The organism is Kinneretia sp. DJ1R-11 (assembly GCF_025717595.1).
GTDB lineage: Bacteria > Pseudomonadota > Gammaproteobacteria > Burkholderiales > Burkholderiaceae_C > Paucibacter_A.
Window position 1 is genome coordinate 55747 of record NZ_JAJIRR010000006.1, and the last position, 57149, is coordinate 112895.

The window sequence follows — 57149 nt, forward strand, 5'->3', positions numbered from 1 at the left end:
TCGAGCCATGGGTTTTCGATCATTTGCTGTCTCTCGCCTGCCCGCCGCGCTCAGCGGCTTGTCGGGTCTGCGCCCCGCCCCCGAGCCAACGGCCGCCGAGGCGGCATCGTTTGACGCCCTGGTCCAGCATCTGGGTTATCTGCCGAAAGCGGACATCAAGCGCATCCGCGAAGCCTATAAATTCGCCGATGAAGCCCACCTCGGCCAGTTCCGGGCCAGCGGCGAGCCCTACATCACCCACCCGATTGCCGTGGCTGGCATCTGCGCCGAGTGGCGTCTGGACGCCCAGGCCATCATGGCCGCCCTCATGCACGACGCCATGGAAGACTGTGGCGTCACCAAGACGGAACTGATTGAGCGCTTCGAGGCGCCGACGGCCGAGCTGGTCGATGGCCTGACCAAGCTCGACAAGCTGCAGTTCTCGACCAAGGAAGAGTCCCAGGCCGAATCCTTCCGCAAGATGCTGCTGGCCATGGCGCGCGATGTGCGCGTCATCCTGATCAAGCTGGCCGACCGTTTGCACAATATGCGCACCATGGAGGCCATGGCCGCACCCAAGCGCCGCCGCATCGCTCGGGAAACGCTCGACATCTATGCACCCATCGCGCACCGCCTGGGCCTGAACGAGATCTACCGCGAGCTGCAGGACCTGTCCTTCCAGCACATCCACCCTTGGCGCCACGCGGCTTTGTCCAAGGCGATTGGCAAGGCACGTGGCAACCGCCGCGACTTGGTCTCGCGCATCGAGCGCGATGTCGTCAAAGCCTTTGCCGACGGAGCTCATCCGGTGCAGATCCATGGCCGCGAGAAGGCCATCTACTCGATCTACAAAAAGATGCGCGAGAAGCACCTGAGCTTCGCCCAGGTCAGCGACATCTTCGGCTTCCGCGTCGTGGTCGACGAGCTGCCGCAATGCTATTTGTCCCTGGGCGTGCTGCACCAGCTCTACAAGCCGCAGCCGGGCCGTTTCAAGGACTACATCGCCATCCCCAAGCCCAATGGCTACCAAAGCCTGCACACCACCCTGGTCAGCCCGCTGGGCACGCCGGTGGAGTTTCAGATCCGCACCGAGGCCATGCACATGGTGGCGGAAAAAGGCGTGGCCGCCCATTGGCTGTACAAAAAGGGCGGCAACCCCAGCGGCACCAGCGCCGAGAGCGCCCAGCAGCTGGGCTCGCGTTGGCTGCAGTCCCTGATCGACATCCAGGACGAAACTCGCGACGCCAACGAGTTCCTCGAACACGTCAAGATCGACCTGTTCCCGGATGCTGTCTACGTCTTCACCCCCAAGAGCCGCATCATGGCACTGCCCAAGGGCGCCACGCCGGTGGACTTCGCCTATGCCATCCATTCGGACGTGGGAGACCATTGCGTGGCAGCCAAGATCAACGGCGAGCCGGTCCCGCTGCGTGCCGAGCTGCGCAGCGGCGATGTGATCGAAATCGTCACGGCCGCGGGCGCCCGCCCCAATCCGGCGTGGCTGAGCTTTGTCCGCACAGGCCGGGCCCGCTCCAAGATCCGCCACTTCCTCAAAAACCTGGAGCAGGAAGAAAGCCGGGATCTGGGCGAGAAGATGCTGGCTCAAGCGCTCCGGGCCGAAGGGCTGAGCTTGCCCAGCCTCAGTGACGAAGACGACGACGCAGCCTTGCTCTGGCAACAGCTGGCCCGCTGGGCTGGCAACCGCCATGCTGACGAGCTGCTGGTCGAGATCGGCCTGGGCCGCAAGATCGCCACCATCGTCGCCAAGAAGCTGGCCCGCATGCTGGCCGAGCAAGGCCAGCGGCCAGATGCCGTCATGCTCAGCATCGGCCGCTTCACCGCTGATGACGGGCCCTCACAGGGTCAGGTCACGCTGGACGGCAGCGAAGGCGCCTCGGTGCGTCTGGCCGCCTGTTGCCGCCCCATCCCCGGCGACGAGGTCAAGGGCTATCTGGGTCGCGGCGAAGGACTGTTGGTGCACACAGCCGAATGCCAGGTCGGCCGCAAACTCTTCCAGCGCGACGCCGAACATTGGATCGCGGTGAATTGGGCCGAGGAACTGACCCGGCCCTTCGAGGCTGCCGTGTCCTTGCTGCTGAAGAATGGCAAGGGCGTACTGGCGCAAGTGGCGTCGGCGGTGAGCGCAGCCGAAGCCGACATCACGCACATCATGATGAGCGACGAGATGCAGCAACGCGAGACCGCCGAGATGAACCTCATCCTGTCGGTGCGCGACCGCCTGCACCTGGCCGATGTGCTTCGCACACTCAAGCGCTCACCTGCCGTGCTGCGGGTCTGGCGCGTCAAGCCTTAAGGCTTCGAAGCTTCCGGCTTCGGGTAGCTGACTTCCAGCACCTCGATCTGCTCGACACCGCCGGGCGTCATCAACTGCAGCTCATCGCCCACCCGCGCCTTCAAGAGCACACGGGCGATCGGTGATACCCAAGACACCTCGCCGGCCAGGCTGTCGGACTCATCGATGCCTTTGATGGTGATGGTGCGCTCCTCACCTTTGGCGGTGGCGTAGCTGACGGTGGCGCCGAAGAAGATCTGCTCATTGCCGTAGTGCAGGCTCGGGTCAGCCACCTCAGCCAGGTCCAGACGCTTATTCAGAAAGCGCAGGCGACGATCGATTTCACGCAGACGCTTCTTGCCATAGAGATAGTCGCCGTTCTCGCTGCGGTCGCCATTCTTGGCCGCCCAGGAAACGATCTCGACGATCTTGGGCCGCTCCTCGTCCAACAGCGTCATGAATTCGGCCCGCATGCGGGCATAGCCTTGCGGCGTCATGTAATTGCGCGCACCTTGAGGCAAGGCCGGTAGGGCCAGGTCCTCGTCATCATCGGCGTCGCTTTCCTTGGTGAATGCCTTGCTCATGGGTGTATTGTCCCAGCAAGCACCCCACTACCGACAAGCTCCCCCATGCATGTACCTCTGAACGCCTCCGGCCCACTGCAAGGCCTGCGCGTGATCGAACTGGCGGGCATTGGTCCGGCACCACTGTGCGGGATGCTGCTGGCCGACCTGGGCGCCGATGTAATCGTGATCGAGCGGCCTTCTGCCGCCGCCGAGCCCGAACGCATCGGCACCGGCGCCGCACTGAACCGAGGCAAACGCTCGGTCTGCCTCGACCTCAAGACCACGGCCGGCCGCGAGGCAGCTCGCGCCATGATCCTCAGCGCTGATGCGCTGATCGAAGGTTTCCGGCCGGGCGTGATGGAGCGCTTGGGCCTTGGTCCTTTGAGCTTCACGGAGCCGCACCCGCGCCTGGTCTACGGCCGCATCACGGGCTGGGGCCAGACCGGCCCCTGGGCCCATCGGGCGGGGCACGACATCAACTACCTGGCCTTGAGCGGCGCCCTGTCGATCGCCTCGCGCAGCGGACAGGCGCCCAGTGCGCCGGCCAGCATGCTGGGCGATATGGGCGGCGGGGCCATGTTCTTGGCACTGGGGCTGCTCAGCGCCTTGTTGGAAGCACAGCGCTCGGGTCAGGGTCAGGTCATCGACGCTGCCATCGTGGACGGCTTGGGCACCTTGAGCAGTCTGGTGCTGGCCATGGGCAGCGAGGGCCATTGGCAGGATCGCGCACAAGACAACTTCTTCCTGCACAACTCACCGTTTTACGACTGCTTCGAATGCGCCGACGGTAAGTTCCTCAGCCTCGGCGCCATCGAAGCACCGTTTTATGCGCAGTTGCTGCAAGGTCTGGGCTTTGATGACGTCGACCCTACTTTGCAACTGCAGAGCAGCGAATGGCCGGCACTGCGCGAACGGGTCAGCGAGCGCATCAAGACTCGCAGCCGCGATCAATGGATGAATGATCTGGCGGGCTTGGAATGCTGCGTAGCTCCGGTGCTGAGCATGGACGAAGCGGCCCGACATCCGCAGCAGCAGGCGCGCACCAGTCATGTCATGGTCGAGGGGCACTGGCAAGCGAGCCCGGCACCGCGCTTTTCCCGGAGCACATTGCGAACGCCGCAAGTAGGCCCTAAACCCGGCGAACACACAGAGCAGGTGCTGGCCGAATTGGGCCTTTCCCTGCCGCAGGCCGAAGGTTTGACCTGAGCAAAAACAACAAAGCCCCGATGATTTCTCATCGAGGCTTTGTGCATTTTTTATTGTTTTGGTGCGGCTGGCAGGATTCGAACCCACGACCCCTTGGTTCGTAGCCAAGTACTCTATCCAACTGAGCTACAGCCGCTCCAAGCCCTCTACTATAGCACGGTATTTTTGTACCGCACAAGTCTTTTTAAAAATTCTTGCGAACTCTTCAAAACCCCCATCTGAGCCAATTTGAATCAATATCTCAATTCAAACCCAACCCCTTCGCCAGACTCTGCGTCAAGGAAACTCGAGGCCAAGTTTTCACTCGGCACAACAGGAATTGAAAAAGGTCAGCGATTTCTCACTGACCTTTTCGTTTTCTTCTTTTGGTGCGGCTGGCAGGATTCGAACCCACGACCCCTTGGTTCGTAGCCAAGTACTCTATCCAACTGAGCTACAGCCGCCAAGCCTCAGACTATAGCATGGTTTATACCGCTGAGGCAAAGATTTCAGTTTTTGCATCACTGGACCAGCGCAGCAGACTCATGACACCGGGCACGGCGCTCCAGGTCGCCGTCCTGCTCGGCCAGGCGGGCCAGCATGAGCCAGCTGCGCCGACGCGCCGCCACAGCCAAGCTGGATTCATCAGCGACCTGTTCCAAAATCAATCGGGCCTTGCCCCAGAGCTGGCGCTCGGCCAGGGCGTGACCCAGGGCATAGTTGAAGGCGCGGTCGCGCGGGAAACGCTGCACCGCCGACTCCAGGCGCTGCAGCCACTCGGGGCCCAGGCCCGGCAAGACCAGCACCAAGGCCTCGGCCAGCGTTGCCCGCTCGTCGGCGCCCAGCTCGGCCACATCGTCCCAGAAGGGGCGCAGCCAGCCACGACCGTCATCGGGCACGCCGAGCGCTCCCGCGCGTTGGGCCGCCCTCGCGGCCACGAACACATCGCGGCGGTCGGCGCTGTCCAGTTGCTGCCAGACGGCACGCAGTTGGTCGGCATCGCGCGCAGCGTCGAGCGCCTCAAAGGCCAGAGAGCGCAGCAGGCCTTGCGCCGCGACCTTGGAAAAGCCTTGGTGCTTGGCCAGCAGACGTGCGGTGCGCAGCGCCTCCAGCGGCTGCTTGGCCAGACGGCTGGCCTGCAGCTTCAGGCGCAAGGCCTGGGTCCGGCGCGCCACGCCCGGCGAGAGCTCGGCCAACAGGCTCAGCGCGCGCGGCGCATCGCGGTCGTCCAGGGCCCATTCGGCAGCCAGCAAGCGGGCGCCCTCCTCTTGCGCACGGCCTTGCGGCGAACGCTTGGCAGCGTCCAGGGCCAGCTGCAGCTGCTCATCACGGCGGCGCTTGTCCTGCAGGCGATGGGCGCTGCTGGCCGACAGCAGATGACCCAGGGCCAGAAAGCCCTCGTCCTGCTGCAGCTCGGGCGTTTGCGCATGGATGCTGAGCGCACGCTGGGCAGCCTTCTGGGCACGGCCGTAGCGGGCGCCAAAGAACTCGGCCAGCGCATCGCGCAGAGCCAGCTGGGCGCCGCGCTCGCGCTGCGCCATGCGCCATTCATGCGCGCGACGCGGCAGGCTGGTCAGGGCACCGATGGTCTGGATGGCGGTGACCAAAGCAAAGCAGGTGCCGACCAAGGCCAGCAGGAACAGGTTCAACGACACATCCAGGCGCCAGCCGTTCCAGTAGAAGCTGGCCAGCCCGTCGTTCTGACCCAAAGCCAGCGCAGCCACCACCGCCACGGTGAACAAGAGGACCAACCACACCACCGTACGCATGAACCGAACCTTTGCTTTCGTTCTTATTGACTTGGGGAGCCGCAGCCCTGACCGGCGTGATCAGCGACCGGCCGCAGCTGCCGCCAGCGCGGCCAGGGTGTCATCGGGGCGAGGCACATTGACCTGGCGTGCCTGGCCGGCCACCTGGCGGACCAGCTCGATGGCCGAGCTGACCTTGCGCGAACGGGCATCGAAATAGTGGTTCAGCACGTCCTGGCTGTCGCGTAGATCGGCTTGTGCCGTGTCGAACTGGCGGCTCAGCAAGGCCAGGCGGGCATTGAGCAAGCGCAACTTGAGGTTCTCGCGCAGGAAAAAGGCCTGCTCGGGCGCCAGCAACACCGCCTCGGGGTGATCGATGCGGGTGACACGTACCAGGGTCCGGGTCTCGCCCCAGACCAGGCCGGCCATTTCGGCCAAGCGGGTCTTGGCCCGCCACCACCAGACCGCCAGCTGTCCATCCTCTTCACTCGGCGCAACTTCGGCCTTGCTTCCAGCCGACTTGGCCCCTGCTGTACTCGGCTTGGGCTTGACGCCCGAGGCCGGTGGCTCACCACCGCGCTCGGCCACCGCCAGCAGAGGCAGCTCGTCCAGCAAGCGCACCACTTCGTCGAGCTTGATCGTCAGGGTCGATACGTCGACCACGCTGATGGCCTTGACACGATCCAGATCGCGCGCCACGGCGCGGCGTACACCTTCCATACGCGGTTGTTTGTAGCGCAGCAGGCGCTCGTCGGCCTGCTTGAGCGTGGCCACCAAGGGCTCGACGCTGCCGGTCACGGCAGCCTGCTGCAGGGCGACGCGGATGGAAGCTTCGATGTCGCCGATGACGTTCTCGTCGCGCGAGCGGGACATGGACTGGATCAACTCTTCCAGCTGACCACGCTGCAGGGCGACCTCGGCCAGGCGGGCGTCGAGCAGCGCCACCTTGGCGGCCGTGTCACGGGTCAGGTCTTGCGACTGGCGCGAAGCGGCACGGGCCTCGCTGGCCTCGGCCTGCACCAGTTCCTGGCGGCGCACCAGCTCTTGCTCCAGCGCTTGCTGGCGGCTCAGGCCTTGCCAAGCCAGGCCCACACCGGCCAGCGAGGCGACACCGAGCAGCAGCAGGGTCACCGGCACCCAGCTCGGCAAGGCGGCGGCGGGCAGCGCGGCAGCGGGAACGGAAGTCGCGGAATTCAGGCTCGCGCCGGGCGCATCGCTGGCGGGCGCAGCAGCGCCCGTCGTGGCGTCGAGAGGGGGGGTTTGGGCTTCACTCACAGTGAAAATGATTGTAGGCGTCGGCCTGCACCGCACCGAAGGCTTGGGCCACGGCGGCCGCGTCGGGTCGCGTCAAAACCACATGCCCCCAGCCCTCGGCGCGCGCGCGCTCGGCAATGCGGGCATGGGTGGCCAAGCAGCGCTGGCGTGACCAGTCCACCCCGGCCGGTGCCAAGCTGTGCAGGTGTCCAACCGCCTCGCCGCTGCTGAACAGCCAGAGCATGCGCTGCGGCTGCGCGAGCAGATCAACCAGCTCCTGCTGCTGAGCCGCATCCAGCTGCGGGCAGCCGCGCCGGTAGACGCTGAAGAATTCGACCGGCGCCGCGCCGTGCTCGCGCAAGCGCTCGGCCAGCCAGTCGCGGCCCCCCTCGCCGCGCAGCATCAGCACCGCCTGGCCTTGCCAATCCATGCCGCTGAGCTGAGGCCACAAGTGCTCGGAATCGAGGCTGGGCGCGTCAGCCGGCGGCTGAATGATGTGGGACGGCGGCACGCCGGCCGCCTGCAAGGCGCGCGCGCTGCCGGGCCCGACACAGGCGGCCAGACAGGCCGCAGGCCATTCAAAACCCGCCGGTGCTTGCGCGAAAAAGCCCTCGACCGCGTTGGGGCTGACGAAGAAGGCCAAGCGCGCGCGCGACAAGGCCGCCCAGGCCGCTTGCGCCTGCGCGGGCTCCGCGGGGCTGATGGCCAGCAGTGGAAAGCTGCGCGCCGGCACCCCTTGAGCTTGCAAGCGCTGCAGCCAGTCGCCAGCCTGCTGCTGCGGCCGGGTCAGGATCAATTGCAAAGCGGCCGCTTCGGGCGACGCCATGGCGGCGAGCGAGTCAGGCTGCGGGCAGATAGTCCGCCGCGCCCAGATCACGCAGGGCCTGCGCGGCCTGCTCGCCCAAGGCCACGGCTTCGGCATCGCTGCGCACCGCGGCCTGCAGATGCGCCTTCAGCAAAGGCCGCTCGGGCGACTCGGCATGGCCCAGGGCCACAGCCACCTGCAGTTGCTCGCCCTGCCAGCGCGCATGGGCTGCCAGCGGCATGCTGCAGCTGCCGCCCAGGCTGCGCGAGACGGCGCGTTCGGTCTGCGTGGCCAGCCAGGTCGGGCGGTCGATCAAGGTGGCCAATTGAGCATTGAGTTCTGCCGCATCGGCGCGCAGTTCGATGCCCAGGGCGCCTTGGCCGGCGCAAGGAATCATCTCCTCGACGCTGAAATGGCTGCGGATGCGATCCGCCAGGCCCAGGCGCTTGAGGCCGGCGGCGGCCAGGACGATGGCGTCGTAGCCGCCTTCGTCCAGCTTGCGCAAGCGGGTGTCGAGATTGCCACGCAGTGGCTCGATGCGCAGATCGGGGCGCAAGGCCTTGAGCTGGGCGACGCGGCGCAGGCTGGAGGTGCCAACCAAGGCACCCTGCGGCAACTCAGTCAGAGAGGCATAACGGTTGGACACCAGAGCATCCCGCGGGTCTTCGCGCTCCAGGATGGAAGCCAGGGCGAAGCCCTCTGGCAGCTCCATGGGCACATCCTTGAGCGAATGCACGGCCAAATGGGCGCGGCCTTCTTCCAGCGCGGTTTCAAGCTCTTTCACGAACAAGCCCTTGCCACCGACCTTGGACAGGGTGCGGTCGAGGATCTGGTCGCCGCGGGTGGTCATGCCCAGCAGCTCGACGTTCAGATGCAGGCTGTGCTCCAGCAGCGCCTTGACATGCTCGGCCTGCCAGAGGGCCAGACGGCTTTCGCGCGTGGCGATGACGATGGTTTCTTTCATGGCCGGCATGCTAGCAGGCGGCTGATGTAACTCAACCGAAATTGGCGGCCCGAAGAAACTGCTAGAGTTGGATTGCCGTAACCTTGTTACATCACCCCTGTCCAGCCGAGCCCCGCCATGCCCGCCTCCTCGAAAGCCGCCCCGCGTCGCGCCAAGTCCGCCCCTCCGGCCCCCACCAGCAGCCGCCAGGCCGCCGACAAAAACCAGCCGCTGATGGACGACATCCGCCTGCTGGGCCGGATTCTGGGTGAGGTGATCCGCGAGCAGGAGGGCCGCGAGGCCTACGAGTTGGTCGAGCGCATCCGCCAGCTCTCGGTGGCCTTCCGTCACAAGCACGATGCGGCCGCGGGCAAGAGCTTTGACAAGCTGCTCAAGAGCCTGTCCGGCGAGCAGACGGTCAGCGTGATCCGCGCCTTCAGCTATTTCTCGCACCTGGCTAATATCGCCGAAGACCGCCACCATGTGCGCCGCCGCGAGGTGCACGAGCGCGCCGGCAGCCTGGCCGAAGGCTCGCTGGCCTTTGCCCTGGAACGCCTGCACGAGGCCGGCGTGCGCCCGGCCGAAATCGCCAAGACCCTGCAGCATGGCTTCATCTCGCCGGTGCTGACCGCCCACCCGACCGAGGTGCAGCGCAAGAGCATCCTCGATGCCGAGCGCGCCGTGGCCCAGTTGGTGGAGCAGCGCGACAGCCTGCACAGCGAGCGCGAGCGCCGCGACAACGAGGCCCTGATCCGCGCCCGCGTGACCCAGCTCTGGCAGACCCGCATGCTGCGCTACAGCAAGCTGACCGTGGCCGACGAGATCGAGAACGCCCTGTCCTACTACCAGGCCACTTTCCTGCGCCAGATCCCCAAGCTCTATGCCGAGCTGGAGGAAGCCCTGCCCGGCCATGAGTTCAACAGCTTTCTGCGCATGGGCCACTGGATCGGCGGCGACCGCGATGGCAACCCCAATGTCACCGCCACCACCCTGCGCCATGCGCTCTCGCGTCAGAGCGAAGTGGCGCTGCGCCACTATCTGACCGAGCTGCATGAGCTGGGCGCCGAGTTGTCCATCTCGGCCCGGCTGGCCCAGGTGACGCCCGAAATGCAGGCCCTGGCCGAACGCAGCCCGGACCGCAACGAGCACCGCATGGACGAGCCCTACCGCCGCGCCCTGACAGGCATGTATGCACGCGCCGCCGCCAGCCTGCAGCAGCTGACCGGCACTGAGGCCCTGCGTCATGCCGTGGCCCCGCAAGCGCCCTACGCCAGCCCGGACGAGCTGCTGGCCGATCTGCAGGTGATCGAGCGCTCGCTGCGCAGCCACCATGCCGGCGCCCTGATTGCGCCGCGCCTGAAACCCCTGATGCGCGCCGTGCGCGTGTTCGGCTTCCACCTGGCCACGCTGGACTTGCGCCAGAGCTCGGACCAGCACGAGGCCGTGATCGCCGAGCTGCTGCGCACCGCCCGCGTCGAGGCCGATTACAGCGCCCTGGACGAAGCCGGCCGCCGCGCCCTGCTGCTGCGCCTGCTGCAAGACGCCCGGCCACTGCGCGTGCACGGCGCCCAGTACAGCGAAAAAACCCTGAGCGAGTTGGCCATCTTCGAGGCGGCGCTGGAAAGCCTGCAGCGCTTCGGCCGCGAGGCGCTGCGCCACTACATCATCAGCCACACCGAGTCGGTCAGCGACCTGCTGGAAGCGCTGCTGCTGCTCAAGGAAGTCGGTCTGCTGCGCGGGACTTTAGATGGCGAGGCCGTCAGCGACCTGATCGTCTCGCCGCTGTTCGAGACCATTGGCGACCTGCGCGAGGCGCCAGTCATCATGGCCGAGTTCTACGCCCTGCCCGGCATCTCCGCCCTTCTCAAGCGCAGCGGTGGCGAGCAGGACATCATGCTGGGCTACTCCGACTCCAACAAGGACGGCGGCGTGTTCACCAGCAGTTGGGAGCTCTACCGCGCCGAGATCGCCCTGGTCGAGATGTTCGCCACCCTGCCCGAGGCCCGCGGCATCACCCTGCGCCTGTTCCACGGCCGCGGCGGCACCGTGGGCCGCGGCGGCGGCCCGAGCTACCAGGCCATCCTGGCCCAGCCCCCGGGCACGGTGAACGGCCAGATCCGCCTGACCGAGCAAGGCGAGGTGATCGCCTCCAAATACGCCAACCCCGAGATCGGCCGGCGCAATCTGGAAACCCTGGTGGCCGCCACACTGGAAGCCACCCTGCTGCACCCGACCAAGAGCGCGCCCAAGAGCTTCCTCGAGGCCGCGCAAGCCTTGTCGGACCTGAGCTTCGGCGCCTACCGCGGCCTGGTCTACGACACGCCCGGCTTTGCCGAGTATTTCTTCGCCGCCACGCCCATCCGCGAGATCGCCGAGCTCAACATCGGCTCGCGCCCGGCCTCGCGCAAGCCCACCCGCGCGATCGAAGACCTGCGCGCCATCCCCTGGGGCTTCAGCTGGGGCCAGAGCCGCGTCGCCCTGCCCGGTTGGTGCGGCTTCGGCTCGGCCGTGCTCGAGTTCCTGGGCCCCGAGGGCAGCGAGCAGCATGGCAAGAACCTGGGCTTGCTCAAGCGCATGTTCAAGCAATGGCCTTTCTTCCGCACCCTGCTGTCCAACCTGGACATGGTGCTGGCCAAGACCGATCTGGCGATTGCCGAGCGCTATGTCGACCTGGTCGAGGACAAGCGTCTGGGCAAAAAAATCTGCGCCGCGGTCAAGGCCGAGTTCGAGCGCACCAGCCTGGCGCTGAGCCTGATCACGGGCGAGCGCGAACGTCTGGCCGGCAACCCGGCCCTGGCCCGCTCGATCAGCCACCGCTTCCCCTACATCGACCCGCTCAACCACCTGCAGGTCGAGCTGCTGCGCCGCTACCGCGCGGTGCCGCTGGAGAGCCGCGCCAGCGACCCCAGCATGGAGCGGGTGCAGCGCGGCATCCACCTGTCGATCAACGGCATCGCCGCCGGCCTGCGCAACACCGGCTGAGCGCGCGGCCCCGCTCGGGGCCGCTCAAGTTCCCGGCCGGGGCGGCCGAAAACCTAGAAGCCTAGCCGCCCAAGGAGCCCCGAATGGAACTCGCCAACACCACCCTGGTCCACAACGCCGGCTCCGCCGCGCCCGGCAGCGTGCAGTCGAGTGCGCAGATGCTGGTGCTCAAGAAGGCGATCGACCTGCAAGGCCAAGGTGCCTTGGAATTGCTGGCCTCCGTGCCAGCCCAACCGGCGCTCGCAAGCAGCGGACATCTGGGCACGCGGCTCAATGCCTACGCCTGAACTCCATCGCTGCCCGGGCGCCGGACACTTCGACGCGCGGCCTGAGCTCCTGTAAGCTAGGGTCGTCAAGCTGATCGCTACGCCGGCCCGTCGGGCCGCAGCCAGGCGACAAACTGTGCCGCACAAGGGAGCTTATGCGCGTCGACACCCCGTATTCCAAAATCGAAGCCCTGGTCGTGGACGATATGGCCACGCAGCAGACCACCTTGCGCGGCCAGCTGGGCATGCTGGGAATCGGCAAGATCGACGCCGCTGGGTCCGCCGAAGATGCCCTGCGCATGGTGCGCAGCAAGCACTACGGGCTGATCCTGTGCGACTACAACCTCAACCACAAGACCGACGGCCAACAACTCTTCGAGTTTCTGCGTGAAGCCCAGCTGCTGCCACCCGACACGCTGTTTTTCATGATCACGGCGGAGAGCAATTACAACTCGGTCGCCGCGGCCAGCGAGCACATGCCCGATGCCTATCTGCTCAAGCCCATCACCGCCGGGGACATCGAAGACCGCTTGAAGAGCCAGTTGGACAAGCGCCACGCCCTGCTCGACATCAGCAAGGCCTTGAGCAAGGGCGACCTCGCTGGCGCGCTGATCGCCTGCGACGCTGTGCTGGCCAAGAAGGACCGCTGGTTCATGTACGCCTTGCAACTCAAGGCGCAGACCCTGTTGGATCTGGGCAATGCCGAGGAAGCCCGCCAAATGTTCCAGAGCGCACTCGACCTGCGCGCCGGACTGATGTGGGCACAGATCGGCCTGGCCCGTGCGCAGAAGGCTGCCGGCAAGTTTGAGGAGGCCAAGCGTCTGGCCATGGCCATCATCGCGAGTCCCGAAGGCGAAAAAAACTTAGCCGCCTTTGATGTAGCCGGCCAGGCCATGGAGGCTCTCGGTGACCCGGCGAGCGCCATGCAGATGATGAAGAAAAGCGCCCAGGTGGTGCCATCGGCACGGCGCCTACGACAGCTGGCCGAAAGCGCCTACCGCAACGGCGACCTGGCCACGGCCAAGGCCAGCTTGCTCAAGGCGATCAAGTCCAGCCAGGGCTCCATCACAGCCCAAGCTCAAGACTTGCACGCTCTTGCCCAGACCCACATCGACCTCGGTGAAGCCAAGGAAGCGCTCGAACTGATCAGCGATTCGGCCACTCGTGCCACCCGAGGCGCTCACGAGCCCGATTTCGAGTGCGTCACCATGGCCATACGCGCGCAGGCCCATGCCTTGCTGGGCGAGGACGAGAAAGCCTTGCGAGAGGCCACCCAAGCCTTGGCGCACCACAGCACGGGAAAGGCTGATTTTGCCTCCGTGGCTCTGGCCAGGGCAGCCTTGGTGACGGGCCAAATCGAGACCGGCCTGAAATTGATCGCACAAGCCATCAGCGCCGATCACGAGAACAGCCGCATTCAACAACTGGTCTGCAAAGCCTTGACGGACACGGGACACAGCGAACAGATCGAACTGGTGGTCCACGCCGCATCCAAGGGCTTGAAAACGCGCCTGCATGAGGCCAAGTTGTTGCTGCGCAGTGGCAAGCTCGACGAAGCCTTGCAGGCGATCGAAGCCGAGCTGGTGGAGTACCCGGAGAACACCACCGTTCTGCTCGAATGTGCGCAGATGAACTGCATGGCTTTGCGCTTGAAGAAGCGGATGGACGATGGGCGTTTGAATCAGGTGCGTGACTATCTGGTCCGCCTGGAGAAACTGCTGCCGGCCAACGACCGCGTCGCTCAGATGCGTCGCTACCTGCGTGAAACCCTGGCGGCCCTGCACGGCAATGCGTCCTTCAGCATCACTGCACCGGCACCCTTGGCTGGCGCTCGCTCAGCCCCATGAACCGTGAACTGCTGGCCATGCTGGTGCATGACCTGAAGAATCAGTTGGGCGTCCTAGAAGCCGAGTTGAGCCTGTTGGCCCTTGATCCTGCACCCGAACCCGCGCACCGCGCCCATCAACGTTGCGCGCAGCTGCGGCAGCGCCTGGTCGCCTACCTGACCCTTTACGCAGCGCCCGAGCGGCATATGAATGCCCATGTCTCGGACGAATCGCCGCGAGATTTCTTGCAGCAGTTGCTGCACATGGACTCACGCCCCGATGGAGCGCCACTGCGCTTGAGCGGCGAGGCATCGGCGCCGGCATTCTGGTACTTCGATCCGCGCCTGGTGCTTCTGGCTCTGGAGGCGGCCCTGCACAACGCCTGGCGCTTTGCCCGCAGCGACGTGCTGCTGGACGTCAAAGTACGCAACGGCTTCCTGGTGTTTGCCGTCGAAGATGACGGTTTGGGCCTCGATGCCAAGGACCCTTCGGCACGCTCCTCGACCGGCCTGGGCATGGAGCTGTGCGCCGCCGTGGCGCGCGCCCACAACCTGGGCGAACGTCACGGTCGCGTGCTGCTCCAGCCGCGCGACCCGTTGCAGCGCCAGAGCGGGACACGCTTCGAGATCTGGCTCCCCTAAGGGCGCACAGTCAACGCATGGCCAGCGCAACGCGCTCCTGGCGGGCCATGCCAGAGGCTGCTGTGATTTCAGGGCTGGCAGCATTGAAGCTCAGCACCAACTTGTATTCGCCGCCCTGTGCAACGCCAGTTTGACAGCTGATTTGGTGCATGGCGCGGCGGACTGCCTTCCGGTACTCGAGCGGTCCGTCCTGAATGCGCAGATCACTGGGCTGATCGCCGCCGAGCTTGAAGCTCACCCGCACGGTAGCCGCGCTGCCTTCACGCGTCGCCACCGCACTGAGCTGATCTTGCAAGGTCTGGGCATAGGCGGGACAGACCATGCTCAAGGGCGGCAGCTGCAGGTCGTTGACGCCTTGCCCGCTCACATCGACACGCTGCAAATGGGTCTGCGCCTGGACCGAGGCTGTGGCCAAAGTCATGGCGATGGCAAACATGGGGGTGAGAAAAGAAATGGACTTCATGGTGACTCCGTTCGGTGGGCCTGATTTGCCACAAAACTTCCGACTCGTAACGTCGAAAACATGTGGTCTGGGAGTCAGCTTAGAAGTCGCGTCAGCTCACACCAAGTCTCTTGTGACGAGCGCCAAGATTCTGGCCACCAAATGGCAGAAATCGGGCTTGGAATGCATGCGCGGCGGCGGCCCGGAGTCAACCGCATGCCAGGCGCCTCGCATCAGAAGGGGTTGTATGACTTCTTGCTGCGGTAATGCACATAACCCACACTGGCTCCGGCCCGCAAACCCACGCCAAGGCGAATGGGCGCCAAGGTGATGCCCTTCAGGCGCTGGTAGTTGATGCCGGCGCCGCCGACGTAGTAGAGGCTGCCATCCACGCCCGGGAAACGCTGGTAGATGGCGGCAGGCTTGGGCAAGTGGTAAACCAAGGTGAAGACCTTGGATGCGTTGACGCCGGCGTCGAAGCCGATCGATGGCCCGGCCCAGAACACCGGCGCATTAGCGCCCGATTTCATCTGCAGGCGACCCTCGCCGTAGCGCAGACCGACGCTCAGTGCCGCCCCGACCTCTTCGCCCTTGATGAAGGCATTGGGCCTGCCCTGCTCCTTGAAGGCTTTTTCGATCACCCGCGCCAAACCTTCGGTGCTGTCGCCGAAGAAGTCGGTCGCGGCCTTGAGGATGGAGTCTTCGTCATAGCCACCATCCTCGCCTTCAGACGGAGCCGCCTGAACATGGCCGGTGCCCGCCAGCGCAACGAACAGGCCTCCGAGCTGAAGCAGGCTGCCGCGTCGGTCCATGGTTTCCTTGAAATCTTGCATGTCTGTCTCCAGTGGCGCTGAACTGAGTGTGGGCCAGCGCAGAGGCGCGCAGCTTCCGTGACGGTATGCGCGCTTCAACCCTGCGTCGGTAGCCGGCCATCAGCCTACACTGTCGCACGCTGAAAACGACCTCTCGCCTCCCACCTACGTCCATGAGTTCGCACACTGATCTGCCCAAGCTGGCTCTGGCGCTGGAGTACGTCGACCTGGCGGCGGCCCTCTATCTGGCCGGCGGCAGCGACCATGCCGCTCGCCTGCTGGCCGCCGCAGCCGAACAGGTGCTCGGCGATTTGGCCAAGCTGCTGGGGCCCCATGCGCACACGGACGAGGTGCAAGGCTTGCTCGCACGCATTGCACTGCGCTACCGCGCGCCGCTGATCGAGCCGCGCAGTCACCAGCAAAGCCGCATGTCTGAGAGCCTCGCCCTCGACAGCGCCGAGTTGCGCGGCGTCCCCCTGGGCGAAGCCCGACACGCCACCGCGGCCTATCTGCGCGCCTCCTGGTACACCTTGGAGGCCATGGGCCTGGACGCCGTGGTGCCGGCGCGCCTTCGCAAGGCTGTGGAGCAAAGCACCATCTGCGAGCCCTGGACCGGCTGAGCCTGGCACACCCAACTGAGCCACAAAGCCAGACTGATTCGCCTCGCCGTTTTCCCAACCCCTCTGCTAGCATGGCCCGGGACATTCCTCGCCATTGGGAGACTGCCATCAATACCGAACGCCGCCAGTTCGCCCGCGTCGCCTTCGACGTGCATGCCGAACTCATCACCACGCAAGCCCATTTGCAAGCCCAGGTGCTCGATCTCTCGCTCAAGGGTGCCTTGCTGCGACTGCCGGCCGGCGCAGGCGCCAGTCTTGGCGCGCCCTGTCTGCTCAAAATCTTGCTGGCCGATGGCGAAACCTACATCGCCATGGCCGGCGAGTTGACGCATGTGGAAGGAGAGCGCGCCGGCGTCCTGTGCCGCAGCATCGATATTGAAAGCATCACCCATCTGCGCCGCCTGATCGAAATGAATCTCGGCGACGCCTCACTGGTCGAACGCGAACTGGCCGCACTGATCAGCGCTTGAGACGCTCGATGGAGGGGCTTGGCATCAAGCCTGAATGAAGCGGCGCAGGACGGCGAATGCCGCCTCCGGGTCGTCTCGCCAAGCGCCATGCCCGACACCGGGAAAACGCACCAGCTGCGACCATTGGCTGGGCAGAGCCGCGGCAATCTCCTCGGCATCCTCGGGCGGGCAGACCGGATCCTCCTCGCCACACATCACCAGCACCGGGCACTGCGCCAGCGCCAAGCCTGGCAGCAACTGCATGCCCTGCTTCTCACCGGCGACAAAGTGCAACAGGATTTCGGGCTTGATCAAGGTTCGCGCACCGGCCTCGGGATCCAGTGGCGGGCGGGTGTTGTACAGCCCGCGCACCCCGTGCCAATAGGCCTGCCAGCTGCTGTCGCTGGGCGCAGTCCAGAAAGCCTCGGCCAAGGCCCGTGCCGCGTCCCCGCCAAGACGCTGAAACGCGGCCAGCTTGCGCGACAAGCCCATATGGTGCGAGGTGCTGGACAGAATCACCTTGCTGGCATGAGCAGGGTGGCGGGCGATGTAGCGCTGCGCCACAAAGCCACCGAAGCTCTGGCCCAGCACCATGGGCTTGACCAGACCCAGGGCATCGCTGAGGCGCACGACGTCGTCGGCCCAGGTGTCCAGATTCCACTCGCTGGATGGTCGCGGGTCGCTGCGCCCATGGCCTCGATGGTCGTAGTAGATAACCTGGGCGATATCGGCCAAGGCGCCGAAACCCGGCTTGAACGCTGCGTGGTCAAAACCCGGTCCGCCGTGCATGCAGATCAGAGTCGGGAGCTCACGCATGAGGGGCCCGTCAGGCAACAAGCCAGGCCCTTGAACATCCACAAACAAGCGCACGCCGGCTTCAATTTCAATTCGCATCGCAGTGACTCCTCTTCTTTCGCGCCCTCATCCTAGCCGGCACTCACCAGCTGCCGCCATAGTAGGCGACCAGTCCGCGCCAGAAAGCATCGGCTTCGCGAGCCAAGCTGGTGTCGCGCGCATGAGGCTTGGCATTGGCACTGGTCTGCACCATCACCAACTTGAGCGCCGGGTCGACAAAAATCATCTGCCCATAGACACCCAGCAAGGCGAAACGCCGCGCACGACCTGGAAAGGTCCAGAAATGGTAGCCGTAACCAAAGTACGGCGTGGCCTGGCCGGGCGAAAACAAAGCCGGGTGCCGTCCGGCATCGGTCGCTTCGAGCAGGTAGTCGCGCGGCAAGATCTGCCGGCCGCTGTCCGGTCGCTGGCCGTCGTGAGCCAAGAGCACGCCCAAGCGGCCATAGTCACGCAAGCCAGCATTGAAATTGCCGCTGGCAATCTCCACGCCCAGCCGGTCGGTTCGCCACAAGGCCGACATCTCCGCCCCCATAGGCCCCCAGAGCCGGCTCTGCAAATACTCGCTCAGGCCCATGCCCGTCGCACCACGCAGCACCAAGGTCAGTGCAATGGTGTCGGCACTGGCGTAATTGAATCGTTCGCCCGGCGGCGCTGCGCGTGTACCGAGCTGCACAGCGGCGGCCTCCAGTCCCTCGCGAGCAGCAGCGCGCCCGAAGCGCTCCAGATCGTCGACGCCGTCGTAGCGCTCGGTGAAGCGCAGGCCGGAAGCCATGCGCAAGAGATCTCGCAATCGCACAGTGCCGTAAAGAGAGCCCATCAGGCCGGGTGCATAGCGCTGAGCCGCGTCGTCCAGCGAATGCAAGAAACCCTCCTGCAAAGCCAGTCCGACGGCCAGGGAGACCAAGGACTTGGACATGGAGTTCGAAACAAAGCGGTGTTGTGGGCCACGCCGATACTGGTAGCGCTCCACCTGAATGACCCCGTCTTTGATCACCAGCAGACCCATGACTCTTTGGCGCGCAAGAAAGTCATCCACCCCCAGATTGCGCAAGGCGTCGATATGCCAGCGGTAGGTCGGCTCGGTCGCGCTGCGCGGCATCATCAGGGGCTGAGCACTGGGCGTCAGTTCCTGCACGCCGCCATTCATCAAGCCCGGGATCTCGCCTTGATGGCTGAAAGAACCCACACGCACCGATTCCTGACTGAACCAGTTGCTGGCTTGCCCGACTGGATAGCCCTGGGAACGACCCAGCAGTTCTTCATCAGGCGCCGCCAAAACGCTGGCTGGCCACAAACTCAGCAGCGCACTGAGCAGCAATGCGGCGTGCATGGGCTGGCGGGACGAAGCAGGTCTGGTGGCTGTTTTCATGGAGCCGCGCAGCTTGCCAGTTACTGGGGCGCAGAACAAGTCCCATCGCCAGGCACCAGGATCTGTGCTACATTAGCGGCATAGATACGCACAAGACCGTTTCTTCAAGGTCTTCAATCTGCAGCCCCGCCGTACGTTCGCTTCATTCGTCGCGCCAGGCTCGCTTCAGTTTCAACTCCCCGTTTGACTGTTCTTGAGTGTTTCTGTCTCCGCAGGCTTTGCGTTGTCGCGAGCCGCGGAGTATTTTTAATTTGTTCAAAAGGAACACATCATGACAACAATGCAAACTGGCACCGTGAAATGGTTCGACGACGGCAAGGGCTTCGGCTTCATCACGCCTGAAGACGGCTCCAAGGACCTGTTCGCCCACCACAGCGAAATCCGCAACAACGGCGGCTTCCGCACTTTGGCCGAAAACCAAAAGGTTGAATTCGAAGTCAAGCAAGGCCCCAAGGGTCTGCAAGCTTCGAACATCCGCGCTCTGTAATTGAGCCCGGCGAGTGGCGCTCTTGAGCGTCGCTCACCTGATGGGTTGGCGTGCAAGCGTCAACCCATTGTTTTTTGTTTGCATCGGGCAACTTGAGCTGAGCAGCAGAAAACGAAGTACCAAGAAGTAGAAAAACAAACGAAGAAGACAAGTCTGGCCAGCATGGCGCTCCGTCAAAGCGCACACACTGGACCTGACAAGCCCTGCCGATGATGGCAGGCTGAGGCGGCCCCGCCATGGCCGAGCACCTCAAGCCAAGCCGAGCACCCCAAGCCCGGCCCTGAGATCGATGGAGACCTTGAGGACTCTCGATCCACTGCATGCCCCAACATGCCGTAGCAAGCTACCCTCCCCCTGTTTCGAACGCTTTTCCGAACTCCTTGGACTGAATCTTTTCATTCCAATCCCTGAGGCACGGGCAGCCAGCCCAGCCGCACTGCAAGAAAACAAGAATATGCAAAACAAGCACAGCATCGAAGTCGGCAAGTACCTGGTCTCGCCGATGATCAAGCCGCAATCCGATGGCAGCTTCGCCGCCTCGGTCTCCATCCGCTCTGGCCAGGGCATGGCCAGCCACGACCGCGTCATGCGCTTCACGCCGAGCTTCCACAGCCAGCGTGCCGCCATCCGCTACGCTCGGGCAGAAGGCCTGGCCTGGATCCAAGCTCACTGAGAGCTGCCAGAAGCACGGATGGACACAAGTCCATCCTCATGAATGAGCGAAAAAAGGCGCCCGGTCACATCGACCGAGCGCCTTTTGCTTGGGCAGAACGAATCAGCGCGTCAACCCGCTTTCAAGCCACCACCCAGCGCTTTGTAGAGCTGCACGCCGTTGAGCAAGGAGCCCAGGCGCACTTGCAGCATGGCTTGTTCAGCGGCGAACGCAGCGCGCTGAGCATCAAGCAACTCCAGGCTGTTGGAGGCACCATTGGCATGGCGCAGCTCCACCAGCTTCAGGCGCTGCGATTCTGCGGCGGTCTGCGCAGCCTGGGCCTGCAACTGCTCGCCGAAGGTGGCGCGGCCCGCGAGTGCATCGGCCACTTCACGGAAGGCGGTTTGCACCGCCTTTTCGTACTGCGCCACGGCCACACCCTGGGCCGCCTTGACGGCTTGCAGATTGGCCTCGTTGCGACCCGAATCAAAGATGGGCATCAAGGCCTGACCCACCAGGCTGAAGGCGGTGTTCTTGAACAACTCAGACAGCTGCGAGCTGGTCGTGCCCAGATTGCTGGTCAGCGTGATGCTGGGGAAGAAAGCCGCGCGGGCCGCGCCGATATTGGCATTGGCCGCACGCAGCTGCTGCTCGGCCTGCAGCACATCGGGGCGTTGCACCAGGACTTCCGAGGGCAGGCCGGCCGGCACATCGGCCAGGCTTTGCGCTTGCAGGCGCTGGCCCGCCGGCAGATCGGCCGGCAGAGGCTGACCGACCAACAGCACCAGGGCGTTCTCGTCCTGAGCACGCTGGCGCTGCTGCTGGGCCACGGCCGCGCGGGTGGCGGCTGCGGCCGACTCGGCGGCGCTCAGGTCCAGCGAGGACGCCGCGCCCGCCTCGAACTTCAGGCGAGTCAAGCGCAGCGTGTCCTCGCGCGAGGCCAGGGTGCGCTGAGCCAGTTGCAGCAACTCCTCATCGGCCTGCAGCACCAGATAGGCCGAGGCCACGCCGGCCACCAGGCTGATCTGGGCGGCACGGCTGCCTTCGGCCGTGGACAGGTAGCGGGCCGTGGCGGCATCGACCTGGTTCTTCACCCGGCCCAGCAGATCGACCTCATAGGCCGTGACCTGCAGGCCTGCCTGGAAGTTGTTGCTGCTGCCCGCACCATTGCTATTGGGCTGGCGGCTGGCGCTGAAACCGGCATTGACCGTGGGCAGGCGGCTGGCTTCGCTGACGCGGGCCAGGGCCCGGGCCTGCTCTACATTGAGCAGGGCCACGCGCAGATCGCGGTTGTTCTTGAGTGACAGGTCGATCAGGGCGCGCAGGCGCTCGTCCTGGCCGTAAAAGCTCTGCCAGCTCAGCTCGGCCGCGGCCGTGCCGCTGGTGGCGGACGGGGCCGACCACTGTGCGGCCACCGGGGCGGCCGGGCGCGCATGCTCAGGGGCCAGGCTGCCGCAAGCCGTCAGGCTCAGGGCTGCGAAGGCCAGCGCGCTCAGACGCAGCAACGGGGTCTCGCTAAAGATCTTGTTGTTTTCCATTCAAACCTCCTCGGCGGGCAAAGCACCGCTCGGCTGGGCACCCCCAGCCTCATGGGCATAGATGCGGCGTTGGCGTTCGCTGCCCTTGAACAGGCGGCGCACCACCAGGAAGAACACCGGCACAAAAATCACCGCCAGAACCGTGGCCGACACCATGCCCGAGAGCACGCCGGTGCCGATGGCACGTTGGCTGGCCGAACCGGCGCCGGTGGCAAAGAACAGCGGCGTCACGCCCAAGATGAAGGCCAGCGAGGTCATGATGATGGGACGGAAGCGCAGGTGGCAGGCTTCGAGGATGGACTCGATCAGCCCCTTGCCTTCGGCCTGCAAGTCCTTGGCGAACTCGATGATCAGGATGGCGTTCTTGGCGGACAAGCCGATGATGGTGATCAGGCCAACCTTGAAGTACACGTCATTGGGCATGCCGCGGAAGCTGGCACCCATCAGCGCACCCAGCAGGCCCAGCGGCACGACCAGCAGCACCGACAGCGGGATGGACCAACTCTCGTACAGCGCAGCCAGGCACAGGAACACGGCCAGCAGCGAGAAGGCAAGCAGGATGGTGGCCTGCGAACCCGAGAGCTTTTCTTCACGCGACAGACCGGTCCACTCGTAGCCGATGCCGGGGGGCAGCTGCTTGACCATCTGCTCCAGCTCGGTCATGGCCGCGCCGGTGGAAGCACCAGGTGCCGCATCGCCGGCCAGACGCATGGCCGGATAGCCGTTGTAGCGCGTGGCTTGCATCTGGCCGGTGATCCAGTGGGTCGAAGCAAAGGCCGACAGCGGCACGCTCTGACCCTTGGCGTTGCTCACGTTCAAGCGCAGCAGGTCTTCCGCTTGCATGCGAGCCTGGGCTTCCGCTTGCACGACCACGCGTTGCAGGCGGCCGCTACTCGGGAAGTCATTGACATAGGCCGAACCCAGCTGGGTGCCGATGACGGCAGCCACCGCGTCGTAGCTCACGCCGAGCGCGGCCGCCTTGTCGCGGTCGATATCCAGCTGCAGTTGCGGCGCGTCTTCCAGGCCGTCCGGGCGCATGCCGGTGATCAGCTTGCTCTTGCTGGCCATGCCCATCAGCTGGTTGCGGGCGTTCAGCAGGGCCTCGTGGCCGAGGCCGCCGCGGTCCTGCAAGCGCAGGGCGAAGCCGGTGGCCGTGCCCAGTTCGGGAATCGGCGGAGGCGAGAGCGGGAAGATGAAGGCATCACGCACCGCCATCATCGCGCCGAAGGCACGACCGGCCAGGGCCGAAGCGCTGTGCTGCGGGCCGATGCGCTCTTCCCAGGGCTTGAGCGGCACGAACACCAGGGCGGCATTCTGGCCTTGGCCCGAGAACGAGAAACCGATCACGCCCACGGTGTTCTGCACCTCGGGCTGGGCCAGCATGAAGTCTTCGACTTGCTTGACCGCCGCCTCGGTGCGGTTGGCCGTGGCGCCCGGAGGCAGCTGCACATTGACGATCAGATAACCCTGATCTTCGTTGGGCAGGAAGGAGGTGGGCATGCGGGTGTACATCAGGCCGACGGCGGCGACGATGACGCCGTAGACCAGCAGCATGCGGCCGCTGCGCTTGAGCAGCTTGGCCACCCAGCCTTCATAGCCCTTGGCCGTGCGCGAGAAACCACGGTTGAACCAGCCGAAGAAACCGGTCTTGGCGTGGCCGTGGCCGGCTTCCACCGGCTTGAGCAAAGTGGCGCACAGGGCCGGGGTCAGGGTCAGCGCCATCAGGGCCGACAGCAGCATGGAGGCCACCATAGCCAGCGAGAACTGGCGGTAGATATTGCCCACCGATCCGGCGAAGAAGGCCATGGGCACGAAGACCGAGACCAGGACCACGGTGATGCCGATGATGGCGCCCGAGATCTGGCCCATGGCCTTGCGGGTGGCCTGCAGGGGCGGCAGCCCCTCCTCGTTCATGATGCGCTCGACGTTCTCCACCACCACGATGGCGTCGTCCACCAGAATACCGATGGCCAGCACCATGCCGAACAGGGTCAGCACATTGATGGAGAAACCCATCCACAACATGATGGCAAAGGTACCCAGCAAGGCGATCGGCACCACGATGGTGGGGATCAGGGTGTAGCGCCAGTTCTGCAGGAACAGGAACATCACCAGGAACACCAGGACCACGGCCTCGATCAGGGTCTCGACCACCTGGGTGATGGAGATCTTGACGAACTTGGACGAGTCGTAAGGCACCTCGTAGGCCACGCCTTCGGGGAAGTAGGTCTGCAGCTCGGCCATGCGTTCCTTGACTGCGGTGGCCGCGGCCAAGGCGTTGCCGCCCGGGGCCAGCTGGATGCCGATGCCGGTGGCCGGCTTGCCATTCAGGCGCGAGTAGGAGCCGTAGTTCTGGCCGCCCAGCTCAACGCGAGCCACATCCTTCAGGCGCACGCTGGAACCATCGGTGTTGGCGCGCAAGACGATGTTCTTGAACTGGTCCACGCTCTCCAGCTGACCCTTGACCACCACGGTGGCGGACATGGTCTGCTCGGACAGATTGGGCAACTCACCGATGGAGCCGGCCGGCACCAGCGCGTTTTGCGCGCGGATGGCGGCGTTGACCTCGGCCGGGCTCATGCTGAAGGACAGCAGCTTGGCCGGGTCCAGCCAGATGCGCATGGCGCGTTCGGTGCCGAAGAGTTGGGCCTGACCGATGCCGGGCAGACGCTGCAGCTCGGGGATGATGTTGCGCGCGGCATAGTCACCCAGGGCCTTGGTGTCCAGCGTGCCCGTCTTGCTGGACAGCATGACGAAGAGCAGGAAGTTGTTGCCGGCCTTGTCGATGCGCACGCCCTGCTGCGTCACCGCAGCGGGCAGGCGCGGCGAGGCGCGGCTCAAACGGTTCTGCACCTCCACCTGAGCCAGCTCCAGATTGGTGCCGGGCTCGAAGGTGACGGTGATGGCGCCCGTGCCATTGGCCTGGCTGACCGATTCCAGATAGGCCAGTTTGGGCGCGCCATTGAGCTCTTGCTCAATGACGGAGATGACGCTCTCGTCCAGGGTCTTGGCCGAGGCGCCGGGATAAGCCACATTGATGGACAGGGCGGGTGGCGCGACCGTGGGGTACTGCGACACCGGCAGCTTGGTGATGGAGACCGCGCCGAAGACCAGGATGAACAGTGCGATCACCCAGGCAAAGACCGGCCGGTCAATGAAGAAACGTGCCATGTTGTGAACCTCTGATTAGCGGCTGGCGGCTGAGGCCGGAGCGGCGGGGGCGGCCGGCGCCGAAGCAGAAGCGGCCGACCAAGGCACCGGCGTGACCGGCGCACCGGGCACAAACATCTTCTGGAAGCCGTCAACGATGACCTGCTCGCCCGGCTTCAGACCGTCCAGCACCACCCATTGGTTGCCCTGGGCGCTGCCGACCTTGACGATGCGCGGCTCAGGCTTGTTGCCGGCACCGACCACCAGGACCGAGTCGCCCTGATTGCTGCGCTTGACAGCTTGTTGCGGCAGCAGGATGCCGGCCGGCAGCTCGCCTTGCGAGAGGCGCACGCGCACATACTGACCGGGCAAGAGCTGACCCTCGGCATTCGGCACCTCGGCGCGCAGGCTGACCTGGCCCGATGCGGCATCGACGCTCAGGTCGGTGAACAGCAGGCGGCCGGGCTTGGCCAGCTCGCTGCCGTCGTCCAGCACGATGCGCACCTGGGCGGCCTGGGCACCGGCAGCGCGCAGCTTGCCGCCGGCCAAGGCACGACGCAGCTGCTGCACTTCATTGGCGCTCTGCGTGAAGTTGACGTAGACGCTGCTGGTCTGCTGCACCAGGGCCAGCTGCGTGGCTTCTGCCGCGCTGACCAGGGCGCCTTCGGTCACCAGAGCACGGCCGATACGACCCGAGATCGGCGCCGTGACGGCGGCATAACCCAGGTTGAGCTTGGCGCTCTGCACCGCGGCCTTGCCAGCGGCCACATCGGCCTCGGCGGCCTTGGCGGCGGCCACGCTGCTCAGGTATTCCTGCTGGCTGATGGCGCGGGCCTCGACCAGGGGCTTGTTGCGCTCAGCCTGGGCGGCGGCCTGGGCCAGATTGGCTTGCGCCTTGGCCAGGCTGGCTTGGACGCTGTCAAGGGCCGCCTGGTACGGCGCCGGATCGATCTGGAACAAGACCTGGCCGGCCTTGACCTCGGAGCCTTCGGTGAACAAGCGCTTGAGCACCACGCCGTTGACGCGGGCGCGCACCTGGGCCGTGCGCTGGGCTTCCACCCGGCCCGGCAGCTCGGTCTGCAGGCCCACGGCCTGCAACTCGGTCTTGACCACACCGACCGGAGCCGGCGGCGGCATACCGCCACCGCCCGGGCCGGCGGCGGCCTTGTCACCGCCGCCGCAGCCTGTCAACACAGCGGCCACGGCAATGGCCAATGGCAGCACATACAGCGCACGGGCACGCAGGGCCTCGCGGGCGGAATTTGGGGCTTCAGGAGATTGAAGTTGGGAGGGCAGCATCGGGCTTGTCCTTTGATGTGGCAGAGCGTGCGTCGCAGCGGGGGCGATCGAGGAAGGGTGATGTGGCGTGTCGGGCATCTTGCTTCAGATCAAGCGCCGGCGACACATGTCAGGCACGCTCGAGTCGTGGGGCTGTTGCAGAACGGTCGCCAGTATATACATACATTCGCGCATGTATGTTTTGTGACTTAAAATCTGTGCACCATGGCCCGGAAAACCAAACAAGAAGCACAAGAAACACGCATGAGCTTGCTCGATGCGGCGGAACAGCTGTTCCAGCAGCGCGGCGTCTCGCGCTGTTCCTTGCAGGACATTGCCCTCAGCGCCGGAGTCACACGCGGCGCCATCTACTGGCATTTCAAGGACAAGGCCGAGCTCTTCGACGCCATGATGGAGCGCGCCACCATGCCCCTCGAAGAAGGCATGGACATGAATGTGGACGCCAGCGGCGTGCTCAGCTTGACCGATCTGCGCTGGGGCCTGATCAACGTTTTCTACTCGGCCATGCACAACGAGCGCACCCGGCGCGTGTTCGAAATTGCCATGCAAAAGGTCGAGTACACCGGCGAGATGCAGGCCCTGCAGGAGCGCAAGCTGCAGTCGCACCGCAACTGGCGCGAACAGAACCGCCTGGCCTTTGAACATGCCATCAGCCTGGGGCAACTACCACCAAGCCTGAACACGGGCCGCGCCGCCGTGGCCCTGGTGGCCCTGGTGGACGGCTTGCTGCACCAATGGATCATGGACCCGGAGTCCTTTGACCTGATGGAAGTCGGCCAGACCGCCATCGAAGGCTTTCTGACCAGCCTGGCGCAGAGCCGCGAACCCTTGCTGCCCCCGATGAGCGCAGAGGAGATCGCCCGCCTCGGCCAGCAAGGCATTTGTCAGGGCCTGAAGCGGGAAAACTGACGCGCCCGTGCAGGCAGCACGGCCGGCGCTCCCCTGCATTTCCACACAGAAAGCCCCGCAAATTTCACGGCTGCTCTCGGGTTTGCCCGCAGTCCTGGGACAATCGCCGGTTGCTCTTTTGGAAACCGCCGCCGTGTCCGCACACCCCACCCTCACCGTTCCGAAACCGAACAAAGCCCTGACGGCCTACCGCCCGTTCTGGGCCAAGCGCTTCGGTCCTGCGCCTTTCCTGCCCATGAGCCGGGCCGAGATGGAGCAGCTGGGTTGGGATTCCTGCGACATCATCATCGTCACCGGTGACGCCTATGTGGACCACCCCAGCTTCGGCATGGCGGTGATCGGGCGCACGCTGGAGGCGCAAGGCTTCCGCGTCGGCATCATCGCCCAGCCCGATTGGCAAAGTGCCGATCCCTTCAAGGTGCTGGGCAAGCCGAATCTGTTCTTCGGCATTGCCGCCGGCAATATGGATTCGATGATCAACCGCTACACGGCCGATCGAAAAATCCGCAGCGACGACGCCTACACGCCCGGCGGCCTGGGCGGTTCGCGGCCGGACCGTGCCACCCTGGTCTACACCCAGCGCTGCAAGGAAGCCTGGAACGAGGTGCCCATCGTCATCGGTGGCATCGAGGCCTCGCTGCGCCGCATCGCCCACTACGACTACTGGCAAGACAAAGTACGCCGCTCGGTGCTGGTCGATTCGAAGGCTGACCTGCTGGTCTACGGCAATGCGGAGCGCGCCATCGTCGAGATCGCCCACCGACTGGCTGCGCGTCAACCGGTCGAGAGCATCACCGATGTACGCGGCACTGCCTTCATGCGCCGCACCGACGACCCGACTTCGTCGGAATGGTTCGAACTGGACTCGTCCAACGTCGACCAACCCGGCCGCATCGACACCCTGATCAGCCCTTACCAGACCATCGAAGAAACGGCCGAGAGCAAGGCCGCCTCCTGCGTCACCGGCCAGGTGAAAGCGCCCGGCCTGGAGGATGGCGCCAAGCCCATCACCATCGTCCGCAAGCCGCAGGCCCAGCCGCCCAGCGGCAAGATCCAGATGCCGCCGCGCGAGCGCACCGTGATCCGCCTGCCGGCCTACGAGCAGGTCAAGAGCGACCCGGTGCTCTATGCTCACGCCAACCGCGTGCTCCATTTGGAGACCAACCCCGGCAATGCCCGCGCCCTGGTGCAGCGCCACGGTGAGCGCGACGTCTGGATCAACCCTCCACCGATCCCGCTGACCACGCCGGAGATGGACCATGTCTTCGACCTGAACTACGCGCGCTCGCCCCACCCCCGCTATGCCGACGAACACGGCAGCCATGAGGGCGCGACCAAGATCCCGGCCTGGGAGATGATCCGCTTCAGCGTCAACATCATGCGCGGCTGCTTCGGCGGCTGCACCTTCTGCTCGATCACCGAGCATGAGGGCCGCATCATCCAGAGCCGCAGTGAAGACTCGGTGATCCGCGAGATCGAAGAGATGCGCGACAAGGTCAAGGGCTTCACCGGCATCGTTTCCGACCTCGGCGGTCCGACCGCGAATATGTACCGCATCGGCTGCAAGAGCCCCGAGATCGAGGCCGCCTGCCGCAAGCCCTCCTGCGTCTACCCGGGCATCTGCTCCAACTTGAACACCAGCCACGACCCGCTGATCAAGATGTACCGGCGCGCGCGCGCCTTGAAGGGCGTGAAGAAGATCCTGATCGGCTCTGGCCTGCGCTACGACCTGGCCATCAAGTCACCGGAGTATGTGAAGGAACTGGTCACCCACCATGTCGGCGGCTACCTGAAGATCGCGCCCGAACACACCGAGGGCGGCCCGCTGTCCAAGATGATGAAGCCCGGCATCGGCACCTACGACAAGTTCAAGCAGATGTTCGAGCAGGCCAGTGAAGAGGCCGGCAAGAAGCAATACCTGATCCCCTATTTCATCGCCGCCCACCCGGGCACCTCGGACGAGGACATGATGAATCTGGCGGTCTGGCTGAAGAAGAACGGCTTCCGCGCCGACCAGGTGCAGACCTTCTACCCCAGCCCCATGGCCACGGCCACGGCCATGTACCACTCCGGCAAGAACCCGCTGAAGAAGATCACCCGCAGCGCCGAGACCAGCGAGACTGTGGATATCGTCCGCGGTGACCGCCGCCGCCGCCTGCACAAGGCCTTCCTGCGCTACCACGATGCCAACAACTGGCCGATGTTGCGAGAGGCCTTGAAGACCATGGGCCGCGAGGACCTGATCGGCAATGGCAAGTACCACCTGATCCCGAGCTACCAGCCGGTCACCGACGGCAGCTATGAAAGTGCGCGGCGCAAGAACTCAACGCCGACCGGCGTCAAGACCTCGGTGGCCAAGCCCCTGGCCAAGCAAGGTCTGGGCAATGGCCGTCCGGCGGCTCCGCGCCAGGGTCAGATCTTGTCCCAGCACACCGGCTTGCCGCCGCGCGACAACGGCAGCCGACCGGCCAAGCCCGGGACACGCCCGGCTCGCCCTGCCGGATCCGCCAGCCCAAGCAGCCCGACTGCGCGAGCACCCGGCAAGCGGTCACGCTGAAGCGCTGGCGGTCAGAGCTCGGCTTCGCTGGCGGCAGGGCGCGCGCCCTGCCCCTGCGCTCGCCCATCTGCCGCCGCCTCAGGCCTGAAATCGGCCCAGAATTCAGCTTTGACCGCGGTCCAGAGGCGCGCGACCCGTAAGCTGAGGCGCAGCCAGTTCAAGGCCGAACCCAGATTGCCCGAACCCGACTTGGCCCCTTTGAAGTGCCAAACCAAAGCCGCGGCCGCCAGGCCCAGGCCACCCCACAGGCCCGCCCGGGATCGTGGCCCTGAGCCCATCAGGCCCTGGACCAGTTGCAAAGGCTGAAACAGATCACGCTGGGCCGTAGCCAGCTCAGCTCGCAGCTCGATGTGTCGCAGCCGCAGGGCCAGTTGGCGCTGCCGCTGCTCATTCAGTTCACGCTGGAACAACATGGCAACTCACCTTTCCAGACCGGCGCGGTCACGCGCCAATTCGGCTGCGGAGGCCGAAAAAACACCCGAAGGCTGGCTCAGCTGCGCGCGTGCACCCGACCAAGCCCAGGCCGCCAGGCCTGCGTAGATCACCGACAAGACCAGGCCGCTGAGCCAGCGCCAGCCCTCCGGGCTCAGCAACAGTAGGGCCAGGCTGAACATGAACAGAGCGCCACCAGCCATCAAGAGGGCGAGCAGCATCTGAACCAGAGCGCCGAACAGGCGCAGTTTCTCGGCTTCGAGCTCGCTGGACAGCAGTTCGACGCGCGTTTGCAGAAGCTCCAAAAGCAGACGCAGCAAACGCCCAAGAGGCCCGGCGCCAAGGCCTGTGGCCGTGGAAGCGCCTCCAGGCTCTCGCCTTGTTTCAGACCTGGGCCCGGTTTCATTCATGCTTGCCTCCCATATGTGATCATCTTGCATTGCATTTGCAGCGATCACACAGCGGGCAAATGATCTATAAACCCAAACTGCATGTATCGTGAGTGTCACCACATAGGCACTTGCGCTCATGGCGACCGGGTACAGAATGAAATACCCTCACGCTATTGTCAATCCATCGGCTGGAGCACAGGCCCTCATGCGCGAGACAAACAGTCCGGCCAAGCCCGATCACGAAGAAGACGACGATCTGCTGGAGTTTCTGGACAGCCCCGAGCACGCGGACCCGACCGATGCTCACCTGATCCATCCCTGGCGGGTTCTGATCGTCGATGACGACGGCGATGTTCATAAGGCCACCGAGCTGGCCATGCAAGGCCTTTTGGTGGAAGGCCTGCCCCTGAGTTTTCTGCATGCCACTTCGGCCGCCGAGGCGCGCCAGGTGCTGGCCAATGAGGCCGATCTGGCGGTCGTGCTGCTCGATGTGGTGATGGAGTCTGAAGACGCCGGCCTGCAGCTGGTGCGCTACATCCGCGACGAGCTCAAGCTCGGCGCCGCCCGCATCGTGCTGCGCACTGGCCAGCCAGGCTATGCGCCCGAGATCGAGACGGTGCAAGCCTATGACATCAACGACTACAAGACCAAGTCCGAACTGACCCGCACCCGTCTCTACACGGTGCTCACGGCGGCGATCCGCTCCTACCGACAAATCTGCGCCCTGGAGGCCAACCGGCGCGGGCTGGAGATGATTGTCGACGCCAGCACCGAGCTGAGCCGCTTGCGCGGCCTGCACCGATTTGCTGAGGGGGTGGTGACCCAGCTCTGTGCCATGCTGGGCATCCTGCCGGAAGGCTTGGTTTGTGCCCAGGTCGGCATGGAGGCCGACGCCGAGGTGCGGGTGGTCGCCGCTGCCGGCCAGTACAGCGGCATGATCAATGCGCCGCTCTCGGCCGTGCAGATCAAGCCGGTGCGCGAACGCCTGCAGCAATGCCTGGACCAGCGCCAGAACATCTACGACGAGGGCACCTGCCTGTATTTCGGCATGAGCAATGGCAGGCCGATGGCCGCCCTGGTCGACGTCGGGCGTGAGCTCAGCGAAACCGACCAGCAACTGCTGCGCGCCTTCTGCTCCAACATCTCTGTCGGCTTCGAGAACGTGGTGCTCTATGGCCAGCTGCTGGATCAGGCCTACAACGACCAGTTACTGCACCTGCCCAACCGCAACCGCTTTGTCGAGCTGCTGGACAAGAACCTCAAGAACCCGGCCGATGTCACCCTGGCCCTGATCGACATCGACGACTTCTCGGACATCAATGACGCCTTTGGCCACCACTTTGGTGACCAGGTGTTGCGCGCTGTGGTCCTTCGCCTCGGTGAGGCCCTGGGTCTGAACACCGCCATGGCACGGGTCGGCGCCGACACCTTCGGCCTGCTGGGCCCCAGCGACCATGTCAGCGCCGACAACATCCAGCAGGTCTTTCTCGAGCCCTTCTCGGTCGCCGGCGAACGCCTGCAGCTGTCCGCCACCACCGGCCTGGTGCGCCTGGCCGAGTCCGCGGCCGTGGGCTCGGAGCTGCTGCTCGACGCCCAGATCGCGCTCAAGCAGGCGAAATCCCAGCATCGCGGCTCCTCGCAGTACTTCTCCTCGGCCATGGGCACCGATGCACGCGAGCGCTTCAAGCTGCTTAAGGGCTTGCGTGCCGGCTTCGAAGAGAACCGCCTGTTCGTGGTCTACCAGCCCCAGGTCCTGCTCAGCGATGGCCAGCCCCTGGGCGCCGAAGCGCTGCTGCGCTGGCGCACCGAGGAAGGCCAGTTCGTACCGCCCGACCAGTTCATTCCGCTGGCGGAGAAGTCCGGGCTGATCATCAGCATCGGCGAGTTTGTGCTGCGCACCGCCTGCCACCAGCTCAAACGCATGCTTGAGTTAGGCTACCAGGACTTCCGCATGTGTGTGAACGTCTCGCTGGCGCAATTCCGTCACCCCGGCTTCATGGCCGTGCTGAGCAGCGCCTTGCGCGACACCGGTGTGGACGGGCGCAATCTCGAACTCGAGATCACCGAGTCCATGGCCATGGAGGACACGGAATTGGTCATGCACATCCTGGCCGATATCAAGCGCTGTGGCGTCAGCGTGGCCATCGACGACTTCGGCACCGGCTTCTCCTCGCTCAGCCATCTGCGCCAGCTCGATGTCGACCGACTCAAGATCGACCGCGCCTTTGTGCGCGAAGCGCAAACCTCGAGCGCCGGCTCGACGATTGCACAGATGGTGATCAACCTCGGCCGCGGACTCAATCTGACCGTGATCGCTGAGGGCATCGAAACCGAAGAGCAGCGCCAGCAACTGATGGAGCTGGGCTGCCATGAGGGTCAGGGCTATCTGTTCGCCCGCCCCATGCAAGCCGACCAGCTCGAGCGCTGGATGGAACAGGCGCCAGGCAAGACCTGACACCCAGCGAATTGCTCGCCTCGTCAACGGTTCAGAAAAATGAAAAGCCCCTCAGGCCGCGGGGCTTTTTTGCTCATGAGGCCGAGCGCGCTGCTCGGCCCCAGGCCTTTAACGCCGGGCGATCAGCATGCCCAGCAAAAGACCGACGCCGGCCGCCACGCCGATTGACTGCCAAGGGTTCTCATGGACATAGTGATCGGTCGCCCGGCCGGCGGCCTTGGCCTTGTCCACGGCAGCATCCTGCAGATCATGAAGATTGCGCTTGGCACGGTCCAGGCTGGCCTGCACCTTGGCGCGCAGTTCGCTGGCGCCCTCACTCGCCGAACCGGCGGTCGCCCGCAGCAGGCTTTCGGCCTCGGCGACGACCGCATGCAGATCGTCCATCAAACGGTCTTTCTGGGATTGGTTGATGCTGGACATGAGAAACCTCCTGGGTTGAACGGAATCAGAACTTGCCGGCCTCGCCGCGAGCGCTCGCGTTTCGCTTGATCGATGGATCGATCAGTCGAACAGGGCCTCGGCCGGCACATACTCGTAGCCGAGGTCACGGGCCACCGCTTCATAGGTGACATGACCACGGGCGACATTGAGGCCGGCGCAGAGATGCGGGTTGTCGATCAAGGCCTGCTTCCAGCCCTTGTCGGCCAGCGCCACGGCGTGCCCTATGGTGGCATTGTTCAGGGCCAAGGTCGAGGTGCGAGCGACCGCACCGGGCATATTGGCGACGCAGTAATGGACCACGCCGTCGACCAGAAAGGTCGGCTCAGCATGGGTGGTGGCATGTGAAGTCTCGAAGCAGCCGCCCTGGTCGATGGCCACATCGACCACCACGGCACCCGGTTTCATGCGCGCGACCATGGCGCGCGTCACCAGTTTGGGGGCCGCCGCGCCGGGAATCAGCACACCGCCGATGACCAGGTCGGCGCTCAGCACGGCTTCCTCGACACTGGCGACGTTCGAGTACTGGGTGCAGATGCGGTTGCCGAAAACCAGGTCCAGCTGACGCAGGCGGTCGACGTTCTTGTCCAGCACGGTCACGCGTGCGCCCAGGCCCACGGCCATCTGCAGCGCATGGGTGCCCACCACGCCGGCGCCCAAGATCACCACATGGCCCGGGGCCACGCCGGGCACGCCGCCCAGCAAGATGCCCATGCCGCCCTTGCTCTTCTCCAGATGGGCGGCGCCGGCCTGAATGGACATGCGGCCGGCCACTTCGCTCATGGGTGCAAGCAAGGGCAGACCGCCGCCGACCCCGGTGACGGTTTCATAGGCAATGCAGATGGCACCGCTCTTGACCAGGGCCGCCGTCTGCTCGGGGTCCGGTGCCAAGTGCAGGTAGGTGTAGAGAATCTGGCCTTCACGCAGCATGGCGCATTCCTGCGGCTGCGGCTCCTTGACCTTCACGATCATGTCCGCTTTGGCGAAGATGCGGGCCGCGTCGGCCTCGATCACGGCGCCGGCAGCCACGTACTGCTCGTCAGTGAGGCCAATGGCGGCACCGGCTCCTGCCTGCACCAGCACCTGGTGGCCGCGGCTGCTCAGCTCGCGCACACTGGCCGGCGTCAGGCCGACACGGTACTCATGGTTCTTGATTTCCTTGGGACAGCCGATCAGCATGTTTGTCTCCGTGGCTCTGTGGCCGAGTTGAGGTGCCTCTTTGTACGAGCTATGTAGGCCAATGGGAAGCGGCATTCCCGCCGCTTCAGTCCGATTAGAACCGCTAATGCAAGAAGCCGACGGCACACGCGGCTTTGTCTGACATGTGCGCGGCGCCCCGGTGAGAGCCCGGCCTCACTTGCAGCGGACCTTCAGCCGCGTTGCAGCTCGGCCGCCACCGGCCGCCCGAACAGCCAGCCCTGCCCGAGCGCACAACCGAGCTCGCGCAGCACGGCCAGCTGGCCTTCGGTTTCGATGCCCTCGGCCAGGACCTCGACACCCAGATCACGGCCCAGCTCGACGATCAGGCGAGCAACCCGGCGGGCACGCGGGTCGTGCTCGATGCCGCGCACCAGGGAGCGGTCCAGTTTGAGCTCATGGACCTGGACTTCGGCCAGGCGCCCCAGCGAGGACTGGCCGGTGCCGAAGTCATCGATGGACAGCTCGAAGCCGGCGGCGGTCAGCTGTGCCAAGGCGTCACCGACCTGCTGGGCATCCTGGGCGAAAGCGCTTTCGGTGATTTCCAGACGCAGGCGATGCTGCGCCACACCCTGGCCTTGGCAGTACTCAATGATCCAGGCGGGAAAATCTGGTTCCTCCAGCTGCCGCACGCTCAGATTGACCGAGATGCGCAGCTCGGACTGCGGCGCGGCACGCAAGTGCTGCACGGCTTTCTCGATCATGCGCTGGCCCAAGGACACCACCGCGCCGGTGTGTTCCAGCACCGAGATGAAGCTGCCCGGCAGGCTCAGCCGGCCGTCACTGCGGCGCCAGCGCACCAGCGCCTCATGGCCGACCACGCGCGCGTCACTGAGCCGAACCTGGGCTTGTAGATGCATCTCGATGCGATCCTCCAGCAAGGCCTGCGGCAGGTCGCTGAGCAGGGCGATGCGAGCACGCACCTGTTCGCGCACCGCGACCGCAAAGCTGGCTGTGCGCACCTGCCGCCCAACGGCCAGCTGGGTGGCCATCAAGCCCGCCTCGTCGATGCCCAGGTCCACCGTGGCCGCACTCTCGGACCAACCCAGGGCCATGGGCAGCTGCAAGGCCATCTGGCCGACGCGCAAAGGCTGGGCCAGGGCCTCGAGCAGGCCGGCCATCAAGCCAGGCGCCACTGGGCTGGCCAGGGCCAAAGCAAAGCGGTCGCCCTGCAGGCGTGCCACCACCCCGTCGTCGCCAACCAGGCTGACCAGGCGCTGGCCGAGGTCGAACAAAGCCTGGCGCGCCACGGTTTCACCCAGCACCCCGCGCAGCTCATGGAGCTCGCCGATCGCCACCTGGGCAAAGCTACGGCCGTTCGCGGCGCCGATATGGCGGTTCAGGCCGGCGCGGTTGAGCAAGCCGGTCTCGCGGTCATGATGGGCGAAATGCTCCAGTTCCCGGAAGGACTGAATCCCGTCCATGGCCAGGGACAGATTGATGGCGAACAAGGCCAGCAGCCGGCGTGTTTCCGGCTCCAGCGCTTGCTGGGTGGACAGCACCAGCAACAACTCGTCCCCGTCATGGCCATGAACCAGCACGGCGCCGTTGGTGCCCAGATCCAGCACCGCACCGGCCGATAGATCGCAGCCGCGCAGGGCGCGCAGCAGCGCCTCGGGCAGGCTGCTCACCGGCGCGCCGACCAGGCCGCTGAAGCAACCGGCGGCGGCCACCACCTCGGCACGGCCTTGCGTCAGACTGGCCTGCACCGACGCGGGCTTGCGCAGCAGTCCAGCCTCGGCCGGGCCGGGCGCGGGGCTGTCCATCTCGCCACGGATCAGCACCACCCCTTCGGCCAGGCCGGTGGTGATGGAGAGGATCTGGGTCAACACGCCGTCGGCGAAGGACTGCAAGGAGCCGCGCTCGGTCAGCAGGGAGCCCGAGGCCGCCACCACTTTTTCCAGACCGCGCTGATGAGCGTCAATGCGGCAGAGCTGGTGGTAGCCACGGATGGCCACCGTCAGGCTGGTGATCAAGCGGGTCTGGGTCAGCTCGGACTTGGTCTTGTAGTCGTTGATGTCGTAGCGGCGGATCACCTCCAGCTCGGGCGCATAGCCCGGCTGACCGGTGCGCAGAATGATGCGCAGCCATTGGCGCTCGGGCAAGTCACGCACCTGCTCGACCAGGCGCAGGCCGGCATCCGGCGTCTCCATCACCACGTCCAGCAACAGCACGGCGATATCAGGGTCCTGGCGCAGCTGCTGCAGCGCTTCGGCTGCCGATGTGGCCTGCAGCAGCAGCAGGCCGCGGCCGTCGATCTGGACATCGCGCAGGCTGAACTGGGTCGAACGGATGATGTCCGCCTCATCATCGACCACCAGCACCCGCCAGGGTTCGGCCGAATTCAGAGCCGGCCTTGAACGCGCGGCAGAAGCGCCCGCACTGGCAGGCGCACGGCCGGTGTCCTCCAGCACCTCGACCACCTCGTCGTCAACGCCAGAATCAGAGAAGCGATGGGTCGGCGACATGGAGGCTCCCGGGCAGGCTATGGGCAAGAGGGGTGGGCAGGAGGGCGGAAACAGCGGGCCGAGAGTCGGGCTGCTGAGGCGCGTTGCGCGGCAAACTCAGCAGCACCCGCGTGCCGGCCCCGGGGCTGCTGGTCAGGCGGATACGTCCGCCCAGCACACCCATGACCAGGTTACGCACAATGGGCAGCCCCAGCCCGCTGCCGCCCTGACCCATGCGGGTGGTGAAAAAGGGGTCGAAGGCGCGCGCCTGGACCTCCGGGTTCATGCCAACCCCGTCGTCGCTGATGCATAGCTCCACGGCTGATTCGCCGCTGCTCAGCAGATACAGGCTGACCCGTCCGGGGCCCTCCTGCAAACCATGCAGCACCGCATTGGCGATCAGATTGCTGAGCACCTGCCCGAGCGCGCCGGGATAGCTGTCCAGCACCAGGCCGGCCGGCAAGGCATTGAGCAGCTCCCGCCCCTGACGCCCATAGACCGGGCGAAGCGAGGCCAAGAGCTCGTCCACCATGCCGGCCAGGTCGAAGCAACGCCGCTGCATGCCGCTGCGGTCCACCGCCACCTGCTTGAAGCTGCGCACCATCTCGGCGGCACGGGCCAGATTGCGCTCCATCAATGGCGTCGCTTCATGCAGATCGGCCAGCAGCCCGTCCAGCATGGAACGCCGCAAGGGTCCGGCCGCCAGTTCCGCCTCGAAGCGGCGCAGCTTGTCGCCCAGGCCACTGGACACCGCCACCGCGACACCCAGCGGCGTATTGAGCTCATGCGCCACACCGGCCACCAGCGCGCCCAAGGAGGCCAGCTTCTCCGATTCCACCAACTCGTCCTGGGCCTCCTGGAGACGGCGCCGGCCTTGCTGCTCCTGGGCCAAGAGCTGCTGGCGCTCCGCCATGAAGACGCGCAGATGGCGCAGCTGCTCACCCACCTCGGCAAAGTCGCCTGACATGTGCTGCAACTCGGGTCGCGAGCCTTCGCTGTCCCCGCGCGCCAGGCCGGCGACTGCGGTGGCGATCAGACCCAGGGGCCGCACGATGTTGTCGGCCATGATGCGCATCGCCAGCAGCACCAGAGCCACGCCCAGGCCGGCCAGAGCCAGGCCGCCCACGGTGGCCAGCCAGGCCGCACGGCGGGCGCGGTCCAGCTCCTCTTTGGCGACATCAAGCTGCAGCTCGGTCAAGGCATGCAACTGGGCCAGCACGGGCGCCAGCAAGCTGCGATAGTCGGCCGCCAAAGGCAAACGCGGCACCTCCAGGACCTGGCGGTACAGACGCGGCAAGGCGGCCTCAAAATTTCGGGCCAGCTCGCCTTCCTTCTCCGTCAGATAGGTGATGCGGTACTTGGCCCAGAGCAGTTGCACCGCCTCCCACTGCGCCGAAAGTGCCGCTCTTTGCTGTTCAGGCACCCGGTCCTGGAGCAGCACCGGCACCTCGACACTGAGGATGCGGGCCATGGTCTGCAGATCATCGAGCGGCACCAGGCGGTCGTCATAGACCGTACTCAAGCGCCCGCTCAGGTACTGGGTGGCCAGCACCGTAGAGCCGACGGCCAGAACGATCAGGGATGCCAGCATCAGCAACAGCAGACGCAAGGTGTGCTGAACCGACTTATCCAGGCTGCGCTGCAGAACCACCATGCGGGCTCGTCCCTTTCGATCAGGTGCTGCGGCAGGTTAGCACGTTAGTGGCGGGCCACAAGGCCGCGAAAACCTGGCCCCGACTGCCGCACAATCGGGCCCCATGGCCGGGCTGCGGTCGCCGCCCGCCACCGTCACTGGAGCACCACATGAGCCCCTGCAAGATCCTCGTCACCCAGGGCGGCGGCCCGACTGCCGTCATCAATCAGTCCATGGTCGGCGTGGTGCTGGAAGCCCGCCGCCAGGCCGGCGTGAGCGCCATCTACGGCGCCCGCCACGGCGTGCGCGGCATCCTCACCGAAGACTTTGTCGACCTGGCCCAGGAAACCAGCCACAACCTGGAGCTGGTGGCACAGACGCCCTCCTCGGCCCTGGGCTCTACCCGCGACAAACCCGATGCCGCCTACTGCCACAAGATCTTCCAGGTGCTGCAGGCCCATGGCATCACGCACTTCTTCAACATCGGCGGCAACGACTCCTCGGACAGCACCCGCATCATCAGCGAGGAAGCGGCCGCCGCGAACTACCCGCTGCGCTGCATCCACATCCCCAAGACGATTGACAACGACCTGGTGCTGAACGACCACACGCCCGGCTTTCCTTCCGCCGCGCGCTTCGTGGCTCAGGCATTTGCCGGCGCCAACCTTGACAACGCCGCCCTGCCCGGCGTCTACGTCGGCGTGGTCATGGGCCGCCATGCCGGATTCCTGACCGCCGCCGCGGCCTTGGGCAAGAAATTCCCCGACGACGGCCCGCACCTGATCTACCTGCCCGAACGGGTGTTCGAGCTGGAGCGATTCCTGGCCGATGTGAAGGCTGTGTTTGATCGCTACGGTCGCTGCGTGATCGCCGTGTCGGAGGGCATTCACGATGCCAGCGGCCAGCCCATCGCCGCGCAGCTGGCCAAGGACTTGGAGCGCGATGCCCACGGCAATGTGCAGCTCTCGGGCAATGGCGCCCTGGCCGATCTGCTGTGCGAGGAAATCAAGAGCCGCTTGGGCATCAAGCGCGTGCGCGGCGATACCTTTGGCTACCTGCAGCGCAGCTTCATCGGCTGCGTCTCGGACGTGGACCAGCGCGAGGCGCGCGAGGTCGGCGAGAAGGCCGTGCAGTTCGCCTTCCACGGCGCCGGCGGCCGCACATCGGGCTCGGTGGCCATCAAACGCACGGGCACTTACTCGGTGGACTACGAGCTGCTGCCCCTGGCCGATGTGGCAGGCAAGACCCGGGTGATGGAAGACGAGTTCATCAGCGCCTGCGGCACCAACATCACCGACGCCTTCCGGCTCTACCTGCGCCCTTTGCTGGGCTCGGGCATGCCGGACGCCTTCCGTCTGCGGCCCAATGCCGTGCCCAAGATCTTGAATCGCAACTGAGTTTGACCCGAACGTCTCCTGCGCGCCCGGCTTCCGTACAGTCAGTGGCCCATTCCACCTCGCATCTATTCGCATCGCTGAACCATGAAGCCCACGCCTCTCCCGCTGAACCATTTTCTGCCCGGCAGCAGCCGCCTGGTCCTGGGCTGTATGAGCCTGGGCGGCCCCTGGGACGCCCAGGACATCGGCGAGGCCGACATCGCCCAAGCCCATGCGGCGCTAGAAGCGGCACAGTCCATCGGCATCACGGTCTTCGACCATGCCGACATCTACAAACGCGGCCGTGCCGAACGCTGCTTCGGCGCCCTGCTGCGCCGCCAGCCTTCGATGCGCGACGGCATCATCTTGCAAAGCAAGTGCGGCATCCGCTTTTCCGATGACGCGGGCCCGGGGCGTTATGACCTCTCGGCCGCTCACATCATTGCCTCGGTGCAGGGCAGCCTGGAACGCCTGGGCACCGAGTACCTCGACTTGCTGCTCTTGCACCGGCCGGACCCGCTGATGGAGCCCGAGGAAATTGCCGAGGCCTTCCGCCTGCTGCAGAGCCGCGGCCAGGTGCGCCATTTCGGTGTGTCGAATATGCAGGCCAACCAGATGCGTTGGCTGCAACAAGCGCTGGACCAGCCTCTGGTCGCCAACCAGCTGGAAATGAGCCTGGGCAAGCTGGACTGGCTGGCCCAGGATGCCAGCTTCAATGATGGCCAAAGTGGCGCCGCCCTGCCCTGGGCCGGCACCTTGCAGCATTGCCAGGCCGAGGGCGTGCAGCTGCAAGCCTGGAGCCCACTGGCCCAGGGTCGCTTCAGTGGCGCGGCAGCGGCCGACGATCGCATCGCTCAGGCCGGCACCGCCCTGGTGCGCGAACTGGCCGACCAGCACCAGGTGGCACCCGAAAGCATCGTCCTGGCATGGCTGCTGAGGCACCCGGCCGGCATACAGCCCGTGATCGGCAGCAGCCAGCCCGAGCGCATCCGGGCCTGCGGTGCCGCGACTCAGGTGCAACTCAGCCGCGAGGATTGGTACCGGCTGTTTGTCTGTGCGCGGGGTCAGGCCTTGCCCTGAGCACCGGGCTCAGAAAGCGCGGCTGAAGCTCATCGCCAGCGTTGGCTGGCGGCGCTTCTGGACCAAGGGGCTGTTGCCGGCATCGCCGCGCAAGCTATTCAAGCCCATGCGGGCACTGAAAGTCCAGTCGCTGTCCAGCGGCACCTGAGCCTGGGCAAATACACCGGCGCTGGCCACACCCGCACGGACACTGTGTACGCGCAGCTTGCTGCTGGCGGCCTGGCTCGCATCGACGCCGAACAAGGCCTGGCCCAGGCGGGCATCCATGGCCTCGACGCTGACGCCGGCGGCCAAGGCCAAGCCAGGCGTGGCCAACAAGCCATAGCTGGCATCGAGCTGCACACTGTGCCCACCCTTCTTGTTCTTGCTGCCAGCCGCGCCGCGGCTCAGCGTCCCCAGGCGAGAGCTGCTGCTGAGCTCCACGCTGAACCGCCCGACCTGCCACTGCGCTGCCAAACGCAGGGCCGGCGCGAACTTGACTTCATCCAGGCTGGCCCAGGCGGCGGGCAGGTCCTTGCGGCGCCGCCAATGGCTGTCCAGCACCAAGGCGGCACTCAGGCTCAGGCCATCGGCCGGCCGCCAGTCAGCGCCCAATCCTTGCAGAGTGCTGGCAAAGAAATGCTCGCCGAAGCGCGCCTCAATCAAGGGCGCGGCGAACAGCTGCTGGCGATCAGCACCGGGGTACTTGGGCAGGCTGATGAGGACTGCGCCCCAACGCATGGTCTGACCGTCCGGTGCGGGGGCCGGAGGCTGGGCTTGTGCGTAGCCTGCGCTGCACAGGATCAAGGCCATCAGCCCGTTGAAGTGGTGTGTGAGTTTCATGGTGTTCAGCTTCGCAGTCATGGATTCATTCAAGGAGACGCTCATCTCGGGAACGCAAAATCAGTGTCGGCCGAGGTGCATGAAGCGGCCATGAAGGCCGCGAGAGCACGGGCGCGCAGCGCACGCTGGGGGCCTGCAGGGCCGTCGCGGCGCACCTCACTCAGGGTCGCGCCAGCAGCGTCTGGCCCTGCTTGGCTTCGCCCCGGGCCCGCACCGAGCCCGAGCCAGACATCCAGAGCTGCAAGGCCGGTTGTCCGGCATAGCTGACGTCGCCCGAGCCGTAAATGCTGAGTTGCAATTGCTCCATGGCGCCGAGATCAGCATCGCCACTGCCAAAACCACGCAGCTTGACCCGTTCGCCTTGCAGGCCAGCAGCCCGCACATCGCCACTGCCGGAAAGCAGCCATTCCTGCTCGCGCGACCGGCCCGCCTCGATGCTGACCCCGCCGGAGGCACGCAGCCTGGCTTCCAGCTGCTCGCTCTGCAAAGCACCGACTTGCACGCTGCCTGAACCCGTGAGGTTGATGGCCAGGCGCCGCGCCTGCACCTGGCCCAGCTGCAGCGAACCCGATCCGTGCACCAGCAGGTCAAGATGGCCTACCTCGACCCGCTCCACCCGCAAGCCACCGGAGCCACTCAGCAACAGCTTCAAGCGGCCTGCCTGCAGGGTACCGATCTGCACCTGGCTGGAGCCACGCAGCTCGATCGATTGCAACTGCTCGGCAGGCTGCTGCAGGCGCACGCGCGGCCGCGCGCTCAAGCCCAGCTCGCTCGCGACGGTGCCGCTGACCGGCGACATCAGGTGCAGGGTTTCACAGTCCACCCAGGCACGCACGCCGCCGCTTGGCAGCTCCAGCACGGCCTCACCATGGGCCATGAGCTGCAGGTCCATCGCGCCGTCCAGCTGCAACTTGCTGAAGGCCGGCAAGCGCTGGCTCTGTACCGCGGGCACGGCGAAGGTCGTGGCGGGCGCTTGGGGTGCCTGCGCCCCGCATGGCAACGCCGCCCACAGGCAGGCTGCGACGGCACAGAGGCGCCGCGCGAATAGGGCTGTACTCATGGAGTGATCTCGATGTTGTGAATCAAGCGGCCAGTTTGAAACCGGGCGCATGAAGGCCCTGTGAACGGTGCGGCCCGCCAGCAGCGGCAGGCGAATGCACCGCAGCCGGGCGCGAGTAAACCCGGATGAAACTCAGATGAAGCCTGGATGAAGACCCGCTCCAGGCAGGCCACAGCCCTGCCAGAGACCCGCCCTAGAATCCGCCGCCAACGCCTAACTCCGGACTCACGCGCCAGCCCTCCCGCACATGGCCAACATCCTGCTTGTCGAAGACGATCTGCCCCTGGGCAACTCCTTGCAACGCGTGCTGAGCATGGCCGGCCACCAGGTCGTCTGGCTGCGCAACGGCGGCGATGCTCGCCGCTTTCTCGGCGAGATGGATTTCGCGCTGCTGCTGCTGGACATCGGCCTGCCCGACGAGCTGGGCCTGGACCTGCTGGCCTGGTTCCGCCAGCTTGGCCGGCAAACGCCAGTGATGCTGCTGACCGCACGCGACAGCGTCGGCGAGCGCGTACTGGGCCTGGACGCTGGCGCCGATGACTACTTGGGCAAACCCTTCGCCATGGAAGAGCTGCTCTCGCGCGTGCGCGCACTGCTGCGCCGCCACAGCGGCCAGGCCAGCAATCAATGGCAGCTCGGCCCCCTGTCCATCGACACCGCGCGCCGCCGCGTGCTGCTGAACGACCAGGAAGTGATGCTGTCGGCGCGCGAGTACGACATCCTCCTGTCCCTGGCGGCCGAGCCGGGACGGGTGCTGACCCGGGCCCAGATCGATGCCCGCCACCAGCTCGCCGACACCCTGGACAGCAATGCCACCGATGTCCATGTCTACAAGCTGCGCAAGAAGCTGGGCAACGAGCTGATCGGCACCGTGCGCGGTGTCGGTTATGTGCTCGATGTGCCGAGTGCATGAAGGTGGCCATGGCGAGCAAGAACACACATGTACAGGCCGCGGTGAAACGCTACCCCTCACTGATCCAGCGCCTGATCGCCTGGCAGGCCCTGGCTCTGGTGCTGGCCTGGCTGGCCCTGGCCGCGCTGCTGACCTGGCGCGGCGTGGCCTGGGGCGAGGCCGAGGTGAACGCCCGGCTGCAGCGCATGGCGACGGTGCTGGCCGGCGCCGCGCTCAGCCCGGAGGCCGAACTGCAAGCCCGCATGGACAGCACCGAGGATGCCGTGATGGCCTTGCTGGGTCTGGAGGGAGACGTCGCCAAGGGCTTGCGCTCCGTCTACCAGCTCTGGGACCAGCAAGGCCGGCTGCTGTATCGCAGCGCCAATGCGCCGACCACGCGCCTGGACGCAGCACCGGGCCCGGGCGAGGCGCCGCGCTGGATGGTGCAGCGCTCGGATCCGGGCCAGGGCATGGGCCGTGTGCTCTTGATCGCCGAACCCCTAGAAACCCCGCTGAGCGCGGTGCTGCCCCTGCTCTGGCTGGTTCTGAAGTCGCAGCTGGGCGTTTTTCTCTGGCACGGCCTGGTCATCTGGCTGAGTGTGCGCTTCGGCCTGAGGCCGCTGGCGCAGCTCGCCCAGCGCATCGCCAAACGTCGGGCTGGCGACACGGCGCCGGTGCAGGTGGATCGCCTGTACGCCGAGACCGCGCCGGTGCTGCGCGAACTCAATGATCTGCTGGCGCACGAGGCCCAGCGCCTAGAGCTGGAGCGCCGATTCTTGGCCGACGCCGCCCATGAGCTGCGCACGCCCCTGGCCGCCGTCAATGCCCAGGCTCATCTCTTGCTCAGCGAAGCCGAAGGACCCGCTCGCCACGAGGCCGCCGGCGCCCTCCAGCAAGGTATCGCCCGCGTGTCCCATCTGCTGGCCCAGCTCCTGACCCTGGCCCGCGCCGAGGCCGGGCCGAGCGAACCCGAGGCCAGCCCGGTCGATGCCGCCGATCTGCTGCGCGGACGAGTCGCCCTGCTGGCCGGCCTGGCTCGGCCACGTGCCATCGAGATCTCGCTGCAGGCCCCCGACAGCCTGCCCTTCCGCCTGGAGCACGAAGGCTTTTGCTCCATCGTCGACAACCTGATCGACAACGCCATCCGCTATACCGCCCCAGGGGGTCAGGTCGAGGTCAGCCTGAGTCGGCTCGGGCCGGCATTGGAGGTCCGCGTGCGCGACAACGGCCGAGGCATTGCGCCCGAGCAGCGCGAACGCGTGTTCGAACGTTTCTACCGCGTGCCCGGCAGCAGCGAGCAAGGCACCGGCCTGGGCCTGGCCATCGTCAAGCGCATGGCCGACCGCATGCACGCCGAGCTCAGCTTCTGCGATGGCTTGGATGGGCGCGGCATCGGCCTGCAATTGCTGCTGCCCGAGGCTTGAGTCGCGGTCTGTGGCAGCATGGCGGGCCGCGACACCGAAGGAGCGACCTGCCATGGGTCAGATGATCGAATTCCAGCGCCCCGACGGCGCCCACAGCCCCGCCTACCTGGCCACCGCCTCACGGCCTGACGCACCGGGCTTGATCCTTTTGCAGGAATGGTGGGGCCTGAACGAGAACATCCGCGCCACCGCCGACCGCTATGCGGCGGCCGGCTTTCACACCTTGGCGCCCGACCTCTACCGCGGCCGCCAGGCTAGCGATGCCGACGAGGCCAGCCACCTGATGAGCGGCCTGAGCTTTGCCGACGCCACCCACCAGGACTTGACCGGCGCCTTGCGACATCTGCGTGAGGCCTGCGGGAGCCCCCAGGTCGGGGTCAGCGGCTTTTGCATGGGCGGCGCACTGACAGTGGCTGCCGCCGTGCATGTGAAGGGCTTGTCAGCCGCCAGCTGCTTCTACGGCATCCCGCCGGCTGACTTTGCGGCACCGCAAGATGTGAAGATCCCATTCCAGGGTCACTACGCCGACATCGACGACTGGTGCACGCCCACGGCCGTGCGGGCTTTCGTGGCCCAGCTGCCGCCAGGCGCCGAAATCCACCACTACCCGGCCGCCCACGGCTTCTTCAACAGCAGCCGCGCCCATGTCTTTGATGCGGCCTGCGCAGAGTTGGCTTGGCAACGTACCTTGGCCTTTCTGCGCGCGCAGTTGTGCTGAGTCGTCGACTCCGCCTGCTGGATTGGGCTCAGCCCTGCCGCTTGGCGAGCAAGGCGCGGGCCACCCGCGACACCGGCGGTCGGCCCAGCACGCCCGAGATGAAGGCGCCGGCGTCAACGAGAAGATCGAGGTCGATGCCGGTGTCGATCCCCAAGCCATTCAGCATGAAGACCACGTCCTCGCTGGCCACATTGCCGGTGGCACCCTTGGCATAGGGGCAGCCGCCGAGGCCGGCGACGCTGGTGTCGAAATGGTGAACGCCCAGCTCCAGGCAGGCGTAGATATTGGCCAGGGCCTGGCCGTAGGTGTCGTGGAAATGTCCACTGACCTCGACCAGAGGGTAGTGCTTGAGCGCCCGCTCCATGGCTGCCTGGACCTTCCTCGGCGTGCCCACACCGATGGTGTCGGCCACGCCCAGGTGATCGACGCCAATGCCCTTCATCAGCTGCACCACGCGCTCGACCTGGTCGGCGCTGATATCGCCCTCGTAAGGGCAGCCCACTGCGCAGGACAAGGCGCCTCGTACCTTGATGCCGGCCGCATGCGCGGCTTCGACCACCGGCGCGAAACGCTCGATGCTCTCGGCGATGCTGCAATTGATGTTCTTTTGGCTGAAAGCCTCGGACGCCGCCGCAAAGACCACGATCTCATCCGGTCGGGTGGGCAGGGCCGACTCAAAGCCCTTGAGATTGGGTGTCAGCACCGAATAGCGCACACCGGGCTGGCGGGCGATGGCGGCCATCACCGCCGTGTTGTCCGCCATCTGCGGCACCCACTTGGGCGACACAAAGCTGGTGACCTCGATTTCCTTCAGGCCCGCTGCCTGCAGCATGGCCACCAGCTGCGCCTTGTCCTCGGTGGAAACCGCCTGTTTCTCGTTCTGCAGGCCGTCACGCGGGCCGACATCGACGAGGGTGACATGATTGGGTAGCTTCATTGATAACTCCTCATTGCTGGGCAAGACTGCTGTCGGAACAGAGCCGTCGTTCGCTGAGATTTGAATACGAACGCAGAGTGCGCGGAGGACCGCAGAGGTCGCGGAGAAGAGAGCTGGATTTCTAGTCTCAGCGTCCTCTGCGGTCCTCTGCGAGCTCTGCGTGCTGAAATTTCTTCGCGAACAACGGTTCAGTGCCCATTGCCGCAGCTGGCGCTCCGAACATCGCCGCGCCCCTTATCGCATCAAGCCTCGAGCCGCAAAAGCTCGGCACCGTCGCCGATCTGGTCGCCTACAGCGAACAGCAACTCGGCCACCACGCCGTCCTTGGGCGCATTGATGGTGTGCTCCATCTTCATGGCTTCCATCACCGCCAGCGGCTGGCCCTTGCTGACCGTGTCGCCCACCGCCGCCAGGAAGCTGACCAGTTTACCGGGCATGGGCGCGGTCAGGCGTCCCGCTTCGGCGGCGCCGTCGCCGGCATGGGCCAGGGCATCAATCTCGGTGATGTAGGCACTGCCTTGCGGCGCGAACACGGCCACGGTTTCGCCGTCGGCATAGCTGTTCACCAGCACACGCTGCTGCGCCAGGCCCGAGCCCAAGAGCAGCTCATGGCGTTCCAGGCTGCTGGAGTTGACAGCAAAGGCCAGGGCCTCGCCGCCGTCGATGCTCAGCTGCATGCCGCCCTGGTGGTGGCGCGACAGCAGCACCGCGTGGCGCTGTGCGGCGATCTCCAGATCGAAGCGGCGCGCCGAGGCGCCGAACAAGCGCCAGCCGTCGCGACGGCTCCAAGGGTCGGCATCCTGTTGCTGCGCCTCGGCGGCCAGGGTGTGGGCGACCACAGCGGCCGCGCTGATCTGCAGCGGCAGGCCCGGCTGCTCGAACAGAGCCGCGCGCTCGCGCTCGATCAGGGCTGTGTCCAGATCGGCGCTGGCAAACGAGGCCGTGGCGGCGCAGCGGCGCAGAAAGGCCACATTGGTCTGCAGGCCGACGATATGGGTGTCGCGCAAGGCGGCGTCCAAGCGGGCCAGGGCCTGGGCTCGGTCCTCGCCCCAGACGATCAGCTTGGCGACCATGGAATCGTAGAAGGGGCTGATGGCATCGCCCTCGCCCACCCCGGCGTCGATCCGCACCGGGCCGCGCTCAAAAGCCACATGCTCGGGCCAGCGTGCCACGTTCAGAGCGCCGGTGGCGGGCAGGAAACCGGCCTCGGGGTTCTCAGCGCAAATGCGCGCTTCGATGGCATGGCCATGCATGGTCAGCTGCTCCTGCTTCAGCGGCAAGGGCTCGCCCGAGGCCACGCGCAGCTGCCATTCGACCAAATCCTGGCCGGTGATCGCTTCCGTCACCGGATGCTCGACCTGCAGGCGCGTGTTCATTTCCATGAAGTAGAAGCGCCCGTCTTGCTCGCAGATAAACTCCACCGTGCCGGCACCGCTATAGCCCACGGCCTTGGCCGCCGCGACGGCCGCGCCACCCATCTGGGCGCGGCGCTCGGCCGTCATGCCAGGGGCCGGGGCTTCTTCCAACACCTTCTGGTGACGGCGCTGGACCGAGCAATCGCGCTCGAAGAGGTAGACACAGTCGCCGAAGTTGTCGCCGAAGACCTGGATCTCGATATGGCGCGGGCGTTGCACATAACGCTCGATCAGCACCGCATCGTCGCCAAAGCTGTTGATGGCCTCGCGCTTGCACGAAGCCAGCGCGGCATCGAACTCATCGGCGCTGTGCACGGCCCGCATGCCCTTGCCGCCACCGCCGGCGCTGGCCTTGATCAATACGGGAAAACCGATGCGCACAGCCTCGGCCTTGAGCAGGGCCGAGTCTTGATCGGCGCCGTGGTAGCCAGGCACCAGGGGCACGCCGGCGGCTTCCATCAAGCGCTTGGACTCAGCCTTCAAGCCCATGGCCTGTATGGCGCTGGCCGGCGGGCCGATGAAGACCAGGCCATGCGCGGCGCAGGCCTGCGCGAACTCCTCGTTCTCGCTCAAAAAGCCATAGCCTGGATGGACGGCTTCGGCGCCGGTGGCCTTGGCGGCGTCGATGATGCGCTGCCACTGCAGGTAGGAATCACGCGGCGCTGGGCCACCGATAAGCACCGCCTCGTCGCAAGCCTGCACATGGCGGGCCTGGGCATCGGCCTCGGAATACACGGCCACGGTTTTCACGCCGATGCGGCGCGCAGTGGCCGCCACACGGCAAGCGATTTCGCCGCGGTTGGCGATCAGGATCTTCTTAAACATGGCTTGGTCTCCTCTTGGCCCGGACATGCGTCCGGCTTGTATTGCATGGGGCTCACAGCCCCAGTCGACGCAAAGCGTCTACCCGCAGGCGAATCATTTGATTCATAGGCGGCGTCGGCAAGCTCGATGGGCAAGCAAGCTCGGTATCCGGGCCCGCTGCATAGCGAACTGCGATCGGTTGCCCGCCCTGACATGCCTTTGCCACAGCCGCATACGCCGCCACAGGGTCGGCCAGCACCGGCTGCCCTGCCAAGGACTCAACCTCGCCAGTCACACGAAGGCTGCGGCACTGCACAGCTGGGTCAAGCCTGAAAGCATGGGGCAAAGTCCAGAAGCCGACGGAGCCGCCGCAATCGCTGCGCATCAAGGCGGACATCAGCGCGGCGGCCGACTGCCTGCGCATGCCCAAGGGCAGCTGCTCGCTGCGCTGCACCGGTTCGGGATCAGCAAGGCCCAGCGCCTGAAGGCGCGTCAAGAGTCCGCTGGCAAAAGGCTGCTGCGGGTCCTGCAAGAGCTGCGCCATCGAAGCCGCGGCGGAACCGGCATCGGCCCAGGCCACAAAGCCGCCCACGTCCAGCGGACGATCCTTGCTGTGCAGCGGCGCCATCTGCGCCAAGGCCGACGGTTTGTCGTCGCGGGCCGTGCGCTGGGCTTGGCCGAGCAACATCAGACTCATGCCGCAGGCATAGGCGTCGTCACCTTGGCGCCCCGGCTTCATGGCGGCAGCCACTTGTGCACCGCGGGCGGCCACGCAGTTGTTCAGGTTCGACTCGATATCGGCACGCAGCTCCGCGACATCCAGAAGCGACTGCTCGCGCAAGAGCAAGCGAGCCATCCATTCGGCATGGCCCTCATGCAGCCAAGGGCGCTGCTGATCGGTGCCGAACAGCCCGCTGTTCCACCAATGCACCACCTCATGCGTGACGAAACCTTCCAAGGCGGTGCCGGGCATGGTCTCCAGCGTCCGTGGCAGGCGCAGGCGCATAATGCGCCCGGCTGTGGTGTCGCCGTGAAAACCAGGCAGGTCCGATACCGCAGTGACCACCGCGCCCGGCCCGGGCAAGGCCGCACCATAGAGTTGGGTCAGACGGGCCAAGGTGTAGTCGAGCACTTTGCGGATGCGTGCAACTCGTGCGTTATCCAGGCCCGGGTCGACCAGGACATTGACACCGGGCAAAGCGATCAGCCCGGTGGAACTTCCCATGTACACATACTGGGCCACACCAGCAGCGCGGACTTCATCGCGAGAGGCGCCGGCCAGGACGCGATCCACCTGCTCCGCACTCGCACTCTGCTCGACCGGCGCGCGCTCCACACGGCCCTGATGGATGACGATGCCGCCTTGCGGCGGCAGCCAGCGCCAACGCAAGCCATGGCCCTTGAGCAGGACTGCTGCATGGCCGCTGTAAGCGAGCACGCCGCTGGAGTCGCTGAGCGGCTGAGCCGCTTCGTAGGTTGCGTCCAGCGCCAAAACGCGCGCCTTCAGGCGCAGCACGGCGCTGCGGCAGTCAGGCTCTTGGCGCAGCCGGATGCCGGTCGCCGTCAGCTCTGTGCATGAGCCTTGCGGCTTCATCATCTCGCCGCGCCAGCGCTTGTGAGCGTCCCGGGCGGCATCGAAAAAACTCAGCTCATGCACGCCCTCGGGAGGCGTGTAACGGATCTCCAACTCACCGCCCGGAAGCAGCTGCTGACTGATCAAGAGCTCTCCGGCCTTCGCCTGGGCGCCCAAGGCCAAGGCTCCGACTGCGGCGCACAGCATGCGCCGCCAGGTCGATGCGCACAGACTCATGGCCATGCTCCGCGCCATCAGTGGCCGTGCGAACAGCCAGCCGGCGCCTCTTGCGGCGCAAGATTGGCCTCGCTGGCGCAGCGCATGCCCAGGCGGTTCAGCAGGGCCCGGTCTTTCTCGGCCTGCGGGTTGCTGGTGGTCAGCAGCTTGTCGCCGTAGAACATGCTGTTGGCGCCGGCCAGGAAGCACAGGGCTTGCATGCTCTCGGGCATTTCTTCGCGGCCGGCCGAGAGGCGGACCATGGCGCGCGGCATGGTGATGCGGGCCACGGCGATGCTGCGGATGAACTCAAACGGGTCGAGCGCCTCCGTGCCCTTGTCGGCCAGCGGCGTGCCTTCGACCTTCACCAGGTTGTTGATGGGCACCGATTCCGGATAGGGGTTCAGATTGGCCAGCTGCACGATCAGGCCGGCGCGCTGGCGCCGGGTTTCACCCATGCCGACGATGCCGCCGGAGCAGACCTTGAGGCCGACATTGCGCACACGGTCCAGCGTGTCCAGGCGGTCCTGATAGGTGCGGGTGGTGATGATCTGGCCGTAGAACTCGGGCGAGGTGTCGAGGTTGTGGTTGTAGTAGTCCAGGCCGGCTTCGGCCAGCTGTTCGGCCTGGCCGTCACCGAGCATGCCGGCGGTCAGGCAGGTCTCCAGACCCATGGCCTTGACCTCCTTGACCATCTCGCCGATGGCTTCCAGATGGCGCTCCTTGGGCGAGCGCCAGGCGGCGCCCATGCAAAAACGCGTGGCGCCGTTGGCCTTGGCGGCGCGAGCCGCTTCCAGCACTTCTTGCAGCGGGATCAGCTTTTCGGCCTTGAGGCCGGTGTCGAAGTGGGCCGACTGCGGGCAGTAGGCGCAATCCTCTTCGCAACCGCCGGTCTTGATGGACAGCAGCGTGGACAGCTGCACCGCATTGGCATCGAAGTTCTCGCGGTGCACCTGCTGAGCTTTGAACAGCAGGTCGTTGAAAGGCAGATCGAACAGGGCCACCACCTCGTTGACGGTCCAGGGCTTGGCGTTCTGGCGCTCGGCGTCCGTGGTCGGCGTCAGCGATTGGATCTGGTTGGTGGTTTGGGTGTGGGAGTGAGAGTGGCTCATGGCGATTCCGAAAAACAGCAGATGTCAGGTGGCAGAGGCGGCCAGCGAGGCTTGCACGCGCTCAAGATTCAGATGGGCGGCCACGGCCGCGGCGGAAGGGTCAGACAAGCGGGGTACATGGCCCCAGCAGGGCGCGGCCAGGGCCGCGTCCAGCGCGGCCAGATTGTCCGCCACATAAGGCATGGCGGTGTCCACGGTGTTGGCCACCCAGCCGACCAAGCTCAGGCCGCGCGCGCGCACGGCCTCCGCCGTCAGCAAGGCATGGTTGATGCAGCCCAGGCGCAGGCCCACGACCAGGACCACGGGCAGGCCCAGATCCTGCGCCAGATCGGCGGTGTCGAAGCCCTCGCCCAGGGGCACACGGAAGCCGCCCACCCCTTCCACCAAGGCCAGATCGCCCAGGGCGGCACTGGCACGGACGGCGGCCAGCAGCGGTGCGCGCTCGATACGCTGCCCTTCCAGGGCGGCGGCGATGTGCGGCGCACAAGCAGCGCGGAACTGCAAAGGCCCGACCTGATCGGGGCGCATGCCCAGACGCTGGGCCGCCAGCAGGCGGAGCACATCGTCATTGACCCACTGGCCGTCGACCAGCTCCTGCCCCGCCGCCAGCGGCTTGATGGGCGCCACCCGCAAGCCGACCTCGGCCAGCAGATGGGTGAGGCCGGCGGTGATGCTGGTCTTGCCGATTTCGGTGTCGGTGCCGGTGATGAATAGACCTCTCATGCGGCGGCCCTGTCCATGTCGGCGGCAGCCTCAGCCAGCGCGGCAAGCAGCTGATCCACATCCGCCTCTCTGTGCGTCGCGCACAAAGTGATGCGCAGCCGCGCCTCGCCCTTAGGCACGGTGGGCGGACGGATGCCCGGCACGCGGATGCCCTCGCGCTCCAAGCGCGCGGCCAGGGCCATGACCTCGGCATTGCCACCGACGATCAAGGGCTGAACCGGGGTGTCCGAAGGCGCCAGGCGCCAGCCCAGGGCCGGGTGGCATGCCAACAAGGCTTCGACACCGGCGCGCAGCCGCGCCTGCAAATGGCGCAGGTTGGCACGCCGGGCCCGGCCCAGCTCGCCTTCGATCAAGGCAAAGCTGGTCAACAAAGCATGCTCGACCGCCGGCGGCGAGGCGGTGGAAAAAATGTAGTTGCGGGCCGCCTGCAGCAGGTACTGGGTCACCGTGGCATGGGCCACGACAAAAGCGCCGGCCAGGCCAGCCGCCTTGCCCAGGGTGCCGACCAGGATCAGGCGCTCGCTGCGCAAGCCAAAGTGCTCCAGCGAACCGCGACCGTTCTCGCCCAGCACACCAAACCCATGGGCATCGTCGACGATCAGCCAGGCATCGAACTCTTCAGCCAGGGCCAGCAAGGCCGGCAGCGGCGCCAGATCGCCGTCCATGCTGAAGACCGCATCGGTGACGATGAGCTTGACCTTGGCCGTGCTGGCGGCCAGCAGCTCGCGCAGCGCCGCCACATCGCCATGGGCATAACGTTTCACTTGCGCGCGCGCCAGGCGGGTGCCGTCAATCAGCGAGGCATGGTTCCAGGCCTCGGAGAAGATCTCGGCCTCTTCATCGCCGAGCGCAGTCACCACGGCCAGATTGGCCATATAGCCGGTGCAAAAACCCAGGGCGCGGGCCTCGGGGATGTGGGGTGTGAGCCAGCGGCTCAAGGTTTCAGCCACCTGCTCATGTGCGCGGCTGTGGCCGCTGATCAGGGGCGAGGCACCGGAGCCGCCGCCGTAGATCTGGGCGCCTTCGATCAAGGCTTCACGCAGCGCGGGCTCGGCGGCCAGGCCCAGGTAATCGTTGGAGCAGAACATCAGCAGCTCGCGCGTGCGGCCGTCGGCGCCGCGCACCTGCTGGCGCGGCGCGGTGCCGCTCTCGGCCTGGCGCAGAAAACGCGTCAGGCTCTGGGCTTCGATGGTGCGCAGCTTGGCGCTCAGGTGATCAAGCAACATGGACTTCTTTGCTCAGGGGCTGGGCGCTGCCCTCAGAAGATTGGGACAGCACCTCATCCAAGGTCAGGCGCACGGCGCGGGCCAGGAAGGCGGCCGCTTCGGCATCGATCAGATAGGGCGGCATCAGGTACACCGTGCCGCCAATCGGGCGGATCAGCAACTCATGGGCGCGCGCGGCCAGATGAAAACGCTCGGCAAAGCCGAGCGTTTCGCCAAAACGTTCGGCGAAACCTGAGGTTTCGCCAAGACCGGAGGTCTTGGCAAAGCGCAGGCCCGGCTCGATCACATCGAAGGCCAGCACCATGCCTAGCTGGCGCAGATCGGCCACACGGGGGTGCGAGGCCAGCGGTGCGAAGGCGTCCTTCAAGAGCTGGGCCTGCTCGGCATTAGCCTGCAGCTGGCCGGCATCGAAGCGGTCCAACACCGCATTGGCCGCGGCGCAAGCCAGGGCATTGCCCGTGTAGGAATGCGAATGCAAGAAGCCGCGGCTGACGTCCTCACTCCAGAAGGCCTGGTACACCGCCTCGGTTGTGAGCACCAAGGACAGGGGCATGGTGCCGCCGGTGATGCCTTTGGACAGGGTGATGAAGTCGGGCCACACCGCCTCATCGTGCAAGCCGCCCGCCGGGCCGCTCCCAAGGGCGGCTTGGCCCCCTCGGGGGGCGGGCGGCGTACCCGCCGACCGGGGGTTCACATGTTCCCAGGCGAAAAAAGTGCCCGTGCGGCCGCAGCCCATGGCGATCTCATCGACGATCAGGTGCACCTCGAACTCGGTGCATAAGGCTCGCAGGCCGCGCAGATAGGCAGCGTCGTACATCACCATGCCGGCGGCACCTTGCACCAGAGGCTCGATGATGACGGCGGCGATGTGCGGACCACGCTCGCTCAGCAGCTCGCGCATGGCAGCCAGGGCGGCCGCTTCGTTGCCCAGGCGGGCATCGGGCGACTCCACGATGTGCGCCCGCATCAAGAGCGGGTCATAGGCGTCGCGGAACACCTTCACATCGGTCACGGCCAGGGCGCCGATGGTTTCACCGTGGTAGCCGTTCTTCAGGCAGACAAACTCGCGCTTCTCGGCCCGGCCACGGTTGCGCCAGCTGTGGAAACTTTGCTTGAGCGCGATCTCCACTGCACTGGCGCCATCGCTGCCGAAAAAGACATGGCCCAGGGCGCCACCGGTGCGCGAGCTCAGGCGCTCGGCCAGGCGCACGGCCGGCGCATGAGTGCAGCCGGCCAGCATCACATGGGGCAAGGTGTCGAGCTGCGCCTTGATGGCGGCGTTCAGGCCGGCATCGGCATGGCCAAAAAGATTGACCCACCAGGAGCTGTTGGCATCGAAGTAGCGCCGGCCCTCGTAGTCGTAAAGCCAGGGGCCGGCACCACGGGCAATCGGCAGCGGCGGCACGACTTCGGCGCGCGCCATCTGCGTGCAGGGGTGCCAGACGGCGGCCACGCTGCGGCGCTGCCAATCCTGCTGGGGTGTCAAAGGTGTACTGCTGGAAGTCATCAAACGGGATCGAAAAGAACTCAGGCCAACCAGCTCGGCCGGCTCTTGTTCAAAAAGCTCTGCACACCTTCGCGGCCTTCATCGCTGGCACGGATGTCAGCGATGCGGCGCGCGGTGTCATCACGCAGCGAAGCCGTGATTGTCGCGTGTGCGACATCCTGCACCAGGCGCTTGCAGGCGCGGACCGCCGCCGGGCCGTTGGCACAGAGGGCGGACAGCAGGGCTTCGACCTTTTCGTCCAGGGTCTCGGCCGTGGCCAGCTCATGGACCAGGCCCAGGCGATGAGCCTCGGCGGCACTGAAGCGCTCGGCGGTGACGAAGTAGCGGCGCGAGGCCTGCTCGCCCAAAGCGCGCACCACATAGGGCCCGATGGTGGCCGGCAGCAGGCCCAGCTTGGCCTCGGACAGGCAAAAGCCCGCCGTGTCCACGGCGACCACCACATCGCAGACCGACACCAGGCCCACGCCACCGGCGTAGACATCGCCCTGCACACGGGCGATCACCGGCACCGGGCAGCTGTAAATCGTCCACAGCATCTCGGCCAGGCGGGAGGCATCGGCATGGTTTTCGTCCCAGCTGTAGCCGGCCATGGCTTTCATCCAGTTGAGATCGGCGCCGGCGCAAAAGGCCTTGCCCTCGGCGGCCAGCACGATGGCGCGCAGAGCTGGGTCCCGGCCCAGTTCCGCGAACGCAGCGCTCAGCTCGGCGATCACGCCTTCGTTGAAGGCATTGCGCACCTCGGGGCGGTTCAGGGTGACGCGGGCGATCTGGCCCGAGGGGCCGCTGCGTTCGATCTTGAGGCTGCTCTGCTGTTCACTCATGGCTGCTGCTTTCTGCTCCACACCACGGCGTCGTCCACCGCGTACAACTGACAGGTTTGGCTGCTGTAGCGCTGACAAAACGCCAGCGCCCGCGCCACGGCCGCATCGCCAAAGGCATAGCCGCTGCGGCCCTGCGCATTGAAGGCAAAGGCGCGCGGCTTCTTGGCCGCAAGGAATTTTCGGTAGCTGTCCTTGGCGCCGGAGCCGCTCAAGGGCAAGGCCGATTCGTCCTGCACATCCAGCTCGGCATTGGCCGGCGGCACGGCGATCACACCGGGGGTGCTGAAGCCCAGCTGGGCCAGAAACTCCTCGACCAGGGGCTGCCAGCTGTCACTGCCGGCGCTGAACAGCGTATGACCGTCTTCGCCGAAGGCGGGCAAGAGACGGTAATCCAGTAAGGCGCCAGCCTCAGCAAAAGCTTTGGCCCAGCTGCGGCTGTAGCGAGGCCCGAAGTAACGATCGTTCTCGGTGTAGACCCAGAGCGACTTCAGCTGGGGTGAGTTCTGCGCGATCAATTCACCATAAGCTTGGTAGATCTGGCGCAGCTGGGTGCTGCCGCAGGGCTCGCCGGGGTGTTTGTCCGGGTCGCCGCCATGGCCGCCGGCGAAATTGATGGCCGCCACCTGTCCCGGCAGACCGGCCGCCGTGGCGGCCACAGTGGAGATACCGCCGACCGATTGCCCGAGCAGCACCACGCGCTTGGCATCGATGTCAGCCTGCTGCTGCATATAGCCAACCACCGCCAGGATCTGTGAGGCGGCAGCCGCCAGGGCCGGCGCAAAACGGGGCTCGCGGCAGGAGATGCTGCTCTCCGGGTCGCCG

47 protein-coding genes and 2 tRNA genes (1 of these 49 running past the window's edge) are annotated in these 57149 nt (G+C 65.8%); 18 read left to right on the plus strand and 31 right to left on the minus strand.

All coding sequences use genetic code 11. The annotated features are described in order from the left end of the window. The first annotated feature begins 7 nt into the window (after positions 1–7). Positions 8–2293 (plus strand): RelA/SpoT family protein, encoded by a 2286-nt coding sequence (locus LNV23_RS12015; protein WP_263563189.1) that lies wholly within the window; start codon positions 8–10, stop codon positions 2291–2293. Here the strand turns inward: LNV23_RS12015 and greB are convergent. Next, positions 2290–2856, minus strand: coding sequence for a transcription elongation factor GreB (greB, locus tag LNV23_RS12020; RefSeq protein ID WP_263563190.1), 567 nt, complete (start codon positions 2854–2856; stop codon positions 2290–2292). The genes LNV23_RS12015 and greB overlap by 4 nt on opposite strands. A 45-nt stretch (positions 2857–2901) precedes the next feature. On the opposite strand from greB, the gene LNV23_RS12025 reads away from it, so the two are divergent. Next, complete coding sequence (locus LNV23_RS12025) at positions 2902–4044, plus strand: CaiB/BaiF CoA transferase family protein (RefSeq protein WP_263563191.1); 1143 nt, start codon at positions 2902–2904, stop codon at positions 4042–4044. Positions 4045–4103: 59 nt separating this feature from the next. Here the strand turns inward: LNV23_RS12025 and LNV23_RS12030 are convergent. The 6 genes from LNV23_RS12030 to hemC all read right to left on the minus strand — a co-directional run bounded on the left by LNV23_RS12030 (position 4104) and on the right by hemC (position 8803). Then, positions 4104–4180 (minus strand) — tRNA-Arg (locus LNV23_RS12030). Positions 4181–4410: 230 nt separating this feature from the next. Continuing rightward, positions 4411–4487: transfer RNA gene (locus LNV23_RS12035), tRNA-Arg, on the minus strand. Positions 4488–4544: 57 nt separating this feature from the next. Beyond that, positions 4545–5792 (minus strand): heme biosynthesis HemY N-terminal domain-containing protein, encoded by a 1248-nt coding sequence (locus LNV23_RS12040; protein ID WP_263563192.1) that lies wholly within the window; start codon positions 5790–5792, stop codon positions 4545–4547. Positions 5793–5852: 60 nt separating this feature from the next. Beyond that, complete coding sequence (locus LNV23_RS12045; protein ID WP_263563193.1) at positions 5853–7046, minus strand: uroporphyrinogen-III C-methyltransferase; 1194 nt, start codon at positions 7044–7046, stop codon at positions 5853–5855. Then, positions 7039–7851, minus strand: coding sequence for a uroporphyrinogen-III synthase (locus tag LNV23_RS12050; protein WP_263563194.1), 813 nt, complete (start codon positions 7849–7851; stop codon positions 7039–7041). The genes LNV23_RS12045 and LNV23_RS12050 overlap by 8 nt, the downstream gene beginning before the upstream one ends. Before the next feature lie 13 nt (positions 7852–7864). After that, positions 7865–8803, minus strand: coding sequence for a hydroxymethylbilane synthase (hemC, locus tag LNV23_RS12055; protein WP_411910573.1), 939 nt, complete (start codon positions 8801–8803; stop codon positions 7865–7867). A 108-nt stretch (positions 8804–8911) separates the two neighbouring features. Between hemC and ppc the strand changes: the two genes are divergently transcribed. From ppc to LNV23_RS12075, 4 genes are all read left to right on the plus strand, one after another. Beyond that, positions 8912–11755: a phosphoenolpyruvate carboxylase gene (gene ppc / locus LNV23_RS12060; protein WP_411910574.1), complete on the plus strand. Its 2844-nt coding sequence runs from the start codon at positions 8912–8914 to the stop codon at positions 11753–11755. Positions 11756–11838: 83 nt separating this feature from the next. Beyond that, positions 11839–12042, plus strand: a complete 204-nt coding sequence (locus LNV23_RS12065) for a putative motility protein (protein WP_263563196.1) — start codon at positions 11839–11841, stop codon at positions 12040–12042. Between the two features lie 134 nt (positions 12043–12176). After that, positions 12177–13868, plus strand: coding sequence for a tetratricopeptide repeat-containing response regulator (locus LNV23_RS12070; RefSeq protein ID WP_263563197.1), 1692 nt, complete (start codon positions 12177–12179; stop codon positions 13866–13868). After that, positions 13865–14488 carry an ATP-binding protein gene (locus LNV23_RS12075; RefSeq protein WP_263563198.1) on the plus strand — a complete coding sequence of 208 codons (624 nt, stop codon included), beginning with the start codon at positions 13865–13867 and terminating at the stop codon, positions 14486–14488. Before LNV23_RS12070 ends, LNV23_RS12075 begins: the two co-directional genes overlap by 4 nt. A 10-nt stretch (positions 14489–14498) precedes the next feature. Here the strand turns inward: LNV23_RS12075 and LNV23_RS12080 are convergent, their stop codons facing one another. Then, a complete protein-coding gene (locus LNV23_RS12080; protein WP_263563199.1) occupies positions 14499–14951 on the minus strand; it encodes a hypothetical protein in 453 nt (150 codons plus the stop codon). 212 nt (positions 14952–15163) lie between these two features. Next, complete coding sequence (locus LNV23_RS12085; RefSeq protein ID WP_263563200.1) at positions 15164–15763, minus strand: DUF1134 domain-containing protein; 600 nt, start codon at positions 15761–15763, stop codon at positions 15164–15166. A 152-nt stretch (positions 15764–15915) separates the two neighbouring features. Here LNV23_RS12085 and LNV23_RS12090 point away from each other — a divergent pair, with 152 nt between their 5' ends. After that, positions 15916–16362: a hypothetical protein gene (locus LNV23_RS12090; protein ID WP_263519791.1), complete on the plus strand. Its 447-nt coding sequence runs from the start codon at positions 15916–15918 to the stop codon at positions 16360–16362. 71 nt (positions 16363–16433) lie between these two features. Further along, positions 16434–16832, plus strand: coding sequence for a PilZ domain-containing protein (locus LNV23_RS12095; RefSeq protein ID WP_263563201.1), 399 nt, complete (start codon positions 16434–16436; stop codon positions 16830–16832). A gap of 24 nt (positions 16833–16856) precedes the next feature. Here LNV23_RS12095 and LNV23_RS12100 read toward each other — a convergent pair whose 3' ends face one another. Then, on the minus strand, positions 16857–17705 hold the full coding sequence (locus LNV23_RS12100) for an alpha/beta fold hydrolase (RefSeq protein ID WP_263563202.1): 849 nt from the start codon (positions 17703–17705) through the stop codon (positions 16857–16859). Positions 17706–17748: 43 nt separating this feature from the next. Then, positions 17749–19035: a serine hydrolase domain-containing protein gene (locus LNV23_RS12105; protein WP_263563203.1), complete on the minus strand. Its 1287-nt coding sequence runs from the start codon at positions 19033–19035 to the stop codon at positions 17749–17751. A gap of 280 nt (positions 19036–19315) precedes the next feature. On the opposite strand from LNV23_RS12105, the gene LNV23_RS12110 reads away from it, so the two are divergent. Both LNV23_RS12110 and LNV23_RS12115 read left to right on the plus strand, forming a co-directional pair. Continuing rightward, complete coding sequence (locus tag LNV23_RS12110) at positions 19316–19522, plus strand: cold-shock protein (protein ID WP_058720877.1); 207 nt, start codon at positions 19316–19318, stop codon at positions 19520–19522. 454 nt (positions 19523–19976) lie between these two features. Then, the gene (locus tag LNV23_RS12115; RefSeq protein WP_263519787.1) at positions 19977–20195 is read left to right on the plus strand and encodes a hypothetical protein; all 219 of its coding nucleotides are present in this window, start codon (positions 19977–19979) and stop codon (positions 20193–20195) included. A gap of 110 nt (positions 20196–20305) precedes the next feature. Here LNV23_RS12115 and LNV23_RS12120 read toward each other — a convergent pair whose 3' ends face one another. The 3 genes from LNV23_RS12120 to LNV23_RS12130 are packed head-to-tail and all read right to left on the minus strand — an operon-like array spanning position 20306 to position 26161. Next, on the minus strand, positions 20306–21712 hold the full coding sequence (locus LNV23_RS12120) for an efflux transporter outer membrane subunit (protein WP_263563204.1): 1407 nt from the start codon (positions 21710–21712) through the stop codon (positions 20306–20308). Then, positions 21713–24883, minus strand: coding sequence for an efflux RND transporter permease subunit (locus LNV23_RS12125; RefSeq protein WP_263563205.1), 3171 nt, complete (start codon positions 24881–24883; stop codon positions 21713–21715). 15 nt (positions 24884–24898) lie between these two features. Then, positions 24899–26161, minus strand: a complete 1263-nt coding sequence (locus LNV23_RS12130; RefSeq protein ID WP_263563206.1) for an efflux RND transporter periplasmic adaptor subunit — start codon at positions 26159–26161, stop codon at positions 24899–24901. Between the two features lie 243 nt (positions 26162–26404). Here LNV23_RS12130 and LNV23_RS12135 point away from each other — a divergent pair, with 243 nt between their 5' ends. Together LNV23_RS12135 and LNV23_RS12140 are read left to right on the plus strand one after the other, a co-directional pair. After that, positions 26405–27070, plus strand: a complete 666-nt coding sequence (locus LNV23_RS12135; RefSeq protein ID WP_263563207.1) for a TetR family transcriptional regulator — start codon at positions 26405–26407, stop codon at positions 27068–27070. Positions 27071–27203: 133 nt separating this feature from the next. Further along, entirely contained in the window at positions 27204–29627 is a 2424-nt protein-coding gene (locus LNV23_RS12140; protein WP_263563208.1) for a YgiQ family radical SAM protein, read from the plus strand. 11 nt (positions 29628–29638) lie between these two features. Here the strand turns inward: LNV23_RS12140 and LNV23_RS12145 are convergent, their stop codons facing one another. Both LNV23_RS12145 and LNV23_RS12150 read right to left on the minus strand, forming a co-directional pair. Then, entirely contained in the window at positions 29639–30040 is a 402-nt protein-coding gene (locus LNV23_RS12145; RefSeq protein ID WP_263563209.1) for a hypothetical protein, read from the minus strand. A 6-nt stretch (positions 30041–30046) separates the two neighbouring features. Continuing rightward, positions 30047–30379: a phage holin family protein gene (locus LNV23_RS12150; protein WP_263563210.1), complete on the minus strand. Its 333-nt coding sequence runs from the start codon at positions 30377–30379 to the stop codon at positions 30047–30049. Between the two features lie 277 nt (positions 30380–30656). On the opposite strand from LNV23_RS12150, the gene LNV23_RS12155 reads away from it, so the two are divergent. Then, a complete protein-coding gene (locus LNV23_RS12155; protein ID WP_263563211.1) occupies positions 30657–32906 on the plus strand; it encodes a putative bifunctional diguanylate cyclase/phosphodiesterase in 2250 nt (749 codons plus the stop codon). A gap of 108 nt (positions 32907–33014) precedes the next feature. Here LNV23_RS12155 and LNV23_RS12160 read toward each other — a convergent pair whose 3' ends face one another. The 4 genes from LNV23_RS12160 to LNV23_RS12175 form a co-directional block, all read right to left on the minus strand. Further along, positions 33015–33326, minus strand: a complete 312-nt coding sequence (locus LNV23_RS12160; protein WP_263519778.1) for an ElaB/YgaM/YqjD family protein — start codon at positions 33324–33326, stop codon at positions 33015–33017. 81 nt (positions 33327–33407) lie between these two features. Then, positions 33408–34523, minus strand: coding sequence for an alanine dehydrogenase (gene ald / locus LNV23_RS12165; RefSeq protein ID WP_263563212.1), 1116 nt, complete (start codon positions 34521–34523; stop codon positions 33408–33410). Between the two features lie 191 nt (positions 34524–34714). After that, entirely contained in the window at positions 34715–37009 is a 2295-nt protein-coding gene (locus LNV23_RS12170) for a two-component system response regulator (RefSeq protein ID WP_263563213.1), read from the minus strand. Next, on the minus strand, positions 36984–38642 hold the full coding sequence (locus LNV23_RS12175; protein WP_263563214.1) for a sensor histidine kinase: 1659 nt from the start codon (positions 38640–38642) through the stop codon (positions 36984–36986). The genes LNV23_RS12170 and LNV23_RS12175 overlap by 26 nt, the downstream gene beginning before the upstream one ends. A 149-nt stretch (positions 38643–38791) precedes the next feature. Here LNV23_RS12175 and LNV23_RS12180 point away from each other — a divergent pair, with 149 nt between their 5' ends. Continuing rightward, positions 38792–40018, plus strand: coding sequence for a 6-phosphofructokinase (locus LNV23_RS12180; RefSeq protein ID WP_263563215.1), 1227 nt, complete (start codon positions 38792–38794; stop codon positions 40016–40018). Positions 40019–40102: 84 nt separating this feature from the next. Further along, the gene (locus LNV23_RS12185; RefSeq protein WP_263563216.1) at positions 40103–41077 is read left to right on the plus strand and encodes an aldo/keto reductase; all 975 of its coding nucleotides are present in this window, start codon (positions 40103–40105) and stop codon (positions 41075–41077) included. A gap of 9 nt (positions 41078–41086) precedes the next feature. On the opposite strand, the gene LNV23_RS12190 is transcribed toward LNV23_RS12185, so the two are convergent. Together LNV23_RS12190 and LNV23_RS12195 are read right to left on the minus strand one after the other, a co-directional pair. Continuing rightward, on the minus strand, positions 41087–41899 hold the full coding sequence (locus LNV23_RS12190; protein WP_263563217.1) for a MipA/OmpV family protein: 813 nt from the start codon (positions 41897–41899) through the stop codon (positions 41087–41089). Positions 41900–42059: 160 nt separating this feature from the next. Further along, positions 42060–42959 (minus strand): GIN domain-containing protein, encoded by a 900-nt coding sequence (locus tag LNV23_RS12195; RefSeq protein WP_263563218.1) that lies wholly within the window; start codon positions 42957–42959, stop codon positions 42060–42062. Positions 42960–43206: 247 nt separating this feature from the next. Here LNV23_RS12195 and LNV23_RS12200 point away from each other — a divergent pair, with 247 nt between their 5' ends. From LNV23_RS12200 to LNV23_RS12210, 3 genes are read left to right on the plus strand one after another with little or no spacing between them, the layout of a single operon-like run. After that, a complete protein-coding gene (locus LNV23_RS12200) occupies positions 43207–43872 on the plus strand; it encodes a response regulator transcription factor (protein WP_263563219.1) in 666 nt (221 codons plus the stop codon). 8 nt (positions 43873–43880) lie between these two features. Continuing rightward, entirely contained in the window at positions 43881–45275 is a 1395-nt protein-coding gene (locus tag LNV23_RS12205; protein WP_263563220.1) for a sensor histidine kinase, read from the plus strand. Positions 45276–45327: 52 nt separating this feature from the next. Next, on the plus strand, positions 45328–45993 hold the full coding sequence (locus LNV23_RS12210; RefSeq protein ID WP_263563221.1) for a dienelactone hydrolase family protein: 666 nt from the start codon (positions 45328–45330) through the stop codon (positions 45991–45993). Between the two features lie 28 nt (positions 45994–46021). On the opposite strand, the gene LNV23_RS12215 is transcribed toward LNV23_RS12210, so the two are convergent. The 9 genes from LNV23_RS12215 to LNV23_RS12255 form a co-directional block, all read right to left on the minus strand. Next, positions 46022–46930 (minus strand): hydroxymethylglutaryl-CoA lyase, encoded by a 909-nt coding sequence (locus LNV23_RS12215; RefSeq protein WP_263563222.1) that lies wholly within the window; start codon positions 46928–46930, stop codon positions 46022–46024. 242 nt (positions 46931–47172) lie between these two features. Further along, positions 47173–49170, minus strand: a complete 1998-nt coding sequence (locus tag LNV23_RS12220; RefSeq protein WP_263563223.1) for an acetyl-CoA carboxylase biotin carboxylase subunit — start codon at positions 49168–49170, stop codon at positions 47173–47175. Positions 49171–49222: 52 nt separating this feature from the next. Beyond that, complete coding sequence (locus LNV23_RS12225) at positions 49223–50959, minus strand: hypothetical protein (protein ID WP_263563224.1); 1737 nt, start codon at positions 50957–50959, stop codon at positions 49223–49225. A 17-nt stretch (positions 50960–50976) separates the two neighbouring features. Next, entirely contained in the window at positions 50977–52050 is a 1074-nt protein-coding gene (bioB, locus tag LNV23_RS12230) for a biotin synthase BioB (RefSeq protein ID WP_263563225.1), read from the minus strand. Positions 52051–52074: 24 nt separating this feature from the next. Beyond that, entirely contained in the window at positions 52075–52773 is a 699-nt protein-coding gene (bioD, locus tag LNV23_RS12235) for a dethiobiotin synthase (protein ID WP_263563226.1), read from the minus strand. Then, entirely contained in the window at positions 52770–53999 is a 1230-nt protein-coding gene (gene bioF / locus LNV23_RS12240) for an 8-amino-7-oxononanoate synthase (RefSeq protein WP_263563227.1), read from the minus strand. Before bioF ends, bioD begins: the two co-directional genes overlap by 4 nt. Continuing rightward, on the minus strand, positions 53989–55506 hold the full coding sequence (locus tag LNV23_RS12245) for an aminotransferase class III-fold pyridoxal phosphate-dependent enzyme (protein WP_263563228.1): 1518 nt from the start codon (positions 55504–55506) through the stop codon (positions 53989–53991). The genes bioF and LNV23_RS12245 overlap by 11 nt, the downstream gene beginning before the upstream one ends. Positions 55507–55526: 20 nt before the next feature. Then, the gene (locus tag LNV23_RS12250) at positions 55527–56327 is read right to left on the minus strand and encodes an enoyl-CoA hydratase/isomerase family protein (protein WP_263563229.1); all 801 of its coding nucleotides are present in this window, start codon (positions 56325–56327) and stop codon (positions 55527–55529) included. After that, positions 56324–57149, minus strand: the 3' portion of a protein-coding gene (locus LNV23_RS12255) for an alpha/beta hydrolase family protein (RefSeq protein ID WP_263563230.1). 422 nt of this gene lie beyond the right edge of the window; 826 of the gene's 1248 nt are visible here — the last part of the coding sequence; its start codon lies beyond the right edge, outside the window; the stop codon is at positions 56324–56326. Before LNV23_RS12255 ends, LNV23_RS12250 begins: the two co-directional genes overlap by 4 nt.

Excerpts from the sequence above, each read along its gene's own strand:
- LNV23_RS12095 (WP_263563201.1), top strand. The coding sequence starts at position 16,434 with ATGGCCCGGGACATTCCTCGCCATTGGGAGACTGCCATCAATACCGAA.
- LNV23_RS12205 (WP_263563220.1), top strand. The coding sequence starts at position 43,881 with ATGGCGAGCAAGAACACACATGTACAGGCCGCGGTGAAACGCTACCCC.
- LNV23_RS12160 (WP_263519778.1), bottom strand. The coding sequence starts at position 33,326 with ATGTCCAGCATCAACCAATCCCAGAAAGACCGTTTGATGGACGATCTG.
- LNV23_RS12100 (WP_263563202.1), bottom strand. The coding sequence starts at position 17,705 with ATGCGAATTGAAATTGAAGCCGGCGTGCGCTTGTTTGTGGATGTTCAA.
- ppc (WP_411910574.1), top strand. The coding sequence starts at position 8,912 with ATGCCCGCCTCCTCGAAAGCCGCCCCGCGTCGCGCCAAGTCCGCCCCT.
- LNV23_RS12225 (WP_263563224.1), bottom strand. The coding sequence starts at position 50,959 with ATGAGTCTGTGCGCATCGACCTGGCGGCGCATGCTGTGCGCCGCAGTC.
- LNV23_RS12195 (WP_263563218.1), bottom strand. The coding sequence starts at position 42,959 with ATGAGTACAGCCCTATTCGCGCGGCGCCTCTGTGCCGTCGCAGCCTGC.
- bioD (WP_263563226.1), bottom strand. The coding sequence starts at position 52,773 with ATGAGAGGTCTATTCATCACCGGCACCGACACCGAAATCGGCAAGACC.
- LNV23_RS12245 (WP_263563228.1), bottom strand. The coding sequence starts at position 55,506 with ATGACTTCCAGCAGTACACCTTTGACACCCCAGCAGGATTGGCAGCGC.
- hemC (WP_411910573.1), bottom strand. The coding sequence starts at position 8,803 with ATGCCGGCCATGAAAGAAACCATCGTCATCGCCACGCGCGAAAGCCGT.
- LNV23_RS12175 (WP_263563214.1), bottom strand. The coding sequence starts at position 38,642 with ATGGTGGTTCTGCAGCGCAGCCTGGATAAGTCGGTTCAGCACACCTTG.
- LNV23_RS12085 (WP_263563200.1), bottom strand. The coding sequence starts at position 15,763 with ATGCAAGATTTCAAGGAAACCATGGACCGACGCGGCAGCCTGCTTCAG.
- LNV23_RS12155 (WP_263563211.1), top strand. The coding sequence starts at position 30,657 with ATGCGCGAGACAAACAGTCCGGCCAAGCCCGATCACGAAGAAGACGAC.
- LNV23_RS12135 (WP_263563207.1), top strand. The coding sequence starts at position 26,405 with ATGAGCTTGCTCGATGCGGCGGAACAGCTGTTCCAGCAGCGCGGCGTC.
- LNV23_RS12250 (WP_263563229.1), bottom strand. The coding sequence starts at position 56,327 with ATGAGTGAACAGCAGAGCAGCCTCAAGATCGAACGCAGCGGCCCCTCG.
- LNV23_RS12180 (WP_263563215.1), top strand. The coding sequence starts at position 38,792 with ATGAGCCCCTGCAAGATCCTCGTCACCCAGGGCGGCGGCCCGACTGCC.
- LNV23_RS12130 (WP_263563206.1), bottom strand. The coding sequence starts at position 26,161 with ATGCTGCCCTCCCAACTTCAATCTCCTGAAGCCCCAAATTCCGCCCGC.
- LNV23_RS12065 (WP_263563196.1), top strand. The coding sequence starts at position 11,839 with ATGGAACTCGCCAACACCACCCTGGTCCACAACGCCGGCTCCGCCGCG.
- LNV23_RS12185 (WP_263563216.1), top strand. The coding sequence starts at position 40,103 with ATGAAGCCCACGCCTCTCCCGCTGAACCATTTTCTGCCCGGCAGCAGC.
- LNV23_RS12080 (WP_263563199.1), bottom strand. The coding sequence starts at position 14,951 with ATGAAGTCCATTTCTTTTCTCACCCCCATGTTTGCCATCGCCATGACT.
- LNV23_RS12105 (WP_263563203.1), bottom strand. The coding sequence starts at position 19,035 with ATGAAAACAGCCACCAGACCTGCTTCGTCCCGCCAGCCCATGCACGCC.
- LNV23_RS12110 (WP_058720877.1), top strand. The coding sequence starts at position 19,316 with ATGCAAACTGGCACCGTGAAATGGTTCGACGACGGCAAGGGCTTCGGC.
- bioF (WP_263563227.1), bottom strand. The coding sequence starts at position 53,999 with ATGTTGCTTGATCACCTGAGCGCCAAGCTGCGCACCATCGAAGCCCAG.
- LNV23_RS12025 (WP_263563191.1), top strand. The coding sequence starts at position 2,902 with ATGCATGTACCTCTGAACGCCTCCGGCCCACTGCAAGGCCTGCGCGTG.
- LNV23_RS12120 (WP_263563204.1), bottom strand. The coding sequence starts at position 21,712 with ATGGAAAACAACAAGATCTTTAGCGAGACCCCGTTGCTGCGTCTGAGC.
- LNV23_RS12015 (WP_263563189.1), top strand. The coding sequence starts at position 8 with ATGGGTTTTCGATCATTTGCTGTCTCTCGCCTGCCCGCCGCGCTCAGC.
- LNV23_RS12115 (WP_263519787.1), top strand. The coding sequence starts at position 19,977 with ATGCAAAACAAGCACAGCATCGAAGTCGGCAAGTACCTGGTCTCGCCG.
- LNV23_RS12070 (WP_263563197.1), top strand. The coding sequence starts at position 12,177 with ATGCGCGTCGACACCCCGTATTCCAAAATCGAAGCCCTGGTCGTGGAC.
- bioB (WP_263563225.1), bottom strand. The coding sequence starts at position 52,050 with ATGAGCCACTCTCACTCCCACACCCAAACCACCAACCAGATCCAATCG.
- LNV23_RS12075 (WP_263563198.1), top strand. The coding sequence starts at position 13,865 with ATGAACCGTGAACTGCTGGCCATGCTGGTGCATGACCTGAAGAATCAG.
- LNV23_RS12200 (WP_263563219.1), top strand. The coding sequence starts at position 43,207 with ATGGCCAACATCCTGCTTGTCGAAGACGATCTGCCCCTGGGCAACTCC.
- LNV23_RS12210 (WP_263563221.1), top strand. The coding sequence starts at position 45,328 with ATGGGTCAGATGATCGAATTCCAGCGCCCCGACGGCGCCCACAGCCCC.
- LNV23_RS12220 (WP_263563223.1), bottom strand. The coding sequence starts at position 49,170 with ATGTTTAAGAAGATCCTGATCGCCAACCGCGGCGAAATCGCTTGCCGT.
- LNV23_RS12050 (WP_263563194.1), bottom strand. The coding sequence starts at position 7,851 with ATGGCGTCGCCCGAAGCGGCCGCTTTGCAATTGATCCTGACCCGGCCG.
- LNV23_RS12170 (WP_263563213.1), bottom strand. The coding sequence starts at position 37,009 with ATGTCGCCGACCCATCGCTTCTCTGATTCTGGCGTTGACGACGAGGTG.
- LNV23_RS12215 (WP_263563222.1), bottom strand. The coding sequence starts at position 46,930 with ATGAAGCTACCCAATCATGTCACCCTCGTCGATGTCGGCCCGCGTGAC.
- ald (WP_263563212.1), bottom strand. The coding sequence starts at position 34,523 with ATGCTGATCGGCTGTCCCAAGGAAATCAAGAACCATGAGTACCGTGTC.
- LNV23_RS12190 (WP_263563217.1), bottom strand. The coding sequence starts at position 41,899 with ATGAAACTCACACACCACTTCAACGGGCTGATGGCCTTGATCCTGTGC.
- greB (WP_263563190.1), bottom strand. The coding sequence starts at position 2,856 with ATGAGCAAGGCATTCACCAAGGAAAGCGACGCCGATGATGACGAGGAC.
- LNV23_RS12125 (WP_263563205.1), bottom strand. The coding sequence starts at position 24,883 with ATGGCACGTTTCTTCATTGACCGGCCGGTCTTTGCCTGGGTGATCGCA.
- LNV23_RS12040 (WP_263563192.1), bottom strand. The coding sequence starts at position 5,792 with ATGCGTACGGTGGTGTGGTTGGTCCTCTTGTTCACCGTGGCGGTGGTG.
- LNV23_RS12090 (WP_263519791.1), top strand. The coding sequence starts at position 15,916 with ATGAGTTCGCACACTGATCTGCCCAAGCTGGCTCTGGCGCTGGAGTAC.
- LNV23_RS12145 (WP_263563209.1), bottom strand. The coding sequence starts at position 30,040 with ATGTTGTTCCAGCGTGAACTGAATGAGCAGCGGCAGCGCCAACTGGCC.